The sequence below is a fragment of the Halobacillus sp. AWM4_238 genome (assembly GCF_056158265.1).
Genome location: NZ_JBSWSY010000002.1, coordinates 65172 through 122842, shown reverse-complemented (window position 1 = coordinate 122842; position 57671 = coordinate 65172). Strand labels below are relative to the sequence as shown.

Annotated in this window: 59 protein-coding genes (1 of these 59 only partly in view); 21 read left to right on the top strand and 38 right to left on the bottom strand. The window is 42.8% G+C overall.

Annotated features, from left to right (window positions below; all coding sequences use genetic code 11):
• The first annotated feature begins 497 nt into the window (after positions 1–497).
• Positions 498–1412: a zinc dependent phospholipase C family protein gene (locus ACXACN_RS00665; protein WP_474961496.1), complete on the top strand. Its 915-nt coding sequence runs from the start codon at positions 498–500 to the stop codon at positions 1410–1412.
• A gap of 1 nt (position 1413) precedes the next feature.
• Here ACXACN_RS00665 and ACXACN_RS00660 read toward each other — a convergent pair whose 3' ends face one another.
• Positions 1414–2715 (bottom strand): MFS transporter, encoded by a 1302-nt coding sequence (locus ACXACN_RS00660; RefSeq protein WP_474961495.1) that lies wholly within the window; start codon positions 2713–2715, stop codon positions 1414–1416.
• A 93-nt stretch (positions 2716–2808) separates the two neighbouring features.
• On the opposite strand from ACXACN_RS00660, the gene ACXACN_RS00655 reads away from it, so the two are divergent.
• Positions 2809–3429, top strand: a complete 621-nt coding sequence (locus ACXACN_RS00655) for an NAD(P)-dependent oxidoreductase (protein WP_474961494.1) — start codon at positions 2809–2811, stop codon at positions 3427–3429.
• A 36-nt stretch (positions 3430–3465) separates the two neighbouring features.
• On the opposite strand, the gene ACXACN_RS00650 is transcribed toward ACXACN_RS00655, so the two are convergent.
• The 3 genes from ACXACN_RS00650 to wrbA form a co-directional block, all read right to left on the bottom strand.
• Positions 3466–4293 carry a M15 family metallopeptidase gene (locus tag ACXACN_RS00650; protein ID WP_474961492.1) on the bottom strand — a complete coding sequence of 276 codons (828 nt, stop codon included), beginning with the start codon at positions 4291–4293 and terminating at the stop codon, positions 3466–3468.
• A 185-nt stretch (positions 4294–4478) separates the two neighbouring features.
• A complete protein-coding gene (locus tag ACXACN_RS00645; protein WP_474961491.1) occupies positions 4479–4721 on the bottom strand; it encodes an IDEAL domain-containing protein in 243 nt (80 codons plus the stop codon).
• 431 nt (positions 4722–5152) lie between these two features.
• A complete protein-coding gene (gene wrbA, locus ACXACN_RS00640; RefSeq protein ID WP_474961490.1) occupies positions 5153–5758 on the bottom strand; it encodes an NAD(P)H:quinone oxidoreductase in 606 nt (201 codons plus the stop codon).
• A 296-nt stretch (positions 5759–6054) separates the two neighbouring features.
• Here wrbA and ACXACN_RS00635 point away from each other — a divergent pair, with 296 nt between their 5' ends.
• Positions 6055–6933 carry a cation diffusion facilitator family transporter gene (locus ACXACN_RS00635; protein ID WP_474961488.1) on the top strand — a complete coding sequence of 293 codons (879 nt, stop codon included), beginning with the start codon at positions 6055–6057 and terminating at the stop codon, positions 6931–6933.
• 47 nt (positions 6934–6980) lie between these two features.
• Here ACXACN_RS00635 and ACXACN_RS00630 read toward each other — a convergent pair whose 3' ends face one another.
• The 4 genes from ACXACN_RS00630 to ACXACN_RS00615 all read right to left on the bottom strand — a co-directional run bounded on the left by ACXACN_RS00630 (position 6981) and on the right by ACXACN_RS00615 (position 9156).
• Complete coding sequence (locus tag ACXACN_RS00630; protein ID WP_474961487.1) at positions 6981–7514, bottom strand: N-acetyltransferase family protein; 534 nt, start codon at positions 7512–7514, stop codon at positions 6981–6983.
• An 88-nt stretch (positions 7515–7602) separates the two neighbouring features.
• On the bottom strand, positions 7603–8067 hold the full coding sequence (locus ACXACN_RS00625; RefSeq protein WP_474961486.1) for a hypothetical protein: 465 nt from the start codon (positions 8065–8067) through the stop codon (positions 7603–7605).
• A 61-nt stretch (positions 8068–8128) separates the two neighbouring features.
• The gene (locus ACXACN_RS00620) at positions 8129–8422 is read right to left on the bottom strand and encodes an AzlD domain-containing protein (protein WP_474961484.1); all 294 of its coding nucleotides are present in this window, start codon (positions 8420–8422) and stop codon (positions 8129–8131) included.
• A complete protein-coding gene (locus ACXACN_RS00615; protein WP_474961483.1) occupies positions 8419–9156 on the bottom strand; it encodes an AzlC family ABC transporter permease in 738 nt (245 codons plus the stop codon). Before ACXACN_RS00615 ends, ACXACN_RS00620 begins: the two co-directional genes overlap by 4 nt.
• 421 nt (positions 9157–9577) lie before the next feature.
• On the opposite strand from ACXACN_RS00615, the gene nhaC reads away from it, so the two are divergent.
• Both nhaC and ACXACN_RS00605 read left to right on the top strand, forming a co-directional pair.
• The gene (gene nhaC, locus ACXACN_RS00610; RefSeq protein ID WP_474961482.1) at positions 9578–10984 is read left to right on the top strand and encodes a Na+/H+ antiporter NhaC; all 1407 of its coding nucleotides are present in this window, start codon (positions 9578–9580) and stop codon (positions 10982–10984) included.
• Between the two features lie 186 nt (positions 10985–11170).
• Positions 11171–12004 (top strand): MBL fold metallo-hydrolase, encoded by an 834-nt coding sequence (locus tag ACXACN_RS00605; protein ID WP_474961480.1) that lies wholly within the window; start codon positions 11171–11173, stop codon positions 12002–12004.
• 16 nt (positions 12005–12020) lie between these two features.
• On the opposite strand, the gene ACXACN_RS00600 is transcribed toward ACXACN_RS00605, so the two are convergent.
• Entirely contained in the window at positions 12021–12800 is a 780-nt protein-coding gene (locus tag ACXACN_RS00600; RefSeq protein ID WP_474961479.1) for a cobalamin-binding protein, read from the bottom strand.
• A gap of 101 nt (positions 12801–12901) precedes the next feature.
• Between ACXACN_RS00600 and ACXACN_RS00595 the strand changes: the two genes are divergently transcribed.
• The 3 genes from ACXACN_RS00595 (at position 12902) to ACXACN_RS00585 (ending at position 14997) form a co-directional block, all read left to right on the top strand.
• Positions 12902–13729, top strand: coding sequence for an alpha/beta fold hydrolase (locus ACXACN_RS00595; RefSeq protein WP_474961478.1), 828 nt, complete (start codon positions 12902–12904; stop codon positions 13727–13729).
• A gap of 18 nt (positions 13730–13747) precedes the next feature.
• Entirely contained in the window at positions 13748–14599 is an 852-nt protein-coding gene (locus tag ACXACN_RS00590; protein WP_474961476.1) for a hypothetical protein, read from the top strand.
• 200 nt (positions 14600–14799) lie between these two features.
• Complete coding sequence (locus tag ACXACN_RS00585; RefSeq protein ID WP_035510016.1) at positions 14800–14997, top strand: cold-shock protein; 198 nt, start codon at positions 14800–14802, stop codon at positions 14995–14997.
• 729 nt (positions 14998–15726) lie between these two features.
• On the opposite strand, the gene map is transcribed toward ACXACN_RS00585, so the two are convergent.
• Complete coding sequence (gene map, locus ACXACN_RS00580; RefSeq protein ID WP_474961475.1) at positions 15727–16482, bottom strand: type I methionyl aminopeptidase; 756 nt, start codon at positions 16480–16482, stop codon at positions 15727–15729.
• A gap of 87 nt (positions 16483–16569) precedes the next feature.
• Positions 16570–17124 carry a sugar O-acetyltransferase gene (locus tag ACXACN_RS00575; RefSeq protein WP_474961473.1) on the bottom strand — a complete coding sequence of 185 codons (555 nt, stop codon included), beginning with the start codon at positions 17122–17124 and terminating at the stop codon, positions 16570–16572.
• A gap of 88 nt (positions 17125–17212) precedes the next feature.
• On the opposite strand from ACXACN_RS00575, the gene ACXACN_RS00570 reads away from it, so the two are divergent.
• From ACXACN_RS00570 to ACXACN_RS00560, 3 genes are all read left to right on the top strand, one after another.
• Positions 17213–17713, top strand: coding sequence for an N-acetyltransferase family protein (locus ACXACN_RS00570; protein WP_474961472.1), 501 nt, complete (start codon positions 17213–17215; stop codon positions 17711–17713).
• 676 nt (positions 17714–18389) lie between these two features.
• Complete coding sequence (locus ACXACN_RS00565; protein ID WP_474961470.1) at positions 18390–19112, top strand: ABC transporter ATP-binding protein; 723 nt, start codon at positions 18390–18392, stop codon at positions 19110–19112.
• Positions 19105–20739 carry a putative ABC transporter permease subunit gene (locus ACXACN_RS00560; RefSeq protein WP_474961468.1) on the top strand — a complete coding sequence of 545 codons (1635 nt, stop codon included), beginning with the start codon at positions 19105–19107 and terminating at the stop codon, positions 20737–20739. The genes ACXACN_RS00565 and ACXACN_RS00560 overlap by 8 nt, the downstream gene beginning before the upstream one ends.
• 74 nt (positions 20740–20813) lie before the next feature.
• Here the strand turns inward: ACXACN_RS00560 and ACXACN_RS00555 are convergent, their stop codons facing one another.
• Both ACXACN_RS00555 and ACXACN_RS00550 read right to left on the bottom strand, forming a co-directional pair.
• Entirely contained in the window at positions 20814–21020 is a 207-nt protein-coding gene (locus tag ACXACN_RS00555; RefSeq protein WP_474961467.1) for a zinc ribbon domain-containing protein, read from the bottom strand.
• A gap of 35 nt (positions 21021–21055) precedes the next feature.
• A complete protein-coding gene (locus tag ACXACN_RS00550; RefSeq protein ID WP_474961465.1) occupies positions 21056–21475 on the bottom strand; it encodes a universal stress protein in 420 nt (139 codons plus the stop codon).
• A 280-nt stretch (positions 21476–21755) separates the two neighbouring features.
• On the opposite strand from ACXACN_RS00550, the gene ACXACN_RS00545 reads away from it, so the two are divergent.
• Entirely contained in the window at positions 21756–23216 is a 1461-nt protein-coding gene (locus ACXACN_RS00545; protein ID WP_474961463.1) for a SulP family inorganic anion transporter, read from the top strand.
• Positions 23217–23231: 15 nt separating this feature from the next.
• Here ACXACN_RS00545 and ACXACN_RS00540 read toward each other — a convergent pair whose 3' ends face one another.
• Together ACXACN_RS00540 and ACXACN_RS00535 are read right to left on the bottom strand one after the other, a co-directional pair.
• Positions 23232–23780, bottom strand: a complete 549-nt coding sequence (locus ACXACN_RS00540) for a GNAT family N-acetyltransferase (protein WP_474966775.1) — start codon at positions 23778–23780, stop codon at positions 23232–23234.
• A 36-nt stretch (positions 23781–23816) separates the two neighbouring features.
• Complete coding sequence (locus ACXACN_RS00535; protein ID WP_474961461.1) at positions 23817–24158, bottom strand: hypothetical protein; 342 nt, start codon at positions 24156–24158, stop codon at positions 23817–23819.
• Positions 24159–24972: 814 nt separating this feature from the next.
• Here ACXACN_RS00535 and ACXACN_RS00530 point away from each other — a divergent pair.
• Entirely contained in the window at positions 24973–25845 is an 873-nt protein-coding gene (locus ACXACN_RS00530) for a DMT family transporter (RefSeq protein ID WP_474961460.1), read from the top strand.
• A gap of 73 nt (positions 25846–25918) precedes the next feature.
• Here ACXACN_RS00530 and abc-f read toward each other — a convergent pair whose 3' ends face one another.
• The gene (abc-f, locus tag ACXACN_RS00525; RefSeq protein ID WP_474961459.1) at positions 25919–27499 is read right to left on the bottom strand and encodes a ribosomal protection-like ABC-F family protein; all 1581 of its coding nucleotides are present in this window, start codon (positions 27497–27499) and stop codon (positions 25919–25921) included.
• A 282-nt stretch (positions 27500–27781) separates the two neighbouring features.
• On the opposite strand from abc-f, the gene ACXACN_RS00520 reads away from it, so the two are divergent.
• Together ACXACN_RS00520 and ACXACN_RS00515 are read left to right on the top strand one after the other, a co-directional pair.
• Positions 27782–28315, top strand: a complete 534-nt coding sequence (locus ACXACN_RS00520) for a dihydrofolate reductase family protein (RefSeq protein ID WP_474961457.1) — start codon at positions 27782–27784, stop codon at positions 28313–28315.
• Positions 28312–28935 (top strand): class I SAM-dependent methyltransferase, encoded by a 624-nt coding sequence (locus ACXACN_RS00515; RefSeq protein ID WP_474961456.1) that lies wholly within the window; start codon positions 28312–28314, stop codon positions 28933–28935. The genes ACXACN_RS00520 and ACXACN_RS00515 overlap by 4 nt, the downstream gene beginning before the upstream one ends.
• 8 nt (positions 28936–28943) lie before the next feature.
• Here the strand turns inward: ACXACN_RS00515 and ACXACN_RS00510 are convergent, their stop codons facing one another.
• On the bottom strand, positions 28944–29114 hold the full coding sequence (locus ACXACN_RS00510) for a hypothetical protein (protein ID WP_474961454.1): 171 nt from the start codon (positions 29112–29114) through the stop codon (positions 28944–28946).
• A gap of 131 nt (positions 29115–29245) precedes the next feature.
• Between ACXACN_RS00510 and ACXACN_RS00505 the strand changes: the two genes are divergently transcribed.
• The gene (locus ACXACN_RS00505; protein WP_474961453.1) at positions 29246–30223 is read left to right on the top strand and encodes a S66 family peptidase; all 978 of its coding nucleotides are present in this window, start codon (positions 29246–29248) and stop codon (positions 30221–30223) included.
• 32 nt (positions 30224–30255) lie between these two features.
• On the opposite strand, the gene ACXACN_RS00500 is transcribed toward ACXACN_RS00505, so the two are convergent.
• Positions 30256–31014 carry a (S)-benzoin forming benzil reductase gene (locus ACXACN_RS00500; RefSeq protein ID WP_474961451.1) on the bottom strand — a complete coding sequence of 253 codons (759 nt, stop codon included), beginning with the start codon at positions 31012–31014 and terminating at the stop codon, positions 30256–30258.
• A 139-nt stretch (positions 31015–31153) separates the two neighbouring features.
• Between ACXACN_RS00500 and ACXACN_RS00495 the strand changes: the two genes are divergently transcribed.
• A complete protein-coding gene (locus ACXACN_RS00495; protein ID WP_474961450.1) occupies positions 31154–31789 on the top strand; it encodes a YczE/YyaS/YitT family protein in 636 nt (211 codons plus the stop codon).
• A 20-nt stretch (positions 31790–31809) separates the two neighbouring features.
• On the opposite strand, the gene ACXACN_RS00490 is transcribed toward ACXACN_RS00495, so the two are convergent.
• From ACXACN_RS00490 to ACXACN_RS00455, 8 genes are all read right to left on the bottom strand, one after another.
• Positions 31810–32247 (bottom strand): hypothetical protein, encoded by a 438-nt coding sequence (locus tag ACXACN_RS00490; protein WP_474961448.1) that lies wholly within the window; start codon positions 32245–32247, stop codon positions 31810–31812.
• 290 nt (positions 32248–32537) lie between these two features.
• Positions 32538–33428, bottom strand: coding sequence for a D-amino-acid transaminase (gene dat / locus ACXACN_RS00485; RefSeq protein ID WP_474961447.1), 891 nt, complete (start codon positions 33426–33428; stop codon positions 32538–32540).
• 105 nt (positions 33429–33533) lie between these two features.
• Positions 33534–34277 (bottom strand): UMP kinase, encoded by a 744-nt coding sequence (gene pyrH / locus ACXACN_RS00480; protein ID WP_474961445.1) that lies wholly within the window; start codon positions 34275–34277, stop codon positions 33534–33536.
• 126 nt (positions 34278–34403) lie between these two features.
• A complete protein-coding gene (locus tag ACXACN_RS00475; protein ID WP_474961444.1) occupies positions 34404–34943 on the bottom strand; it encodes a hypothetical protein in 540 nt (179 codons plus the stop codon).
• 172 nt (positions 34944–35115) lie between these two features.
• Positions 35116–36525, bottom strand: a complete 1410-nt coding sequence (locus tag ACXACN_RS00470) for a SpoVR family protein (RefSeq protein ID WP_474961442.1) — start codon at positions 36523–36525, stop codon at positions 35116–35118.
• An 84-nt stretch (positions 36526–36609) separates the two neighbouring features.
• Positions 36610–37107 (bottom strand): N-acetyltransferase family protein, encoded by a 498-nt coding sequence (locus ACXACN_RS00465; RefSeq protein WP_474961441.1) that lies wholly within the window; start codon positions 37105–37107, stop codon positions 36610–36612.
• A gap of 183 nt (positions 37108–37290) precedes the next feature.
• Positions 37291–39498: a YhgE/Pip family protein gene (locus ACXACN_RS00460; protein WP_474961439.1), complete on the bottom strand. Its 2208-nt coding sequence runs from the start codon at positions 39496–39498 to the stop codon at positions 37291–37293.
• Positions 39499–39567: 69 nt separating this feature from the next.
• Positions 39568–40143, bottom strand: a complete 576-nt coding sequence (locus ACXACN_RS00455; protein ID WP_474961438.1) for a TetR/AcrR family transcriptional regulator — start codon at positions 40141–40143, stop codon at positions 39568–39570.
• A gap of 126 nt (positions 40144–40269) precedes the next feature.
• On the opposite strand from ACXACN_RS00455, the gene ACXACN_RS00450 reads away from it, so the two are divergent.
• Complete coding sequence (locus tag ACXACN_RS00450; RefSeq protein WP_474961437.1) at positions 40270–40983, top strand: class I SAM-dependent methyltransferase; 714 nt, start codon at positions 40270–40272, stop codon at positions 40981–40983.
• 23 nt (positions 40984–41006) lie between these two features.
• Here the strand turns inward: ACXACN_RS00450 and ACXACN_RS00445 are convergent, their stop codons facing one another.
• Positions 41007–41549: a YhcN/YlaJ family sporulation lipoprotein gene (locus tag ACXACN_RS00445; protein ID WP_474961435.1), complete on the bottom strand. Its 543-nt coding sequence runs from the start codon at positions 41547–41549 to the stop codon at positions 41007–41009.
• A gap of 123 nt (positions 41550–41672) precedes the next feature.
• Positions 41673–42143: a hypothetical protein gene (locus ACXACN_RS00440; protein WP_474961434.1), complete on the bottom strand. Its 471-nt coding sequence runs from the start codon at positions 42141–42143 to the stop codon at positions 41673–41675.
• Between the two features lie 184 nt (positions 42144–42327).
• Between ACXACN_RS00440 and ACXACN_RS00435 the strand changes: the two genes are divergently transcribed.
• Positions 42328–42564, top strand: coding sequence for a YhdB family protein (locus ACXACN_RS00435; protein WP_146814402.1), 237 nt, complete (start codon positions 42328–42330; stop codon positions 42562–42564).
• A 56-nt stretch (positions 42565–42620) separates the two neighbouring features.
• Here the strand turns inward: ACXACN_RS00435 and ACXACN_RS00430 are convergent, their stop codons facing one another.
• A complete protein-coding gene (locus tag ACXACN_RS00430; protein ID WP_474961432.1) occupies positions 42621–43346 on the bottom strand; it encodes an SDR family oxidoreductase in 726 nt (241 codons plus the stop codon).
• Between the two features lie 13 nt (positions 43347–43359).
• Complete coding sequence (locus ACXACN_RS00425) at positions 43360–44922, bottom strand: GNAT family N-acetyltransferase (protein WP_474961431.1); 1563 nt, start codon at positions 44920–44922, stop codon at positions 43360–43362.
• A gap of 390 nt (positions 44923–45312) precedes the next feature.
• On the opposite strand from ACXACN_RS00425, the gene ACXACN_RS00420 reads away from it, so the two are divergent.
• Positions 45313–45924, top strand: coding sequence for a TetR/AcrR family transcriptional regulator (locus ACXACN_RS00420; protein WP_474961430.1), 612 nt, complete (start codon positions 45313–45315; stop codon positions 45922–45924).
• Positions 45925–45972: 48 nt separating this feature from the next.
• Here the strand turns inward: ACXACN_RS00420 and ACXACN_RS00415 are convergent, their stop codons facing one another.
• The 8 genes from ACXACN_RS00415 to ACXACN_RS00380 all read right to left on the bottom strand — a co-directional run bounded on the left by ACXACN_RS00415 (position 45973) and on the right by ACXACN_RS00380 (position 57002).
• Positions 45973–47394, bottom strand: a complete 1422-nt coding sequence (locus ACXACN_RS00415; RefSeq protein ID WP_474961428.1) for a dihydrolipoyl dehydrogenase family protein — start codon at positions 47392–47394, stop codon at positions 45973–45975.
• Entirely contained in the window at positions 47384–47785 is a 402-nt protein-coding gene (locus tag ACXACN_RS00410; RefSeq protein ID WP_474961427.1) for a DUF1499 domain-containing protein, read from the bottom strand. Before ACXACN_RS00410 ends, ACXACN_RS00415 begins: the two co-directional genes overlap by 11 nt.
• 72 nt (positions 47786–47857) lie before the next feature.
• Entirely contained in the window at positions 47858–49084 is a 1227-nt protein-coding gene (locus tag ACXACN_RS00405) for an anti-sigma-I factor RsgI family protein (RefSeq protein WP_474961425.1), read from the bottom strand.
• Complete coding sequence (sigI, locus tag ACXACN_RS00400; RefSeq protein WP_474961424.1) at positions 49081–49818, bottom strand: RNA polymerase sigma factor SigI; 738 nt, start codon at positions 49816–49818, stop codon at positions 49081–49083. The genes ACXACN_RS00405 and sigI overlap by 4 nt, the downstream gene beginning before the upstream one ends.
• Before the next feature lie 365 nt (positions 49819–50183).
• Positions 50184–51017, bottom strand: coding sequence for a S1C family serine protease (locus tag ACXACN_RS00395; protein WP_474961423.1), 834 nt, complete (start codon positions 51015–51017; stop codon positions 50184–50186).
• 31 nt (positions 51018–51048) lie between these two features.
• On the bottom strand, positions 51049–53076 hold the full coding sequence (locus ACXACN_RS00390; RefSeq protein ID WP_474961421.1) for an ABC transporter ATP-binding protein: 2028 nt from the start codon (positions 53074–53076) through the stop codon (positions 51049–51051).
• The gene (locus ACXACN_RS00385) at positions 53073–54821 is read right to left on the bottom strand and encodes an ABC transporter ATP-binding protein (protein ID WP_474961419.1); all 1749 of its coding nucleotides are present in this window, start codon (positions 54819–54821) and stop codon (positions 53073–53075) included. Before ACXACN_RS00385 ends, ACXACN_RS00390 begins: the two co-directional genes overlap by 4 nt.
• 1161 nt (positions 54822–55982) lie before the next feature.
• The gene (locus tag ACXACN_RS00380; protein WP_474961418.1) at positions 55983–57002 is read right to left on the bottom strand and encodes a TIGR00341 family protein; all 1020 of its coding nucleotides are present in this window, start codon (positions 57000–57002) and stop codon (positions 55983–55985) included.
• A 162-nt stretch (positions 57003–57164) separates the two neighbouring features.
• On the opposite strand from ACXACN_RS00380, the gene ACXACN_RS00375 reads away from it, so the two are divergent.
• Positions 57165–57671 carry the beginning of a spore germination protein gene (locus ACXACN_RS00375; protein ID WP_474961416.1) on the top strand. It continues 975 nt past the right edge of the window, so only the first 507 of its 1482 coding nucleotides appear in the window; its start codon is at positions 57165–57167; its stop codon lies beyond the right edge, outside the window.

Sequence of the window (57671 nt, the reverse complement as noted above, 5' to 3'; positions counted from 1 at the left end):
CATAAAGCGCTCTGTATCAAGCTTATAGATTCTGAATGCCTGATTGTGGAGAGGTTATATGATCCACTTTCCTCAATCTCCTCAGTCATTCAAGCTGATTGTTCAGAAGTGATTTCGAGAATCTTCCATGGCAAAGGGGCGGAGGGGAATGGCGAGACTCCTATTTTAAGTGTGCAGGCGCCTTGGTCAGCGGCGTATGGACTGGACTGAGCTGGCGGAGATAAAGGAAACACGAAGAACGGAGTGATTCGATGTTGACTTATCGTACAGAAGCGAGGGAAGTCTCACTAGCCGCTTGGCGCCGGAACCGGATATCTACGAGGACAAAAGTGCAGGGTGAGACCCCACAGGACGAAGTCCGAGGAGGCTCACCGCGCTCCCGCGGAAAGCGAGCTATTCCCCGCAGCCCCTACCCACTCAACAAAAGTCTCGAAATCAAGTCTTCAAGAAAACTGCTAGTTAGTGGAATAATTTCTTATCATGAATGGAGAATGATGATGCCTAATATATGGACACATATCCTATTTGTCGATCAGTTGTGTGAGGAGCTCGACAGAAAAGACCTTTTAGAAACTTCCTCAGCCTCTTTGCATATGGGAGCTCAGGGACCGGACCCGTTTTTTTATCATAATTTCCTCCCTTTTCAACCAGACAAAGAGGTAGCAGAAATCGGGATGCAGCTGCATACAGAAAAGTGCGGGCCCTTTTTACTGGATATGATTAAACGGGGAAAATCAGAGAAAAACGCACTACAAGCTTTTATCTTGGGCTTTGTGAGCCATCATATTCTTGACCGCCATACTCATCCTTACATTCACTACCACGCGGGCTATGAAGAAAATAAACATCAAGAACTAGAAGTACTCCTAGATACACTCATGCTTGCACGTGAGAAGAATATGGAAACATGGAAAAACCCTGTTCATAAGAAAATAAAAATTGGAAAGCACATCCGTCCGCTTTCTCTCTTTATGCATTCTCTGCTTTCCGCTCATTATCCTGAACCCACGACAAAACACAGGAAGAGAGTGATCCAAGAATCTTTTTTCCACATTCAAGCGGCTCAGAGGGTATTGTATGACCCATGGAAATGGAAGAATCAATGGTTCGGCACGCTCGTATCTTCCTTCTCCCATCAGCCAATCAATGAAGATAGAGATTTTTTGAATGAGGGGCGTGAAGAGTGGTACCATCCAGCAACAAATGAAAAACGAACTGAATCTTTTTTGGATTTATATGCTCAGGCAAGAAACGAAGGTATACATTTGTTTCAGCATATCTTTAATTATTGGAAAACAGGTTCTCCAGAAGTTTTCGCTCACATTCAGGAAATCGTCGGAAACATTTCGTATGATACAGGCGAACCTCTTGAGAAAATGCTAGTGAACCAGTATAGTCAACCAATTGTGTAAACTATGAACGAATGATGGGTTCTTCTTCAGAGCGGGTGTAGGCTTGCGCCTGCTCCACCCCTTTATCTACATCAAGCAAATATAACAGAATGATGCCAACGATGAAAAAGAACACGAGGGACAGAATTCCAAGGCGGCTGGATCCTGTTAACTGCCCAACGAGTGCGAAGGCAAACGGTCCAAAAATGGCAGCAAATTTTGAAGAGATTCCGTAAAAACCGAAAAACTCAGCATGACGATCTCCCGGAACCATCCGTCCAAAAATGGAACGGCTTAAGGCTTGAGCTCCTCCTTGTACGAAACCTACACATACGGCTAAGATATAGAAATGAAGCGCCGTTGTCATGAAATACCCGAGAGCTACGATGACCAGATAGATACATAATGATATCAGGAGCGCACGTTTGGGAGTTATTTTACTTGCCAGCCAACCAAAGAAGAAAGTACACGGAATTCCAACGAATTGAGTGATGAGCAATGCTGTAATCAGTGAAGTGCTATCAATACCAATATCCCGCCCATAAATTGTGGCCATTTTTATTATTGTAGAGATCCCATCATTATAGAGCCAAAATGCCAATAAGAAGATGAGGAGCTGCTTGAACTGTCTCAATTCTTTCCATGTGCGACCAAGGCGTTGAAAGCCGATGACTACATAAGAGTGATTTCTTTTTTGTTGAATCTTCTTTTCTTCGATGACGTTTTTGAAAAGAGGAATGGAAAAAACGAACCACCAAACACCAACAGATACAAAAGCAAGCTTCGTACCCATTAAGGCACTAGACAGGCCAAACCATTCATACTTCATGATCATTAGCAAGTTGATCGCCAGCAGGACCCCACCACCGACATACCCTAAGGTAAATCCAGCTGCAGAAACCCTGTCGATATCATCCTCTTTGGCTACTTCAGGTAAAAAGGCATCATAAAATACATTCGCACCTGAGAAGCCAATCGTACCGACAATCAACAATAGGGAGGCAAAGATGTAATCCCCTTCTCCCACAAAGGCGAGCAGGACGCTTGCGATCATCCCCATAAATGCAAAGAACATCAAAAACTTTTTCTTGGCTGCCGAATAATCACTGATCGCACCCAGTATAGGAGCAAGGATCGCCACGATTAGGACAGCAATGGATTGGGAATATCCCCAATAGCTTGCAGCTAAAGATTCTTGAACACCTTTGGCTGCTACATCATAATAGAATACAGGTAAAACAGCAGCCATGATGGTTGTAGCAAAAGCTGAATTAGCAAAGTCATAAAGCATCCAGCTCCTAACGGGTTTCTTTTTCACGGTCATATCCCCCATCTACTTTTTTTAGACAAGCATAGCAAAGGATTTTCACAGATTTACGCAGTGAGATCAAATTTTACAAATCTTTGAGGTGATTTAATGAAACTAGCAGTATTTGGTGGAACAGGAAGAGTAGGATCAGAAATTGTACGATTAGCTCTAGAAGATGAGGTAGATGTCAAAGTACTCGTTCGTGACGAACAACGAGCGATGGACGTCATTCCAGGCGCTGAGTTTGTTGTTGGCGATGTGAAAAATGAAGAGGATGTCAGAGAGACAATCGCCAATTGTGATGCGGTCATCAGTGCCTTGAATACAGATAAAACGGATACTCTCTCTAAGAGTGTTCCTATGATCATCAAGGCGATGAGGGATGAAGGAATTCTGCGTATCATTACGATCGGGACGGCAGGCATTTTAAACAGCAGGTATGAAGAAGGTAAGTATCGCTTTCAGACCAATGAATCCAAACGTAAAAAGACGTTTGCCGCTGAAGAACATGTTAAAGTATATGAGACGTTACGGGGAAGTCAACTGGATTGGACCATCATCTGTCCGACTTATTTGCCTGACGGAGAAAGATACGGCAATATCCGATCAGAGCGTGATCTGCTCCCGGAAGACGGAAAAAAGATTACCGTGAAAGACACGGCATTTTTTGCTTATCAGGAATTCCACGAGAACGCATACCTCTACCACCGGGTAGGAATCTGTTATTAAAAAAGCCATTTCTCTTGAATGAGAAATGGCTTTCTTTTATTCACTCGACGGATAGAGGCCAAAAAACTCCTCTAATGTTACGGCCTGTTCATGAACATCTGTAGAAATGTCTTTTCCTACATATCTTAAATGCCAAGGTTCGTACATATAACCGGTGATATCTTGGGCACCTTCTCTGTAACGGATGATAAACCCATATTCATGCGCATGGTCAGAAAGCCACTCGCCTTCTGTCGTTTCACCAAACGACTGTTCCAACTTGAAAGCCACCTGAGCAGACGTCACATCCATAGCAAGTCCCGTCTGGTGCTCACTCGTACCAGGCTGTGCTGAGAATGTATCTGTTTCTTCCTTCCCATAAACTTCTACATTTCTTTCATAAATCCTCTTTTGACGATCATAGGAACGATAGCCGGAAGCAGCTACCAAATCAATTCCATTCTGCTCAGCACCCTCAAAAAGCTCTTCTAAGGCACGTGCAGCTTCTTCTCTCATCTGTTTCTTCGGGTGATCTTCTGTAAAATAGAACGGTACATCCGGGACAGTTAAATCCTCGGGCACATAATCATCCGGCAGTTTCCTGTCTTTGTTGACGATCACCTGCAAACTCTCAGGTTCTCCTACTTCGACTGTTCCGTCATCCAAAACTTTATCATTTTCTGTTCTCTCAGACGCCGTGTCCTTTGGTTTGTCAGCATCTTCTTCAGAGGAAGAGGATGGATCCTTATTGTCATCAACCGCTTGTTCTTCTTGGTTTGAAGAGGCTGGAACGTCTTTATTTGACTCTTGTTCATTCCCAGATGAGGCGAGAGAACAAGCCGTCAACCCGATAGTCAATAGTGTGATAACCCATATTTTTTTCAATTGTATTCCCTTCCTAGTCCATGATGTTACCCTTACTATAACATTCACAGGAAGATGTTGTATATCTGATCGATGATCAACCAAATATTAAAATCGACAACTTAACCTTAAATTTCTTTTTGTTTATCAAGTGGAGTAAGAAATTCTTTCACAAAAAAAACCGCTGCATCAGCAACGGTTTTATCTTATTCCCATGTAAAGGGTTGATATTGTATGCTTAGTCGTTGAAATTCATCTCGATCATCGTTATCAATGGCCTGGTTGATTTCTTTGTCCAGACGTTCTTTATTAAACTGATAACTTAGTTGATCTAAAAGCAGACGTGAGGCTAACTGTATTCCAAAGGACAACTCTCTCTTTGCCGTAATCTCTTTCCCTTTGTACTCGGGGTCGCGACGAATAACATAATCAATCTTTTGCTTTCTCATGAGACTACCCCCTTCATGCTTTTTTTCATTATGCAGGATTTAATAGGATAACGCAACAAGTTTTCTGAATATTTAGTATTATGATTCCCATTTTCAAAAGATTTAAACCTCTCAACCCTATTGCTAGAGGGATTCTCCATGGTTTACTGTTTCAAAATAGTTACTAAATCCCTAATAGACCTTTGTAAATATCTCGAACATCTCGAAAAAAATAGGATTGGGTCACCTCTCCCTGTCACATTTAGAAGAAAGAAAAGCAATGGTAAAACCGAACTCGATCAATCTCTCAAAAGGGTGCTCATTCCCCATACTTTTTACTAGAAAGTACTTTGTATCCCCTCACCGAAAGAATACATAAACATTCGTTTTCCACAGAATAAAAAAAGAGCATGAAACCCATAGGGGTCCATGCTCTTTTTTTATTCTGTGGTTTAGTTGATAAATCTGCTTGCCACATCAATTGTACGTTTCACCTGATGGCGTACACCGCTTTCAACATCTTCTTTCATGTTTCCTTCTCCATCTACACTCACACTCGTACCGTAAGGGTTTCCTCCAGAAGCAAATACGGCATCATCTGTGTAACCTGGTGCTGCGATGATCGCTCCCCAGTGGAACATAGTGGTATACATGTTCAACAACGTTGCTTCTTGTCCACCATGCGTGTTTTGAGCAGATGTCATCGCACTGACAACCTTGTTCACAAGTTTTCCTTGGAACCATAGTCCGCCCGCCTGATCCATAAATTGCTTCACTTGTCCTGGAACGTTACCGAAACGGGTAGGCACACTGAAAATAACCGCATCAGCCCAATCAAGGTCGTTGATATCTGCTTCTGGAACAACGTCTTTGGTAGCTAAGTAATGCTCTTTCCATGCTGGATTCTGTTCAATGGCCTCCATAGGAGCTAACTCCGGTACACGTACAAGCTTCACGTCTGCCCCTTCTTGTTTAGCTGCATCTTCCGCCCATTGCGCCATTTTGTAGTTCGTACCTGTAGAACTGTAATAAATGACCGCTAATTTTACGTTTGCCACTACGATCTCTCCTTTAGAATACTATTGGAATCCAAGAATACCTGTTTATTGTTTCCTTTGTTTCGATCAGGATTCACAAATACTATATACCCACTTAAAATTAAACTCAAACTCAAGAATCTTAATTTCGAGATATTTTATATAATCTTTACAATTTAACTAAACCTGCTCAATCCAAGCTGTTTTGCGCGAAGGCAATTAACATGAACATGGAAAGCTTTTTTTCTCTAGACCCACAGAACTTCAATTTGGTAAGCTATATCAAGCTCTTATTGATCGATCTGGAGGAAAAGTTTATGAACGAATATGCACAATTAAAAAAAGGGGAACGTGGAGCCTGGGTAAGTATTGTTGCCTATCTTGTCCTTGCTACTACAAAATTGATCATAGCCTCCATAGGAAACTCTGAAGCACTACGTGCAGATGGATTAAACAATACAACGGATGTCATTGCGTCTGTGGCTGTCTTAGTCGGGCTTAAAATATCAAGGAAACCCCCGGACGAAGATCACCATTATGGACATTTCCGCGCGGAAACAATCGCTTCTCTCATCGCAGCTTTCATCATGATGACCGTGGGCATAGAGGTGATCATTGGTACGGTTCAGGATATTATTCAGCAAAAAGCAAGTGAACCTTCCATGATTACGGCTTGGACCGCTTTAGTAGCTGCCTTTGTTATGTATGGGGTTTATCGTTACAACTTGAACTTATCGAAAAAAGTGGAAAGCAATGCCTTGTATGCGGCCGCCCAAGATAATCGATCAGATGCTTTGGTGAGTGTCGGAGCAAGCATCGGTATCTTCGGTTCTCAGTTCGGCATTTTCTGGCTGGATCCTCTTGCTGGTCTGGTTGTTGGCCTCATCATTTGCAAAACCGCCTGGGACATTTTTGTCGATGCTACACATAGTCTTACAGATGGATATGATGAAGATGGAATTGAACACATTCGTGCGAGCATATCCGACCATCCCGACGTTTGGGCCGTGAAAGATGTAAAAGCACGGATGCAGGGAAATAAAACGCTTGTCGAAGCTACCATTCATGTTAACCCTGATATTACCGTGCAAGAAGGTCACGACATTACGGATGAAGTGGAGGAGCGTTTAGAAAAAGAGAAAAACATCGGATATGCCCACATTCATATCGAACCTTATGAGGAAGAAGAAACATAAAAAGCCTGCCGATGATGGCAGGCTTTTTTTAGCAATTATGAGTCTGTTTATGCAAGACGATTGGTTAATTTCTTTAATTCACTCCACCCATAAGCTGTCTCTTCGTAGGTTCCTTGGCCAATCGTTACTCTTTCAGCCTCTACTGGGTCTGCTCCATATTTTATGTAAAATTGGCTGGAAGGGTTATTGGTCAGTACCCATACAAGAAGGGATCGGTATCCCGCTTCAAGCATCCCATTTGAAAATACACGGAGCATTTCTTTCCCATACCCTTTACCCTGATACTCATCCAGTAAGTATATGGCATAGATTTCTCCATCATATCCATAGTTCTTCGTCCGTTCTTTCCCACCAGAAACAAAACCGACAACTACACCCTCTTCATTTTCAATCACATAGGCAATCTGACCATTCACAGGAGTTCTGAGAACCGTTTCCCAAAGGGCAATCCGGTGCTCAACTGTCGTATTGCTTAAATCCCTTTCATCGATCAAATCCTTATAAGTTGATTTCCAACTCTTCACATGAATTTCTGCAATCGTTTCAGCATCCTCAAAGCGGGCAGCTCTTACTTCAGGCATATGGAGATCGTCCCTTCTTCCTCTAATTAACTCTTATTGTAACAAAAAGATGATGCCAAGAGTGACATCACCTTTGATTTGCTGTTGATCAACATTGGAAACTAGAAATTTGTCGAGTATCAAAACCTGTGTAAACCCACTGACGACGCCGGCGCTGCCAACGGTATCCAGCCACAGAGGTCCGTCCGATGTATGTCGGGTAGAACCAGAAAGATCGGCCATTTACAAGACGGATCCATGTGTATCGATAGAGACAGCCATAAAGTGATCCCGGATCGACAGCATACAGAGAAGCTCCTTGCGAACTAGGTGGCTGATCTGGTGGTGGAGGGAGCTGGATACCAGGTCCGCCGGGTCCACCTGGCCCCCCAGGTCCTCCAGGTCCACCGGGTCCACCGGGTCCACCGGGCCCCACTGGACCACCCGGCCCTCCCCCGAATGGTGGTCCACCTGGAGGAGGTCCAGGAGGTTGGCCCGGGCCAAATTGTCCACCCTGATTGGGCGTAGGAAAACCAAAAATCTGCCCGAAAGGAAATCCAAATTGTCGGTGCATAACGATCAATTCCTTTCTCGGAAGTATCCCTATACGATATGCACCTTCTAGGCAGGTGTGATTATAATGTCATCAAGAACACAGATGCAATCACCCCAAGTACGACGAATATGATGTGGATATTCAACCATGCAAGAAACACCCCAACCAAGCCTGCGATGATCCCGATTTGGGGTGCGTCAGGTTTTACTGACATGATCCCTGGAAAAATCAATGCACCTAGAGCAGCATAGGGAATGGCATTGAGCCACCGATCCACCCATTTAGGGAATGTGATAAAGCCTACAATCAGTGCCGGTAAAAATCTTGGAACAGCTGTAACGACCGCCATTCCGATAATCATCCAAACAATCATTCCATCCCCTCCTCATCCTCAAGGATCCATATCCCACTAAAACCTGCGAGTACTGTACCCACAACGATCGCCCAGCCTTGACTCAACCCCCAAGACTGACCAATAAAATTGATCAACATCGCGAGTACAGCGATGGCAGCAATTTTGACATCCTTTTTCACGGATGGAATCAAGAGCCCTATGAACATGGCATAAAGGGCAACTCCCATGCTGTCACTTAACCTCGTCGGCATGATATCCCCTAAAACACCACCTAAATAGGATCCTCCCACCCACGATAAATAAGCGGTCAAGATCAACGAAGCATAAAACAAGCTTCCATGTTTCTCTTTAGCTTCTTCCTTATATAGAGCGGACATCGTAAATGTTTCGTCCGTCAACCCTAAGGAAAGTGGAAGTTTCGCTCGTAAAGCCACCCCTTTTAAACGGTTGACGAAAGATAAACTCATGACAAAATGCCTAAAGTTAAGTACAAAGGTAGCAATAATGATTTCAATCATTCCTGTGCCTGTTGCGACCATCCCCACGGCTAAAAATTGAGCAGCGCCTGCAAACACAAGCACACTCATCAATGTAAGTTCAAGATTCGTCATGCCTGTGCGGCTGGCTAAGACACCGTATGTCAAAGCGACAGGCAAATACCCAAGCATGATCGGAAAACCCGCAATCATCCCTCTTCTTATCATATGTAAGCGTGTAGAAGAAGCCGTTGTACAAATGGCTTGTGATTCCATCCTTCCTCCCCCTGTCCATCCAAATTTCCACTATTATACACAACGAGCGAATAGATTTGAAGCACCGCCTTTCGAAAAAATCCGTTGACATCCTCTAAAAAATGTTCTATCATAAACTCACATTACTTCACTGCTTAAAAGCGTTTAAGTAAAGAAGAATAGATCGTATCATGAATTCCGAAGTAGATGGTTCGAGAGCAGACGAACAGAGACCAAGTGGGTGGTGTGAACTTGGGCATCCTTCCATCGAATTACAGAATTCCAAGGCAAATGATACACCAACAGAGTGGGTGAATAATGTTCACCAACAAGGGTGGTACCGCGGAGTGAAAGCTTCGTCCCTGTTTGTTCAGGGACGGAGCTTTTCTTTTGTTTTAAACAGCATAAGAAGTAAAAAAGAAAAATTTGAGGGGGAATTCATATGCTTCACCTGCAGCCAAAAAAACTACCAAGCGTCATTGAATCCATATTACTATTACTTGTAACCATCGGAATCATCAGTTATTTCATTATTGATGTTCAAACCGTTCCACATATTCCGATCCTGATTGGAATCCTCATTATGATTGCCTATGGATCCTTGAAAAAAATGAGTTTTAAAGACCTGCAATATGGCATGACTCAAGGAGCACAGACAGGAATGGGAGCCGTCCTTTTATTCTTTGTCATTGGTGTTCTAATTGCAAGCTGGATGGCGAGCGGGACAATTCCTGCTTTAATGAATGCAGGCTTTCTCCTAGCAGGAGGCCCTTGGTTCTTAGCTATTGTTTTCGCAGTAACAGCCATTGTCGGTATTGCTTTAGGCAGTTCATTCACCACAGCAGCGACGGTCGGGGTAGCGCTGATCGGGGTTGCACAATCGATGGATATCTCCTTAGCCATGACGGCTGGGGCGATTGTATCCGGGGCCTTCTTCGGTGACAAAATGTCTCCTTTATCTGATACAACCAACCTGGCATCGACGGTTGTTAAAGTCGATTTGTTCGACCACATCAAAAACATGGCATGGACAACCATCCCTGCTTTTATCATCACATTTATTTTGTTCGTAATTCTATCTCCGAACGGGAGCCCGAATGTTGAACAGTTGAACACGTTCCAAAACGGTTTAAATGAAACAGGTTTAATGCACTGGACGTCCTGGATCCCATTAGCTATCCTTGTAGCTATGACCGTGACCAAACGCCCGGCTTTCCTATCACTCGCAATCAGTAGTATTGCAGCCACACTTATCGCTGGGTTCCGCGGTGTCATGGAATGGGGCGCTCTTTTCGGAACATGGTTTGATGGTTTCCAAGGAGATTCCGGAAATGATATTGTCAACGATTTACTGACCCGTGGGGGGATGAACGGCATGCTCTTCACCGTATCCCTAGTCATTCTCGCCCTTGCATTAGGAGGACTATTCTTCGTTACCGGGATCATTCCTTCTATCTTGACACGTGTTCAGGACTCGCTAAAATCGGCCAGATCCGCTACGCTATCTACTGCATTCACAGCGATTGGAATCAACATTGCCATCGGGGAGCAGTATCTATCCATCTTGCTGACAGGAGAAGCGTACCAGGACATTTATGAAAAAGCTGGACTTGCCAGGAAAAACTTATCCCGAACTTTAGAAGATGCGGGGACCGTCATTAATCCACTTGTCCCTTGGAGTGTGTGCGGTGTCTTCTTATCAGGAGTTCTTGGAGTCCCTGTTCTTGATTACTTGCCATTTGCTTTCTTTTGTTTATTAAGTCCGTTGCTTACTATTCTGTTTGGAATATCAGGAAAGACCCTGACCCCAAAGCAAGCAAAGGTGCAACCACTTGAAAAAGCAAATTAATAAAAAGACCGCCTCTTTACAGAAAAGAGGCGGTCTTTTGTGTTTCCCTCTTCACGTGAAGTCCGCCACCAGTTCAACATCTTTTGGTGCCTGGGACAGTCGAAACCTCCATCATAAAAAGGGCTGTGAATAATTCCCTTCCTCTGACTTACACTAAATAAAAACAGGGAAGATCGAGGTGATGGCATGGACCAAAGGGAACACGAGGATCAGTCGAACCAAGAATATCATATGGATCATGCAGAAGCTGAACAAGTTTTGGATGATGTCGCCTTTTACCGGACGTTAATTGTCAATGTTATCTTTATTGGTAAAGAGGGGGCTGAAGATTGGGTCCTTGTTGATTGTGGAATCGGACATTATCGTAAAAGGATTATGGAAGCTGCCGAAAAAAGATATGGACGAACAAAACCAAAAGCAATCATTTTGACACATGGTCATTTCGATCATGTCGGCTCAGCGAAACAACTGGCAGAAGAATGGAAGGTCCCTATATACATTCATCCAATGGAGATGGATTATGTAACAGGGAAAAGAGATTATCCGGTCGGTGATGCAACTGTTGGAGGTGGGTTATTTTCAATACTATCGCCCTTCTTTCCGACGCACCAGGCTGATTTGAGTAAATACATCCATCCGCTCCCGAACGATGGGACCATCCCTTTTCTTGAAGATTGGCGCAGCATCCACACGCCTGGACATACACCGGGGCATATCGCTCTGTTCCGGGATAAGGACAAAACCCTTATTGCTGGAGATGCATTTATAACTGTCAAGCAGGAATCAAGTATGGCTGTGTTTACTCAACACCAGCACGTCCACGGTCCACCAGCATACTTCACTCATAACTGGGAGGAAGCGGAAAGTTCAGTACAAGAACTCGCATCTCTAAAGCCAGCCATTGCTATTACAGGACACGGTCTACCCATGCAAGGAGAACTTCTTTCCAAACAACTGAATGACCTCGCTGCAAATTTTAAAGAATTGGCTGTTCCTAAACATAAAGGGAAGCTTCACTAAACAGCAAGTGAGTCCATCACTTGCTGTTTTCATGTTTAACTATGGAAGCGATTTTTCTAAGCCCTTCCAATAAACGAGGACTTGGGCGGCAAAAAAGGGACTCTTCGAGGACATGGATTTGATCGTGTTTCACAGCTTTAAGCTCGGACCATCCCGGTCGCTTTCTAATCAGAGCAGGATTCATTTTTTCTTCCTTTACCCCTACCCACACCATACATATATGATCAGGATCACGCTTTTTCACTTCTTCCCAATTCGTTTGGAAACTAGCTACCTCCTGATCACGGAAGACGTTGACCCCACCAGAAAGTTCACTGATCTCATTCAGCCAGTTCAACTTTCCTGGTGTGAATACCGGCTTCGGCCACCATTCCCAATACAAAGAAGGCTCTTCTTCCATCTGTTTGGCCTTTTCCTTGTATTCATCGATTTCCCTCAAAAAAGCATCCGCATGCTCGTGACCTTTTTCTTCTACTCCAATCGCCTTTCCTACACGACGAATATCTTCAGAAATCTCATATAACGTGTTCGGGTTCAATATGATATAGGGCAAGTCGTATTCGTCCAACCCTTCAATGTTTTTTTCCATCCCAGGAACCGACAAAGATGCTAAAACTAGGTCCGGCTTCAAGGAAGCGACCTTTTCAATATCAATAGATAAATCCGGCCCAAGCTTCGGAAGGTTCTCCACTTCTTCGGGAAAATCAGAATAATTATCGACACCAACCAACAGATGGGTTTGCCCAAGATTAGCGACAATTTCAGTATTGCTAGGACAAATCGACACAATTCTCATTTTTCAACCCCCTTTTTCAGAATCGTCTGATGTTTCATTTTCTTTCATTATAGCTTATATTGAATGTATGGAAAAATGAAAGAACGAAAGGGATGAACCCATTGACGACCACACTCCTCGATACATCCAAAGGAATAGTAGAGTTTACATATAAAGGGTCCGGCCCTCCTGTTTTGTTATTGAAAGGTGGACACTCCACAAGAAATACAGATTTATCTCACAGCAGTCTCATTTATGAAGGGTTTTCGTTACTCACGATTTCTCGCCCGGGCTATGATTATACAGAACTCTCCACAGGTCGCACTCCTGAGGATTTTGCCGATACCATTGTCGAAGTACTTGACCACCTCCAATTAGAAAAGGTACAGGTCATTTCTATATCAGCAGCTGGTCCGACAGGGATCGCTTTAGCCATTCATCATCCAGATAGAGTAGACCGACTGCTACTTGAAGCTGCTCTTCTCACATCATGGGAAGCTGAAGTTAAAAAACGAGCTGCGCTCCTCTTCGGACCAGCAGAAAAACTGGTTTGGAGCAGTCTACGAACTATGCTTAAATTTTTTCCTGATCTAGTTATGAAGCAACTACTTGCTGATTTAACAACAGATAATGTGGAAGATTACCTGGACAATCTTACTCCTAACGACCGTCGCTTCATTGTTGATATGCTGGCAACTTCCCAGTCTGGAAAAGGCTTCATCACAGATCTTGACCACGAGACCCCGGATATAAGCGGAATTCAAGTGCCTGTTCTCGGTATGTATTCACAAAAAGATCGCAGTGTGCCGTATACGAATGCTCTTTTGTTGAAATCTTCCGTACCTGATTGTGAAATTTTCGAAGTCGACTCCGATAGTCATTTGATCTGGATAGGTAAAGACGCTCACACCGTTTGGAAGAAACGCCTGGAATTTTTGACTAATACTTAAACATTCGGAGGGATCATCATGGATGATGTCAAATGCAAACAAATGTTGGATCGTTTCCTTACGTTTTATGACCAAGCCTCCCAAACACCGTTGCACAAACGTTATGAATTATGGGCCGATCAATACGCATTCCCTTACACCCCACCCGGCTATCAACAAGGACAGTTAGCCAAAGAAATGATTGATTACGCATGGAATAGATACGAGCAAGTCTATGACAAAATTCAGTATTTTGATATTGGACCCTTAGAAGTTAATGGGTATGTAGAATCCATTAAACAAATTCTTCACTGTACAACACCAGTAAGGATGACCGTCATGTTTTTTGTCGGAACATTTGAAACCGATCCATTCATTATGGAAAAGGACCAGCATTATACCCTCTGCTTTCCTGTAGAACTAACATCCAGCCGAACCCGCTTGATACAAGAATTGACACGTGTCGTCCACTGCAGCCAGTCCGGCCTCGCACCAAGCCACACACGAACTTTAGGGCAATTGATTTTCCAAGAAGGGATGGCGGCCCACACAACCGAAGAAGTTCTTGAAGAGAGCGGCATGATCGACTTCCCACTATGCTGGGAACAAGAAAAGTGCAGCCGGGAACCCAATCGAGTCATGATGAACATCCAACCGCACCTCCACCGGACCGATTATGAAGCTCTTTATTCGTTTACCAAAGGGACAGGCGCCTCTGGTTTTGAGAAAGAAGCCAATTACACCGGCTACCTCATTGTTGAGCATTTATTAGAACAAGGCCGCCCTCTCTATGACCTTGCTGGTATTCAAAAAACTGAGGTGGATGCCATTGTAGAGAAGTCTCTATTCTCATTAATGAATCAAGCCTACCTCACTCAGCCGCAAGACTGAATATTCCCAGTAGTTGGGAAAACTTTTTCTTCAAAGGGCTTTCATTCCTTTTGGCCATCTGTTATACTATGGTTAATTATTCGTTGTTCGATCAGATTCATGCAAGAGAAGATGTTTCGAAAGATGTCGTCTTGATGGAACTTGAAAAGAGCAAGAATAGTAATACAATGTGGAATTTTTCCACGCAGGAGGTAACGTACATGGTTGAAGGTACAGTAAAATGGTTTAACGCAGAAAAAGGTTTTGGATTTATCGAAGTAGAAGGTCAAGACGACGTCTTCGTACACTTCTCTGCTATTCAAGAAGAAGGTTTCAAGTCTCTTGAAGAAGGACAAGTTGTAACTTTCGAAATTGAAGAAGGTCAGCGTGGACCACAAGCAGCTAACGTTCAAAAATAAGAACGTATAAAAAACTCCCCTTTTAAAGGGGAGTTTTTTTTATTACCCAAATCCCCCTCTTCCACTAACGCTCCCTAAAGTGGAAGACTCAGCTTCGAGATGTTTGTGTGAGTTTAGGGGCTCCGGGAAACCGTTCGCTTTCCATGGGGCGGGCGGTGAGCCTCCTCAGGCTACGCCTTCCGGGGTCTCACCTGTCCCACACGTCCCATAGGAGTCTCACCGTTTCCCTACGCCCCTTGACCATAAGAGGATCTCGAAACTACTTCCCGGTAAGCTGCTTTTCCCACAAGGAGTAGAGGATGTTAACTTCCATATACGAAGTATGTATAGAGCTCATTATGCCTGCAACACCAATATAGGAGAGAACACTCATCCCTCCTACGCAGGCATGAAGCGCTATGGATCGAGCTTTTCCGTCCTGAATACCCAGCGTGGAGATGTTAATATTCTCCTCTTATTCAATCATACAAGTTGATTATTGCAGAAGTGATTTCGAGAGTCTCCCATAGCAAAGGGGCGGAGGGGAATGGGGAGACTCCTGCGGGAAGAGAGTGCTTGGGGAGACCCCACAGGACGCAGTCCGAGGAGGCTCAACGCGATCCAGCGGAAAGCGAGCTATTCCCCGCAGCCCCCTTCCACTCACACAAACATCTCGAAATCAAGTCTTCAACAATCCCGCCCTATTATTCAATAAAAAAAGAAGGCTCTATGAAGAGCCTTCTTTTTTGCTTATTCTTCGTCCTGTTCAGTTAGAATGACCGGACCTTCATTTGTGATCGCAACGGTGTGCTCGTATTGAGCGGAAAGCGAACCGTCAACAGTGCGTGCAGTCCAATTGTTTTCATCCATTTGGCTGCCCCATGCACCAATGTTGATCATCGGTTCAATCGTTATGACCATTCCCTCTTTCAAACGGGCACCTTTTCCAGCTGCACCAAAGTGGGGAATATAAGGATCTTCATGAATCGAATCACCAATTCCGTGTCCTGTGAAATCACGGACGACGGAGTACCCTTCCCCTTCTGCATAGGCCTGGATAGCATGGCCGATATCTCCAATACGATTACCAGGAACCGCTTGCTCAATCCCTTTATAAAGAGAAGTTTTCGTAACATCCATTAATTTTTGAGCTTCTTCGCTTATTTCTCCTACGGCATGTGTCCAAGCTGAATCAGCCAGGAAACCATTCAAATTGACCACCATATCAATAGTCACGATATCGCCTTCTTCCAGTTTTTCAGCACGTGGAAAGCCGTGACAAATTTCATCATTGATGGAAGCACATGTCGTGAACTCATACCCCTGGTAACCTTTTTGCTCCCCAGTAGCCCCTCGTTCAGCTAAGTATTTTTCAACGAAGTTTTCAATTTCCATTGTTGTTACACCTGGTTTAATAAACGTGCGCAATTGTTTATGAACACTCGCAAGAAGCTTTCCCGCTTCATGCATTTTTTCAATTTCTCTTTGACTCTTACGTTTGATCATATGCTCAATCCTCTCTTTTTCTATTACGTATGCATGTATCCTCTAGTATGATAACGAAAATTTGGAGGAACGACTACCCTTACGAATTCAGTCTACTCTTCGAATTTCCTTCGCAGGGTTTCCAGCAACAAACACATTTGATGGAACATCCTTCGTCACCACTGCTCCTGAGCCAACTACGACATTATCTCCAATGGTTACTCCTGGATTGATGACAGCACTTCCTCCGATCCAAACATCATCACCAATAGTTATCGGTCTTCCTGATTCTAACCCACTTGCTCTTGTCTCACGATCCATTGGATGCGTGGCGGTGTACAATTGGACATTCGGACCAATCAGAACTCTTTTTCCGATACGAATTTCACAGACATCCAGAAACACGCAGTTATAATTAGCAAAAAATCCGTCACCTACATGAATATTGTAACCATAATCACAATAAAATGGAGGCTCCAGTCCCATCTCCCCTTCGATCGTACCAAAGAGGTCATGAATCAACTGTTTACGATAATGGTCTTCTGTATCTTTCGTCTGGTTGAGTTGATTCATCAGTTGTTTAGCGCGAGATCGTTCCACCATCAACTCTTCGTCCCACGATTTATACAATTCCCCCGCCAACATTTTTTCCTTTTCACTCATGAGATCACCTCAGTTTTTAAATACGTTCTCTCTTTACTTTACCATAGTTTTTCGCTAGTCTAGGAACAACCGAAGGAGGTCATTGATAATGCAAGTACGCGAATTGAAGCAAACCGATGCTGAAGAATATTACAATTTAAGACTTGAAGCGCTACTCTCCAATCCAGATGCGTTTATCACTACATATGAACAAGAAAAACAGCGACCAAACCCGATCGATACGACAGCAGAGAGGCTTGAGAGAGAAACTTCCCGCACATTCGGGCTTTTTGTTGAAGAAAAACTCGCCGGTGTCGTCACTTTAGTTAGAGAAACTCACCCAAAGTTTTCCCATAAAGCTTCTATTGTAGCCATGTACATAACGAAAGAACATAGACGCCAAGGCGGTGCGGAGCTTTTAGTTGAGCAGCTGATTCAATTTGCACGTGCCATCGAGCTGGAAGTGCTTCACTTGAGCGTCGTTACTGATAATCATCCAGCGAAAGGGTTTTATAAGAAGCTTGGCTTCCACACATACGGTACAGAGGAAAAAGCCATTAAATTACCCAACCGCTATTTAGACGAAGATCATATGGTGCTCTTCTTATAAATTCCACTAAAGCTCCCTTTAGCGGAATACTCAGTTTCGAGATGTTCCCGGGTTTCGTTTGCCGTGTTGGGCGCCAGGGGTGGTTGGGAAGCAACTCGCTTTCCTGCGGGGATGACGGCAAGCCTCCTCGGACTTCGTCCTGTGGGGTCTCGCCAGCCAATCCATTCCCGCGGGAGTCTCGCAGCTTCCCAACCACCCCTTTCATAGTAAGGAGAAACGAACCCCTATACCTAGAGGAAGTGTCTCCCATTTCCCCTCCTATGGCAAGCATAAAGCGCTCTGTATCAAGCTTATAGATTCTGAATGCCTGCTTGAGGAGAAGTTATATGATCCACATCCCTCAGTCATTCAAGTTGATTGTTCAGAAGTGATTTCGAGAATCTTCCATGGCAAAGGGGCGGAGGGGAATGGCAAGACTCCTGCGGGACAAAAGTGCAGGGTGAGACCCCACAGGACGCAGTCCGAGGAGGCTCACCGCGCTCCCGCGGAAAGCGAGTCATTCCCCGCAGCCCCATCCACTCAACAAAAGTCTCGAAATCGAGTCTTCCAGAATCCTGCCATATACTTCAATAACCAGAGGGAATGAATATACGAATGAGAGTTGGAAATTTGAAACATTCCTCCCTTGTCTTTCGTAAAGGAAAGAAGAACGCAACATAATTAAAAGGGTGAAAATATGATAGAAATCAATAGCATCTCCAAGAGTTTCGCAGGAAAGCAAGCAGTGAAAGATCTTGACCTCTCTGTTCCAGGTGGGAAAATCTTCGGCTTTCTCGGTCCAAACGGAGCTGGAAAATCAACCACAATTAAAATGATGACAGGGATTCTGCCCATTGATAAAGGGTCTATAACGTTGAATGGCATTGATGTAGCGAAAGAACCGATGAAGGCAAAGCATCAATTCGGGTATGTGCCTGACCGTTCAGACATTTTTCTAAGGTTAAAAGGAATCGAATATTTAAATTTCATTGCTGATGTTTTTGAAGTCCCAAAAGATATAAGAAAAGAAAAAATCGAACATTTGACGAAGAGCTTCGGCATTTATGAAGCCTTGAATGATCATATACAGACCTACTCCCATGGGATGAGACAAAAAATTGTAGTCAGTGGTGTACTGCTTCATGACCCAGACGTGTGGATTTTAGATGAGCCGCTAACAGGTCTGGATCCAAAGTCCTCCTACACGTTAAAAGAAATGATGCGCGATCATGCACGAAGAGGGAAAACTGTCTTTTTTTCCACCCATGTCCTGGAAGTAGTGGAACAATTGTGTGATGAAGTCGCCATTATTAACAATGGGCATGTGCAATTCAAAGGAAATATGGCTGAGATGAGGCAACAGTTCAAAGATGATGATAACCTGGAGCAATTGTTCCTGGAGCTGACGCAAAATGAGTAAAGCATGGAAATTGATGCGAATCATGGTGAAAATGCAGCTGTCCATGGCTAATAAAAGCAGCACGGAAAAATTCGGGTACATTATCATTGGTCTCATGATGGTCCCGTTCGGTCTGCTCATCCTGTTTTTCATTCAAGGGCTAATAGGAAACATGTATGCCGCACTTGAACCATTAGGGAATGAAGGAGTCATTCTCGGATTATTGTTCGTAATGATGACTTTTATTTTCTGTATCACAAGTATAGGGACCGTACTCAGTTCTTTTTACTTTGCAGAAGATGTGGAGTCTTTTATATCTTTACCTTTTCAACCTTATCAAATCTTATTCGGTAAGTCTGCGGTTCCATTTCTATCGTTGTACGGCTTGAATACGATTTTGCTGCTTCCCTCCCTCGTATTTTATGGCATACATAGCGGAGCCGGAGCGCTCTATTACCTTTTAGCAATGATTGTTTGGGCCTTGACGCCAATTATCCCTTTCGTTTTGACTGCGATCGTCCTTATGTTCATTATGCGATTTGCTAATATATCCAAAAATAAAGACCGTACGAAAGTTCTTGTCGGTCTCCTCGGATTTGCTTTCGCCATCGGAATCAATATCCTGCTTCGCTTGGATTCTGGAACAGGTAATGTCGCGGAGATGTTAACACAGCAAAACGCTCTACTTGAACTCGTAACGAGATTTTTCCCAACCGCTTACATCAGTAGTCTTGCACTGACTGAAATAGGGTCTTGGACAGGAGCCTTTTACTTCCTGTTGTTGATCGCTTTATCCGTTGGAGCAATACTATTATTCCTTTCAATCGGACAAAGGTTCTACTTTAAAGGTGTGTTAGGGTTATCTGGAGGAAAGCGGAGCGAATTTGACGAAGAGAAAGTTCAAAAACATGTGAAACAGCAGTCTATACTTATGAGCTTATGGAAAAAGGAAATGCGCATCATTCTTCGGACACCGACGTTCTTCACACAAATTGTCGTGCAGAGTCTTTTCTTTCCTGTATTTTTAATAATCATCCTTTTGCTTGACCCCAATGGACCTCTTACAGGATGGGGCACACAACTCCACTTGATCGAAGGAAAGAAAGTCATTCTGGGAATGTTCGGTCTCACTGTAGTCGCTTTAGGAATCAACCCAGCCTCTTTCTCTTCTGTTTCAAGAGATGGAAAAAGCTGGTTCAACCATTTGTACTTGCCTATTCCGGCTTCAACGGTGATTCTAAGTAAGCTGCTCGTTTCTTTCTTCATGAATTTCCTATCTATACTGCTTTTAAGCTTAGCCGCATTATTTGTTCTTAAAGTACCTCCAATCATTTGGATACTCTGGTTTGTAGTTTCTCTTTTGACAGGCTGGATCGCTAGTATTGCAGGGCTAATGATTGACTTGTACAGTCCTAAGCTAAATTGGACGGATGAGAGAGAAGTGTTTAAAGGAAGGTTCATAGGAATTGTCCCCCTAGCACTGGAAGCAGCAGTTTTCGGGGTTATCATTCTTATTTTGTGGCATAGTGGCTTGCAAGGCATTTGGATGGTGAGCAGTGTATTGCTTCTCATCTTGATCATGATCACAGCTGTTACACAATATTTCTTGAATCGGTTGGTCCAACGAAAATTCTATAAGATCTTTTAAATATAAAAAAGCTCTGAGTAAAAGCTCAGAGCTTTTTTATATTCTATTCTTGGCCGGAGAAGTCATGGAGTGATTTATCCCCCAAAGAAAAAGTCGAAAATGTTCCCAGCTTTGGAAGCATTCTGATTATAAAACTCCGAGTATCCACAGTTTTCACAATAAACGACGGTGAATTTATTGTTTTGTACATCCATCATTTTCGAAAGACCTGTCCCAGTCATAGATACATCCTTTTTTCCAGCATCTGTACTTCCACATTTGATACATCCTTGATCGCTCATCTATTAAACATCCTCCTTCATGATAGTAATGAAGATCATTTCACAATCATGACTGGACATTTCGCTCTTTTCGCCACTTTATGACTTACACTGCCCAGTACCATCTCTTGCAGAGTATTCAAACCTCTACTTCCAATCACTACAAGATCGAAGTTATTCTCATTCGCAAATTTAACAATTGTCGGACCTGGTTCCCCGTGTTGAATGCTAATTTGATAAGAGGCATTCTTATCTTGGAGAATTTCCTCAATCGGTTTCAATCTCTGTTGACGACGGCGTTCAACCATGCCTTGATCACCCTCAGATAGGACATCTGACTTGGACTGCTCCCCGTCAACAACGTAAACGATTGTAATCTCCCCGTCTTTTTGTAAGTTCGCAAGCTCTGCCGCACGTTCAGCTGTCCGAATGGAGTGTTCAGATCCGTCCGCTGCTACTAGTATTTTTTTATACATAAGAATTCCCCCATCGATACTCTTCTATTTTCTCTATTTTACCATGTTCCTTAATAGAAGCGATAAAAAACATCCATGAAATGACAAGGAAGAAATATAAATTTGTGAAGTTAGGGTCTATTTACCCGAATAATAGAGTAAAAAAGAGAAAAATATTTATTTATGCGCTTACATGGGGTTATGTATTATCCCCTATAGGTGATATAATCTGATCGTTCTTGCCGGATTTCTGTATTGTCACGGACAATACAAAACAATACAAATAGAAAGAGGTGCGCAATTGAACACAGAAACAATTAAACAACAATGGTTTGGAAACGTAAAAAACGATGCGCTCTCAGGCATGGTTGTCGCAATGGCGCTCATCCCTGAAGCGATCGCTTTCTCTATCATCGCTGGAGTCGACCCCATGGTAGGTTTGTACGCTTCCTTCTGTATCGCTGTCGTTATTGCATTTATGGGTGGTCGTCCAGGTATGATTTCTGCTGCGACCGGAGCTATGGCTGTCCTCATGGTTACGTTAGTCAAGGACCATGGTTTGGAATATTTATTAGCTGCTACAATTTTAACGGGTATCTTACAATTTACTCTAGGTGCATTGAAAATTGGTCAGCTTATGAAATTTATTCCTAGGTCCGTCATGATTGGATTTGTGAATGCCTTAGCCATTCTTATTTTTTCCTCACAACTTGTCCATTTTGAAGGGGCAGGGTTAGCTATGTATGCTATGGTAGTAGGTTCTTTAGCCATTATTTACATTTTGCCTAGGTTTACGAAATCCGTTCCATCCCCACTAGTGGCTATTGTCGTAATGACAATCATCGCTATCACGACAGGAGCTGGATTGAAAACGGTTGGGGATATGGGTGAATTATCAAGTACATTACCTATTTTCCTACTCCCAGATATCCCATTGACATTTGAAACACTACAGATCATTTTCCCTATCTCACTAGCTCTTGCTTTTGTAGGGTTACTTGAATCATTATTAACCGCACAAATCGTAGACGATATGACGGATACAGTGAGTGACAAAAACAAAGAAGCTAGAGGACAGGGAATGGCCAATGTGGTATCCGGGTTCTTTGGTGGTATGGCTGGTTGTGCTATGATCGGTCAGTCGGTCATTAACGTATCATCTGGTGGACGTGGACGATTATCGACACTCGTAGCAGGATTATTTATGATGTTGCTAATTATTGCATTTAACGATCTACTCGTACAAATTCCTATGGCAGTGCTTGTTGGAGTTATGATTATGGTATCTATTGGAACATTCGATTGGAGCTCCTTGACACGCTTTAAGAAGACCCCGATTACAGACAGTATTGTCATGCTAGTAACCGTTGGTACAGTAGTACAAACGCATGACCTTTCTAAAGGTGTCATTGCAGGTGTAATCTTAAGTGCGATCTTCTTTGTTGCTAAGATTTCTAAAGTGAAAGTTGAGGAAGAATTCCATCAGAGTGCAGAAAAAATGGTGTACCATGTTAGTGGTCAAGTTTTCTTCGCTTCCACAGACAGCTTGATTAAGCATTTCGACTATGATGTACAAGCCTCTCATGTAGTCATTAATTTCACCCATGCTCACGTTTGGGATGATTCAGCTGTTGCTGCGATTGATAAACTTGTAACGAAGTATGAAGCGCGTGATGTAGAGGTCGAGATTGTTGGATTGAATAAAGACAGTTCACAACTTGTACGACGTCTTACCGTCAATGATAAAATAAATGCTTCATAAGAAAAGCGCAAAGCCTTAAGGCTTTGCGCTTTTTTCTATCCATTCTTCTCTTAACATACTATACACACAAGAATCGTGCCACTTTCCTTTGACATACAAGTCCTTTCGAAGTGTTCCTTCTTTGATCATCCCGACCTTTTCTAGTACCTTGATCGATCCAATATTCTCCGGGTTTGATGTAGCCACCACTCGCTGAAGTTCACAATGCTCAAAACAGAAGCGGACCATCAATTGGACCGCTTCTGTCGCCAGACCTCTTCCCCAATAATCCTGATGAATGATAAAACCGATTTCACCGACGCCATCCCAGTCCCTAATATTCATCTCAATGTTACCTACCACTTGATCCATTTCTTTTTCTACAATGGTAAAAACATAGCGACATCTATGCCTTTGTTTCCTGTCAATAATAACTTGACGGACGAAAAAGAGACTGTCTTCCTCTGTGTTCGGCCCCCAAGGCTGGTGTTTTACCGTCTCTTCGTTCGATGAATAAGGGTGAAAAGCTGACCAGTCTTCAAGTAAAACTTCCCGAAGATAAATACGGTCATTCTCTTCAATCACTTCCAAATCATCACGTCCTATATCCTTTAATATAGATCAGTCTTTTGCAAGACACGCTTTTAACTTTTTCATCCAAGGACTAGGGTCTTCTTTCACCATGTAAGCACGTACCCCTTTGTGTGTATGCAAATACAGCATTCCGTACAAGGGGGAAGATTTTCTATAAGAAACATCATGGATTGAATGAAGAGGAAATGTTTCCTTAGGTGAGACTACGCTCGATTCAAACAGCTTCAACTTGTGTTCCTGCTCTAGATAAAACTGCTGATTATTTTCGATGACACGGTTTCTCTCAAATATTGGTTGAGAACTAATCAACATCGATCGCCCTTTCCTTCTTTTTAACTCTTCTAAGTATAGCGCATTTTTCAAGAACATGTATAGAACGTCTCTTTCCAACTAACTGGCAGGATTGTGGAAGACTCAGTTTCGAGATGTTTCGGGGTTCGTTGCTGAGTTGAGCGTCAGGGGTGGTTGGGAAGCTACTCGCTTTCCTGCGGGATGACGGCAAGCCTCCTCGTGCGGGGTCTCGCCAGTCAATCCATTCCCGCGGGAGTCTCGCAGCTTCCCAACCACCCCATTCAATAATGTGAGAAACGAACCCCTGTACCAAGAAGGAACAACTTCCACCAACACTACCTATTCTAAGAAAGCACTCTATAACAAGTGGTTATGAGCTCTATCCATACGATGGAGGTTTTGTGTTATTGCTCCTAATACATATAAAGCTTCTAATTCTGGAAGTAGTTTCGAAATACTTATATGGCAAAGGGGCGAAGGGAAATGGCGAGACTCCTATTTTAAGTGTGCAGGCGCCTTGGTCAGCGGCGTATGGACTGGACTGAGCTGGCGGAGATAAAGGAAACACGAAGAACGGAGTGATTCGATGTTGACTTATCGTACAGAAGCGAGGGAAGTCTCACTAGCCGCTAGGCGCCGGAACCGGATAACTAAGAGGACAAAAGTGCAGGGTGAGACCACGCAGGACGAAGTCCGAGGAGGCTCACCGCGCTCCCGCGGAAAGCGAGTCATTCCCCGCAGCCCCCCACTCAACAAAAGTCTCGAAACTGAGTCTTCAAGAAAAGGGAGCTTATTTGGAGGAAGGTCTTCTGGCTTTCTTTCCATGATTTTTTGTATTAGGATGGTAAAGGTGTTTTTTTTGCACAACCTATGAACAACTGGAGGAACCATCATGAGTAATCGTAACAAAGGAATCATACTTCTACTTATATCCGCCTTCGGATTCTCTATGATGGCAGCGTTAGTCAAGCTGTCTGGAGACGTTCCGACTGTACAAAAGACTTTATTCCGTAACCTTGTTTCAGCCATTATCGCCTTTGGTTTTGTCATGTATAACAAAGAACGGTTATTTGGTAAAAAAGAGAACCAGAAGCTGCTACTCTCACGTTCTGCTCTTGGTACGATCGGGATGGTGTTGTTTTTCTATGCCATTGATAACCTTGTGCTTTCCGACGCTGATATGCTCAACAAACTCAGTCCCTTTTTATTAATCATCTTTTCAGCCATCTTCTTAAAGGAGAAAGCACGATTCTATCAAATCATTGCTATTATCATTGCTTTTATCGGTACACTGTTCATCATTAAACCGGCGTTTTCAGTGGAGTTCATTCCTTACCTCGCCGGTATATTCTCCGCTGTTTTTGCAGCGGGTGCTTATACTTTGCTTCGAGTTTTGGGAGATAAAGAAAAGTTTTACACCATTGTGTTCTATTTCTCATTTTTCACAACGGTCACCCTGCTCCCTTTCACCATTGCTTTTTATGAACCGATGAGCCTGAAACAATGGGTCTACCTACTATCCGCTGGTGGATTCGCAACGTTAGGACAATTCGGCTTGACGATTGCTTATAAATTTGCGCCGGCCCGGGAGATTTCAATCTTTTTCTATTCCACCGTCGTTTACTCAGCTCTCATCAGTATTCTTTTATTTGGTCAAGTCCCTGATGTCTTAAGCATTCTCGGTTACTTCACAATTTTTGGGGCATCCCTGTACATGTTCCTGAAGAATAACAAAGAGGCAAAAAAAGCGGATACGGACTCGTAGTCTTGAAAAGCTATACATGAGGTACAAGTACGCAAAAAGATAAAAAAAAGCGACCACAACCGGTCGCTTTTTTTTAATCTTTTTTCAATTTCTTTAACTGAGCTAACGTTTGATGATACTCAGACTCCAATTCTTGGACATCATCATTCGGACCAGGCATACTCAAGCGGCTGACAAGTTCGGTCAACCTTGTTTCTAATGCCATCTGATCGTAAACTTCCTCATCTGCGACAGGTGGATTCTCCACATACTCTTTCCATTGTTTCCATGTGCCATCAAAAGTCTTCAACCTTGAGTCTTCAATTAACCATAATTGATCCGCTGTCCTCTCGATGAAAGTGCGATCGTGGGTAACAAAAAGAATCGTACCAGGAAAATCACAAATCAATCGTTCTAAAGCTTGAATAGCTTCAAGGTCCAAATGGTTCGTGGGTTCATCCAGAAGGAGGAAAGTAGATCCGCTAGCCATCAGCTTAGCTAACGACAGTTTCACTCGTTCTCCTCCACTCAAGTGTCCGATGTTTTTGTTCATGTCATCGGCAAAGAACCTTAGGCGTGCAAGGATGATACGGATCGTGGTTTCAGATAATGAACTCCCTTCACTTGCATAGTCGTACACTCTCTTGTCTAAAGGCAGGTCTTCCAAAGTCTGATGAAAATACCCGACTTTCACTCCATGAGAAAGCCACTCGGTTGACTCTAATAAGTGGTGGATAAAGGTGGATTTCCCTGTTCCATTACCTCCTATGAAAGCTGTCTTCGATCCATTTTTTATTGATAACTTAGGAGTGGAAAAAAGATACCTCGAGCCTGCGTTGACCTTGGTCTCTCCTACTCTTCCCACTACCTTTTTACTTGAAGGATTTAATTGGTTGAACTCCATTTTTACCCGGTCCCATTCCATCGGTTTTTCTGCCTTCTCCAGACGGTCCAGTCTTCTTTCCAATGTCTTACTCACGCGCTCCACCTTCTTTTGGTGGGCAGCCGCTTTGTTTTTTCCCAGTTGCCACTCGGAATTCCCCATTCTCTTTGGAGGTTTTCTCATTCCTTTGGATTGCGACTGCTTTTGGCGGATTCGGTCTTGGATTCTGTTCTTTTCTTTCACATATTGTTCATGCTTTTCGTATTTTTGTTTTCGCTCCAATTCCTTTTGTGATTCGTAAAAATCATAGTCTCCATGGTATTCCGTAATCTCCCCTTGCTCAAGTTCCCAAATTTTATCACAGCAGCGATTGAGCAGCTTTCGATCATGGGAAACAATGACATAAGCCCCTTCATGCTTGAACAAGTTTTCTTCTAAGGCTTCGATGTGCTCCCAATCCAAGTTGTTGGTTGGTTCATCAAGAAAGAGCAGGGAATGACCCTGTTCAAACACCCGCTCCAATCGGGCAAGTGTTTTTTCCCCGCCACTCAAAGTTGATGTCTTCCATGCTTTCTCATTCATCTGTTCCAACCAACCATAAGAGGTGTACCATTCCACTTTGGGATCCACATCAAGCTTCCCTAACAAGTATTGCAGTAAGAGACTTTTCCCTTCGCCGTTTCTTCCTACTAAACCAATCCGCTCCCCTTTATGAATCCTAAGCTCCTTCATATTCAAAAGATCCCGGTTTCCGATCTGGTACTGTATATTGATTGCGCGCATTTTTAACATAAATAAACCTCCCTGAAACGTTCCAGAGAGGTTAAAGTCTACCACTGCTTTTGGGTACACCACGACATATGTGAAGGGTGATTATAAAGCAATAGAATCCTTTTCTAAAAAAGGACAGACCAATCCTGTATCTGGAACGAGTGTTGTTTCTTATTCTCATACTCGTTTAGCAACAGGATTAGTACTTCATTGCTTTATACGTCAGTCCCTTCTTTTTTTGTTATGTTTATTATATGATGAAGTGGTTTAGAAATACAAGACTAAAAGAACGGAGGAATTCTTATGGGTAAAGTCATTTTATTCATTGCTCAAAGTGCCGATGGCTATATCGCAAGAGAGGATGGCAGCATCGACTGGCTCCGGGATGATGTTGAAGAAGACTATGGGTTTGAAGAATTTTTTCATACGGTCGATACCGTCTTTTTAGGAAGAAAGACATATGATCACATCTTTGAATTAGCTGAAGAGTTCCCGTACAAGATGAAAGACGTCTATGTGGTGAGTAACACGCGCGAAGGCCATGATCATTATGCGACGTACCTTCAACCAGAACAAGTCCTGCCTCTCGTGAACATGCTGAAGAATGAACAAAATAAAACCATTTGGGTTGTCGGGGGAGCAAATTTAATTCACTATTTCATTTCTGCTGGCTTAATTGACGAATACCAAATCTTCATTCAACCCACATTGATTGGGAGGGGCATTCCACTATTTCAAAGACATGACCATGAAGAAGAACTTCATCTAAAAGAGTCAAAAGCTTACCAAGACGGTATGCTGGCGGTTACTTACGAAAGAAAGGAGGAAAAGAAATGATCCCCCGTGATTTAAAGGAGAATCTCTCTGAAGCGTATGACCGGCAATCAGAGCAACGCAACCAAACTCGTATCCAAGATTGGAAGATTCATGAGCGGATGGATTTTCTACAAAGGATAAGATATGAGAAGAAACATTCCATGCTCGAAATTGGATCCGGGCCAGGCAAGGACAGTCTTTTCTTCTCACAGAAAGGATTGGACGTCCATGCGACAGATCTGTCTGAAGAAATGGTCCTGCGCTGTCGTGAAAAAGGATTGAAAGCAGACGTCACAAGTTTTGATGACTTACCTTTTCCAAGAGAATATTTTGATTCCGTCTGGGCGTTGAATTGTCTTCTACATGTACCTAAAAAGAATTTGCCTGAAGTTCTAAGAGGGATTCGTAGAGTTCTAACCAAAGACGGGCTTTTTTATTTTGGTGTGTATGGTGGAATAAACCACGAAGGCATTTGGCCAGGTGATTTTCATGAGCCTAAGCGCTTTTTCTCCTTTTATGAAGACGACCTTCTTGAATCTATTCTAACCAAAGAGTTCAAGCTGGAAGCCTTTCATAAAATTCCGCTGGATGTAAGTGAAGGTGGTCCCACACATTTTCAAGGGTTCATTCTAAGAAAGTGAGTCAGAATTTACTCCCCTCCCCCATCATCTGAGTGATCGAACTGATGAGATCCAGGCTGCCATGATGTGTCATCATTCTTAGAGGAGAGGCTGCGACTACTCGTTGATTGTCCTATAAACCTGAAGATAAGAGCTAAAAGCACAACGACAAGGATCAGTCCAAAAATGGTTGCGAACATATCATTCCTCCTTTTTTAATACATACGAGGGAACGTGGGAATTGTTTCGGAAATTTCTTAAAGTTGATAGACGATCCCGCACGTATTTGGTATAGTCATATCATTTACCAATGGATGAAGGAGGAAAGTCAATGATCCCTGAGAAATTAAAAAAGGGAGATGAAATTCGAGTCATCTCTCCAGCTAAAAGTTTAGCAATTGTAGCCCCCGAACAACAGGACCTTTCTATAAAACGATTAAATGATGCAGGATTCCATGTTACCTTCAGTACATACGCCAAAGAAAGCGGCCCTTGCATCTCGAATCCTGTCCATCATAGAGTGGATGATATCCACGACGCTTTTTCTGACCCAAACGTCAAAGCTATCCTGACAACTCTTGGCGGGTACGACAGCAATCAACTGTTGAGCCATCTAGATTTTGACCTCATCCAAGAGAATCCGAAGATTTTTTGTGGCTACTCTGACATAACAGTTCTGTCTAACTCCATTTATAAAAAAAACGGACTTGTCACCTACAGCGGCCCGCACTTCTCCTCTTTTGGTATGGAAAAAGGAATACACTATACGTTTGATCATTTCATAAAAACATTCACGGAAACAGGACCACAGACCATACACCCAGCTGTTGACTGGAGTGACGATCGCTGGTACTTGAATCAACAGGAACGACATTTTCATCCCAATCCCGGCTATGAAGTCCTGCATGAAGGAGTGGCGGAAGGGATTTCTATAGGTGGGAATCTTTGTACGCTGAACTTGCTTCAGGGAACGTCTTTTATGCCATCGCTTGAGGGTACCGTTTTGTTCCTTGAAGATGATTTAATGTCAGATCCCCCTACCTTCGACCGTGACTTGCAATCATTGATTCATCAGCCTGGATTCTGTGACGTTCGTGGGATCGTTATTGGCCGCTTCCAAAAAGAGTCAAACATGAATGACGAAACACTTAGACAAATTCTCAAATCCAAAAAAGAGCTCGAACGAATACCGATCATCTATCATGCCAGCTTTGGCCACACCACCCCGATCTTTACATTTCCGATCGGAGGCCGTGTGAAGATTGAAGCATCTAAGCAATCCTCAACCATTGAACTTCTGGAATATTAAAAGGAGTCCGGTTCATCACCGGGCTCCTTCAATTATTTCCCTACTAAGTCATAAAGCTTATAGACTTGACCATTTTCAATTTTATCCGGTTTTTCTAAAAGACTCATCAACACACTGGCCACTTCATCAGGAGAGCGCAATTCCCCTTCTTCTTTCAATTTCCGAAATTTCTCCACATCGGCAAAAGCATCTTCGGAAGAGGCACGGATTTCTCCTTGCATGTCTGTGTCGATGACTCCAGGACTGTAGGCAAGAATGGTGTGTCCCTTTCCTTCCTGCTCAAGAGCAAGTGTCTGTGTAAAACGGTTGATGGCTGCTTTGGAGCTGCTGTATGTACTCCAGCCATGGATTGTCTTCTCTGCAGCACCAGAAGTAATGTTGATAATTCCAAGAGAAAGATCTCTTTCGTTCGCTTCTTTTACGAAGCGGTTCACGGTAAGAATGGGTGCCGTAACATTGACTTGCATATGTTTTTGCACGGCATCAGCTTCCAATTGCCCAACCGTTTCAATGGGTTCGATCACCCCTGCATTATTGACGAGATACACATAATGCGTGTCCTTGTGGAAAACCAGCTCTGTCATCTGATTAAGACCTCGATTTAAATCATCCATGTCACTCAGGTCACAGCTAATATGATGAAAGTCCACTCCTTTTTCATCTGCCAAGGCTTTCAGCTCTTCATTTCCTGAGCGGGATACGGCCACCACATTCACATTCTTTAAAATGTATTGACGGGCAATGGCCTCACCCAATCCACGGGAGGCACCTGTAACAACAGCATATTGCATACGTATCATCCTTTCTTCCATTCTCTTTTTTCCTTTCCCTTCTGAACAATCGGCAAACGCTCTGTTCAGAAACTTTACATCCCAGAATCCAAACGATATGATAAACGGAGCACAAGTGGACACATAAAGGAGTCTACCTATGAAGTATTTATTTCTGTTTATCATCTACGTTGCAGGACTTGTCGTTTCAAGTCTCGGCCTTGCGCTAATCATAAAATCAGGTTTGGGAGTCGGTCCGGGAGACAGCATCGCTGTCGGTCTCTCTATGCATTTCCCTGTTACTGTCGGAAGCGTCATGATCGTCGCTTTTGTCATTCTATTACTAGTCAATGCTAAGTTGGAGCATAAGCGTCCCCAATTCGAATCATTGATTCCCATTATCATCCGCGGAAGAACGTTGGATATCTTCCTTTACGGAATGCTTGAAAATATGGAGTATGAAGCCTGGTGGGCCCAATGGGGCATTTTCTCACTTGGTCTTTTAGCTACTGCGGTTGGAATTTCAGTATATTTACGGACTCCATTCCCCCGCATTCCTCTGGATCATTTTATGATGATCATGAATGAAAAAACGAACCAATCGAAGAGTACCGTACGCATTTTCTCTGAATCCGGCATGGCTCTCATTGGCTTTTTATTAGGAGCTCCCGTCGGTTTTGGAACATTGATTGTTGCCTTGCTGTTAGGTCCGCTCATTCAGTGGTCGTTCCGTTGGGCTCGGCCGATTGCTACCTTATGGACAGAACCAAAGAGAAAAATGACTCAAAAAGCGTGATGCTGACATCACGCTTTTCTTCATTCCTCAAAGGAGAGCTTCGTCACGCCTGTTTCTTCAAGCTTTCGACCGATTTCTTCCTCAATGGCTAAACGCTTCTCCATTTGTTCTTCTGTCAGCTTCCCTTCCATGGGACCATAAATTTCTGTCATCTCTTTTTCTGAGAGTTTCTCAACCAGCTTATCCCAGAAGCTGAACTCATCGTATTCTTCCACGTGCGTATCTAAAAGTTTCGATTCATAATCCACGTCAAGATCATGGACGCCAATTTGTTCCTGATAGGACACCTTGTCCTCAAGATTCGCTTCTTTATATTTTGACAACACAAGCTCCCGGACATCTTCAAACTGTTCATCCAGCTCCAACTTCGTTGAATTCACCATCCACGTTCCAAGGAAGACCATCTCCACCAGGGTTTCATATTGTTCTTTCGTCATTTCAAGTTTTACATGACTCATAATATACCGCTCCTTTCCTCTTTTCCTTAGCATTATAGCATATCCGCAAGGTCTCAAATTATTATCACGCTTACTCCTTTTCCACATGGGTTCCACCGTGGAGGACCCCCCCTATAGCGTACCAGGTACAACCTTCGTCCTAATTGGTTCCAGGTACGGCATGGGGAGAGGAGCAATGACTTTGGTACCGGGTACGGCCAGCAGGTTTACGGGTGCCAGATCTAGTGTTCATTCCTTCACAAAAAGAAGGAGCGAAAAAAACCGGTAGCTGTAAGCTACCGGTCTTCCTATTATTCCACTGCCGTCTGGCTTGTGAATATGGAATCTTCTTCATTGATATGCGCATCTGCCTCATAACATTTTTGCAATTTCCGGGTGACTGGGCCGGGACGACCTTCACCAATCGTTTGTCCGTCAACTTTTAAAATCGGCATGATTTCAGAGGTGCTGCTGGATAGAAACAACTCATCTGCATAAGCAAGGTCCTCCAATTGGAAGGCTTCCTCTATAAAATCAATATTTTCTTTATCACAGAATGCTTCCACTCTCATCCTTACACAACCATGCAGAATATTCTTTTTTGCAGGGTGGGTGTAAACTTTTCCCTGACGCACAAAATAAACGTTGGAAGAACTGCATTCAGTCACTTCTCCATTTTTATGGAGGATTGCTTCATAACAGCCTTTTTCTTTGGCTGTCTGTTTGGCAAGGACATTCGGAAGCAAATTTAAACTCTTAATATAACACCAGTCCCAACGGACATCGTCTGTAGTAATGACACTTACCCCGTCACGTAAGAAGGAGTTTGGACGAGGAAGATCTTTTACGTACGCATATAAGTTGGCTTGTGTGTGATCAGGGAAAGCGTGGTCTCTCGGTGCGGAGCCTCTCGTAATTTGCAAGTAAACTTTAGCATCTCCATTGACACCATTTTTCTTAAGTAGTTCATCCAGCTTTTCATACATTTCTTCTTTTTGATAAGGAACTTCGATTTTAACAGCCGCCGCTGAGCGGTACAGTCGATCTATATGTTCATCCATTAAGTAATAGTTTCCGCTATAGACACGGATCACTTCGTAAATTCCGTCACCGAATTGAAGTCCTCGTTCCTCAAACGGGTACTTCAAAGTGTCCTGGTTTACAAAATCATTTTCTGTCAAAATGTGGTCATGAATCGTCATCTCATTGCCTCCTCAAGTCATCTCTAGGTTTAACGAATAGTTTATCAGAAAAAAGGGCAGGGATGGACCCTTAGTTGAAAAACTTTTTAAATGTCACGTTTGGACCTATTCCAACGTATGAAGCTTGGAAGGTCGATGTGAAATGAGAGTACCCTCATCTGTCCCCATACAAACCCTTTTCATAAGCCCTGGATGATCAAAATTGAAGATGTGAACAGGCAGCTTGAAATCTCTTGCAAGAATAAGAGCAGACTGATCCATGACCTGGATGTTTTGAAGAAGAATATCATCATAATGCAGCCTTCCATACATTTTGGCACCTTTATGTTTGACAGGATCCGATGTGTACACACCATCCACGCCTTGCTTCGCAACAAGTATGGCATCACATTCCAACTCAATCGCTCTTTGTACAGCAGGATAATCAGTCGTCACAAACGGCTGACCATTCCCTCCTGCCAAAATGACAACCATCCCTTTCGTTAGGTGATGCATTGCTTTCAGACGTATATATGGCTCGGCTACACTTGTAATCGGAATAGACGTCAGGACCCGGATTTCTTTTTTCGATTTATTCTTCAACACGCCTCTTAACATCAGACTGTTAATAATTGTCCCTATTGTTCCTATATTATCGGCCTCTACCCTCTCGATTCCCCACTTCTCAGCCGTTCTCCCCCTGAAAATGTTTCCTCCCCCAACAACCACTGCCACCTCCAGCCCACTCTCAAGCAGCGAGAGGATTTCTTTCGCTATGTGTTCCAAACGTTGATTGTCGAAACTATCCGTACTGTCCCCTTTCAAGGCACCCCCACTGATCTTAAGTAAAACACGTGAATATCTCATCATAAGTCCCCTTTTCATGACCGTGGTAGATTAGAAAAAAAGAGCTTAGACCTGTGTCTAAGCTCCATGCAAAGCGAATCTTATCTCTCCCCATTCTTCTATGCTATCTTATGCTATGGGAAGCTTCATTCATTCCACTTCCACTGTGGTTTCCAACCAAGGGTGCTCGTATGGGACACCTTCATTGCCATCATCCATCATAGGATAAAAAGCCAAATCAAGCTCCTCCAGCTCCTTATCGTACCGGAAGTCATCGAATTGAATATAGCGAAAAGTCGTGAACGTCCCTTCCTTGGTGCCGATCGTATGTCCATTGTGTGTGGTGCCGTTGGAGTCTACAGCTTTAACTAAAAACTCAATATGTCCTCCTTCATCTTTCATCCAAGTCTCTTCCTTGTTTTTCATTACAGCATTTCCGTCTCTGTACCACATTCCAAGATACAATCCTTTGGCATCGTTCCGACTGTAAAGTTTGGTCAAAAAGACTTTCGTATCACCAATTTCCTGAGAAGAAACTGTCATCGGTTCCGGGTGTTGCCTGGGATCTTCCACCATTGGATACGCCTGGTTGTTTTTCAGTGCATTGACTTCTTTATTGTCTACATAAAAAAAGACAGCAGCAATCAATACAGCAATCAAACTGAAGATCGCCATGCGCACCTTTTTCATCCATCTCACCTCTTTTGTCATTAGAAGGTAAATCTTACCGTCATTATAACAAATTCCTTTTCACCAGGGTGTCAAATGAAGGGAGAGGTTTTGTCGATTTCTTACTTATTCAGTATCTGACATTCTAAAAATACAAAAAAACTGCCCTTTTATTAAAAGAGCAGTTTCCCTTCTATAAATATTTCTTCTGTACTTTTTTACCGCCATAACTGAAAACTACATCACGTCCCTCGACTTTCGTTTCTATGTGGACATTCCGCCCCCACAGCTGATAGACATAAGGCAGTGTTTTTTCCAAATACCCGACATCGAGTTCAACGTCTTCGAAATGATGTTTCAGATATAGCTCCCCACCCTTCACATAATCACCGTCCTGGACAGTGATATAAGGGAAGCCTCCATTTACCCTCATGGTGACAAGCTGATCGCGGACAGCTTCATGATCTTTATCCGTAATTTTATACTTCTGCCCTTGTTTTTGGAAAAGGTATAAATCCTCTCTGCGAGCCAGCTCTTTCGTTAAATAATTGCGGATAAAACTTTGATCTGATTCGATCTCCCGAACCTCGAACATTTTTTCTCTTCCTGAACCGGGTTCGACCCCATGTTTGATCATTTCATCGGTCGGATTGTCATACCGGTCCTCAATATCCTCAAAAATCTTCAAACCTAGATAATACGGGTTCAGCTGGGTCTTACTTGGCTGCACAACGCTCGCATTAAGTTTAGCGAATTCAATGGACTCATCACTCGTCAAATCCATCTCCCTTAAGATTCGCGCGTGCCAGTAGGAAGCCCACCCTTCATTCATGATTTTCGTTTCCAACTGCGGCCAGAAATACAACATCTCTTCCCGCATCATCGTTAAGATATCCCGCTGCCAGTCCTCTAGTTCACGGCTGTACTGTTCAATAAAAAGCAGCAAATCTTTCTCAGGCTTTGGTGGGAATTTCTTTTTCTTTCTAAACCTTGGTTGCTCTTCGGAAGATGATTCATCAATCTTCCAGATATCATCATACTCTGTTTGAAGCGGTTTTTCTTCACTTTCTTCTTCATCCAAGGACCAGGCAAGTTTTGGTCGGACCAGAGATGGATCGATATGTTCCTGAATAGCAAGGACAGCATCGAGGAAGGATTCAACCTCATGTTTCCCATAAACTTTATCGTACGTAGCGATACGTTCCGCCGTCGCCGCCATGCTTTCCACCATGTCCCTTTTCGTATTCTGAAACCGGGCATTATTTTTAAAGAAATCACAGTGAGCCAGGACGTGTGCTACGATCAGCTTATTTTGGATCAGGCTGTTAGAATTCAGCAGAAAAGCATAACAAGGGTTCGAGTTGATAACGAGTTCATAAATCTTGCTTAATCCGAGATCATATTGCAGCTTCATCTTGTAGTATTGTTTTCCAAAGCTCCAGTGGGAAAAGCGTGTAGGCATTCCGTACGCTCCGAATGTATAAATAATATCATCAGGACAGACTTCGTAACGCATTGGGTAGAAATCAAGCCCGAAACCTTTAGCGATTTCCGTTATTTCTCTAATCGCATATTCGAGCTTCTTTTGGTCATCTGGTCTCAAAGATGCCCCCTCCTTCGATTTTGCTTATTTTACTATATGAGGGTAAAGCAGCGAACATGAAGGTTCGGGCCATCTTCTTGTCCTCTATACTAGAATTTTAGCCATAAGATACTCATCAACCGGCCTCTCATTGATGATGAGGGATTGTTTCTTCACTCCTTCTCTTTGGAAACCCATCCGTTCATAAAACTGGACAGCTCTTTCATTATGGACCATAACCGTAAGTTCAAGCCTCGTCACACCATTTTCTCTTGCCCAAACGAATAGATGAAGGAATAGCTCCTTAGCGACCCCTTTACCGTGAAATTCTTTCAAAACTCCCGTAATCACACTTGCTGTATGTAAATTCCTTGGCGCACCGCCACCAAAAACGGTCACATGCCCTCTGGCCTCTCCGTTTATTACGGAGAGTAAGATCATAGAGTTTTCTTCCTTTTCCACCTTTTGTATCAACCTTTCCACTTGTTCTATCGTGGATTTTCTTTCGCCTTTCCCATATAGTAAAAATTCAGATTCTCCCTCCAGCTGCTCGATAAGATTTCGATAGGATGCTGCATCAAAGACCTCTGCCATTCTAATCATTGTTCAATCCCCCCTCTTTTCATATTTTATCAAAATAAAGGCTGACAAACGTCACCCTCTTCCATACCTTCCGTTGATATAAAATAGTTTATTTAGCTCTGCTTTCAAACAAGGAAGCAGAAGGATTTCAGAAACTGCAAGATCCCAGTAACCATAAAAAAAAGAGAGCAAATGGCTCTCTTCTTATGCTGCCTCCTCCTGAAGGGAAGCGTTTAGTTTTCGATTTTTTAATATAAAATAGATCATCGTTAATACAGAAGCTCCTAGAATGAAACTCGCCAAGATAGAAGCATTTTCCCACATGAAGGAAAAGTTGCCATCAGATATGATTGATTTGAATCCTGCTACGGAGTAGGTCATGGGTAAGAGTGGGTTAAACCACTGTAACGGTTCAGGGATCAATTCTAGAGGGAACGTCCCTGCACTCGTCGTCAATTGAAGAATTAATATCAAGATAGCCATGAATCTTCCAGGGTCCCCAAGCCAGGTCACAAGCATTTGTACAAGCGTCATAAAAGTAAGACTTGTGATGATACTGAACAGGTAAAAATACTCTACATGAGTAACTTCCAGGTTCAACCCATACAATATGACACTTGCTGCAATGACAGCTTGAATCGTGCCAGCCACAAACAATACTCCAAACTTTGCCGAAAACCATCCGAATCCGGTTTTTGGACTTTCGAAAGGATCACGGACTGGGTAAACAATGGTAATTAACAATGCACCTACGAACAAACCTAAGGACAAGAAATAAGGGGTGAATCCTGTCCCGTAATTCGGCACATGATGAAGGGATTCTTTTTCTACACCTACAGGAGATCCCATCATCTTCCCTGTCTGATCATCCGCTTTCACCTCATTCGCTTCTGATGAAGCGGTAGTTAGGTTTGATTCGAACTCTTTCGTTCCGGATGTTAATGCAGCTGTTCCCTCTGATAATTCCCCTGCTCCTGCTTGAAGCTGCCTTGAACCGTCTGCCAGCTGATTAGATCCATCAAAGACCTGACTCGCTCCTTGATTGAGTTCAGACGCACCGGACGCTACTTTCACAGCACCCTTCTGGACTGAATCCAGTTTTTGGGAAAAGTTCACCATAGAGTTGCTCAGCTTCTCTTGTCCTTCGGAAAGCTTGACGGCTCCCTCATACAGATTCGCCTGCCCTACGGCTAGTGTATCGGCACCTTTTTGCAGTTGAGTTTGAGCCTTAAGAAGTTCTTCAACCTTTCCATTCAACGGACCAATAGCCTCGCTAACACTTGCTGTTGCTGAGTCGAGAGAGCTTGCTCCGTTTGCGAGTTTGTCAGCTCCAGCCTCCAGTCCCTCAATCTTCTGGAGAAACTCTTTCTGCTGTTCTTCAGGCATGTTTTCAACTAGAGGCACCAATTCTTTTTTCAGGCTAGTGATTCCTTCAACTACCTGTTGTGCAGAAGTAGACACCTGATCTGAGCCTTGATTCAGCCCGGTCATACTTTCATTGAGCTTTTCTGAACCACTTTTTAACGGAGAAGTTTGCTTAATCATTAAAGACATTCCCTCACTTAATGATTCAGCCCCTTCTCTCGATTGAGCTATGCCCTCTTGCAAGCTTTCGGCTCCACCTTTGGACTCAACTGTCCCTCTTTCAAGCTGTGAAAACCCTTCTTGCAATTTCTTTAGTCCATTCCTCAAGCCAGAGGACCCGGCAGCCAACTCAGAGGCCCCGTTCCTTAGCGTTTGTGTCCCACTTGCGAGCTCCAGTTGTTTTTCTGTGAAGGTTTTTAGTCGATCTTCCAATTTCCTTGCTCCCTGGTCCAAGTCAGCAGCACCTTGATCCAGACTTCCAGCTTTTTCACTTGCTTCTGCTAAACCTTGTTGAAGTTCATTGAACTGCTCAAACATGGCAGTCGCATAGGTTTCTGTCATTTCTGCAGATAACCTTGCTTTCATCTTTTCTGTTGCCGATTCACCGATTTGGGCAGATAGGAAGTTGAATCCTTCATTCGGCACGTATTTTAATTGTAAAGCCTTTGGTGCATCATCCATCACTGTTGTAGCATCCCTTGAAAAATTTGTTGGGATTTCCACAAGCATATAGTACTCCTGCTTCTCGAGGCCTTCATAACCTTCTTCTCTTGAAACAAGGTGGTATTCGAAATCTCCACTATCTTTCAACTGGCTCACAAACTCTTCCCCTACGCGAAGAGGCTCTCCACTGAACTCAGCCCCTTCATCAAGGTTAACAATGGCTACAGGCAGATGATCCATACTGCCATAAGGATTCCAAAATGCCCACAAAAACATCGCACTATAAATCAGTGGTATAAGAAGCACTGCTAAAAACGGTACAAGTACTTTCTTGTTCTTTCCGATATGTTTCAACTCTGAGACCCAAAGCTTCCAACCATTCATTTTCCATCCTCCTAATAACATATGACTAAATTGTTCATTTGGTCAACAAGACTCAAAAAAAGAGGACCATCATTGAGGTGATAATCCTTTAAACACATAATCGTCAAATAAATGCAGGATTTTTTCCTTTGACAAAGGTGCATGTCCTTCCTCCCAATCAATAATCAGTGCCATGTATAATTTTAACATCATAAATGACGTGATTTCAGGATCACATTCTCGAATATCTCCCTCAGCCACCGCGGCTATCACTTTTTCCTTAAGGTAATCCAAAATTAAAGCCTCTATATTTTGAAGGGCTTCCTTCACAGCTGCCGTTCCTATTTCACGGGCTTCGTACACGAGTTTCACTGTCAATTGGTGGCTTTTACGATATTGAAGCAACTCAATTAGTGCTACGTGTACATTTTCTTTAAGAGACCGTTCGTCATCCATAACGGATTCCGCTTTTCCCTTCATTTCCAATAACAGCTCTGAGATAATGTCCTGAAACAGTTCTTCTTTGTTTTGGAAGAAGTTATAAATGGTCCCTTTTCCTACGTTAGCGGCTTTGGCAACATGATCCATCGTAGTAGCTTTATAGCCAAAAATGGAAAAAGATTGACGGGCGGCTTCACGGATTACTTCTTTTCTATCCAAACTCATTCTTATCACCTGACCATCTGAACAATTTAGTCATTTATAATACAGGATAGATTATACGCTTTTTGATTAGAGTTTCAACCTTTTTCTAAGATATACTGGAATACAAGCACCGAAAGGAGTTCGCAAATGAACAAGAATGTCCTTCACTCGTATGAGCAATTAGCTTCGCACTATGAATTCGAAGTTGATCGAAAGCCTTACAATGCCTACCTTGAACGTCCCGCCATGGTGGACCTACTTCCTCATGACCTTCAAGGAAAAAAGGTTTTGGATGCTGGCTGTGCAGCAGGATGGTATGCGCGCTACATGGCTGATCGAGGGTCAGATGTCACAGCGATCGATCTCAGTCCTTCAATGATTGCCGCAACTAAGCGGAGAGCAGGAAATGCCAAGGTTCATGCTTTCGTTCACGACTTGATGGATCCCTTACCAATGAAGGACGAATCGTTTGATTTCATTATCAGTTCACTCACCCTGCATTACATAAAAGATTGGGCTCCCATTTTTAAGGAGTTCCATCGTATATTAGAACCAGGAGGCACTCTTCTTTTCTCTACCCATCATCCGTTTATGGACTATATGAACCATGAGGTGGATTCTTACTATGCCTGCCAGCAAATCCAGGACGCTTGGACCGTAGGTGGAGAAAAAATTGCCATGACCTTTTACAGACGTCCTCTTGAGGAGGTTATTTCGGCTGTGACGGATCATTTCCACCTGATCAAACTCTCCGAGCCAAAGCCGACTTTAGACTTTAAGAAAGTACACCCCGAAGGATTTGAAAAAGTTTCAACAAAACCAAATTTCATCATCCTAAAAGCTGAAAAGCCAAGAACCTAAAATAAAGGTCTTGGCTCTTCGTTTTATGAGCGTTGGTCAGGGAAAATCCGGTCCACCATTTCTCCGAATTCACGGAAAAATCCTGTAACAGGTTCACCATTTCGAGCATCGTCAACATAATTGTTCGTCAAGTCTACAAAATCGGGGTTTGTAGAAATGTAGACATTATTGATATCCTGATCCGATGCTTTCACTGCTTTTTTGATTTGCTCTTCCATTTCATCAGAGACTTCGTTCTTGTCTCCTTGTGGATTATCAAGTTCTGCCGCGACATAAGCATTATCGCGTGTTTTTAATACGTAAACACGATCTACCCCATCAACATTCTTCTCAATACGGTTCGCTGCATCTTTCGCCACGTGATAGTTCGTGTTATGCACCATACCGCGATCATTGTCATACTGGTTAGCTTTTTGACCATTTTCTTCCATGTCATCAGCTGTACGCTCGAAGCTTGTATTTTCGACTCCATTATAGTTGCCATTGTCCCCAGCTTCTTGTTCTGCCTGACAGGCCACAAGAGATCCAGCTGCTAATAGACCGATGGCTAATACTTTAATCTTCATGATGTTCACCCTCCTTCCATCCATATTTACGGTTAGTATGTGTGGTTGAAAGGCAAATATGCGATTGCTAAAAACAGGAAGAAGGCTTGAACATAAAGAAAATCCTCAGTAAAAAACTGAGGATTAACGATTCAGAAACGGGATGCTCCACCATATTTGAATGAAAATTAAATAAACGAAAAAAATAGCATTAATAAATAAAAGGAAAGCAGTAACGAGTTTATAATGACCTTCCACTTTTTTATACCCGATCCGAATAAAAATAAAGCCAGCAATCAGAAGAATGTACAAACCGATAAACCATATCCACGTGTAAGGGGTGGAGGCGTCAAATCCTACTTCGTAACCAATCCCATACAGCAACCAGGGAACTAAAAAACAGAGAGTGGATAAAGGTAAATACCGTTGATCACTTTTTATGTAAAAAAGAGAAAGAATGGAAACAACAAGAGTTATTCCTCCGATGACTTCCGAAAAGACAATCATCACCTGTTGGGTTGAGTCAGCTTCAGCTGTGACTAAGCTCAAAAATAAAAACAACACCAATAAGATGACACTTCCCACATTTGCATAAAGAAGATTTTTTTCTGACATCACGAAGACTCCTTCCGCCAAAAGCAAAACTTTACCATACTATCATAACAAAATTTCCATTCATCTGCGGAAGAAAAAAACAAAAATGTGTCGGGATTCCCAGAACTGTGACGAACTCTCTGATTGAGCAACAACGCTCACGGGGATAATAAGACCACTCCTTTCATAAAGGAAGTGTCATACAATGAGTCACTATGATTACGATAAAGCTCTGCACTTCATGATCTGGGGTCAATGGGACGACTTGCTCGTTCTTATGGTACGCACAAGGGATGAGTTTCTCTCTAAAAAGATTGAAACGTTCCTTCACTCGGCTTACTACCCGAGCAAACAAAGCGAAATGCTGGAATCTCACGAAGCCTTGTTAAGCTATATCGATCATGCCCAGGCGACAACACTACAACCAAGCTTTTTCACATAAATAGAAAGACCAGGTCATCCAAATTTTGGATGACCTGGTCTTTATTTATTTTCCATTTATACACGCGGGTAATCTTGTATGAGCGGGTGAAGATGCATTTCATCAATGACCATATGTTTGGGAGCAAGAGCCATATAGACAACTGCTTCCGCAATATCATGGACCTTGAGCCATTCAGATTTTTCAGGATCTCCTTGAGTCCCATTCGCAAAATAAGTATCCACCATTCCAGGATTGATGGTTCCTGCTCGGATGCCATCTTTTCTCACTTCCTGAGCGAGTGATCCCATAAATCCTTGAACAGCGTATTTGGTGGATGTATACAGAGCCCCTCCTTCTGGAATCGTATAACGGGAGACGTCGGATGCGACCGTGATTATCGTACCAAACTTCTGCGACTTCATGATCGGAAGAACGGCTTTGGTGGCGAGAAATACGCCCTGTACGTTGATATCATAGGTACGTCGCCATTCTTCTACCGTCACTTCTTCAATGGGTTTGAAATCTCCAATTCCGGCATTGTTAACAAGAATGTCTACTTTGCCGTACGCCTTCTTCGTCCCTTCCACAACCTGGTCAATTTCGTTTTCCTCACTCACATCGGCCATATAAGCCAAGACATTTCCATACCCTTGGTTCTCTAGCTCTTCTTTTGTATGATGAATCTCTTCAGAGCTGCCGATGATGGTTAAATAGGCCCCTTTTTCAGCGAGTTGAAACGCAATCTCTTTTCCAATTCCTCTTGAAGCTCCTGTAACAATCGCTACTTGTTTGTCCAACACAAGAATTCCTCCCTTATGTTCGTTCTGGCTTTTCTTCTGTGTCTATTTTAAATCGGAAATCAAATAAATCACGTCTTCTGTCCCGAAGCTGTCGGACGGTTCCTGACTTCCGCTGCCTTCTCAGTATTTCCAAGTCAACATCTCCGACAACAACCGTTTCCACATTCGGGTTGCATTCTCCAATAATTCCGTCCCGGGCAAATTCGAAGTCAGATGGTGTAAAGATGCCTGATTGTGCATACTGAATATCCATATTCTCCACTTGTGTCAAATTTCCTACCGTCCCTGCGATGACCGTGTACACTTGATTTTCCACGGCACGAGCTTGTGCACAATAACGTACCCGTAAGTACCCTTGCCTGTCATCTGTACAAAATGGCACAAAAATGATGTTCGCTCCTTGATCAACCGCATAGCGAGCCAATTCAGGGAATTGAATGTCATAACAAATCTGTATGGCAATTTTCCCACAATCTGTGTCAAAAACTTTTACTGCATCTCCAGGCTGTATCCCCCACCAAGTGCGTTCATTCGGTGTGACATGGATTTTGTATTGCTTTTCAATCGTACCATCGCGCCTGAATAAATAAGATATGTTATAGATTTGCTCCTCTTCCTCCACGAAGTGAGACCCACCAATGATGTTCACATTGTACTTCACTGCAAGGTGCGTGAACATTTCAATATATTCTTCGGTATAAGAACTCAATTTCCGAACGGCTTGGGACGGAACTTTTTCTTCTAAGAAAGACATGAGCTGCGTAGTGAAAATCTCGGGAAAGACTGCAAAATCAGAGCCATAATCAGCAGCGACATCCACGTAATATTCACATTGCTTCGCAAATTCTTCAAAGGAGTCGATGTTCTTCATCATGTATTGTATCACCATAATTCTCACTGGATGGCTTGTTTTAAAGTAACGCTTGGTACGGGCACGATAATCAATATTATTCCATTCCATCAGCGTTGCATACTTCAAAGACAGCTCATCATCCGGCAGATAATCCGGGTTGATCCGCATAACAGAAAAGCCATTCATGATTTGGAAAGTGAGGACGGGGTCATATATGTTTTGGTTTCGAACTTCTTCCACATACTCACGCGGGGACATCTCATCTTCATACTTGTGATAATTTGGAATACGTCCCCCGATAATGATGCTTTTCAAATTCAACTCCCGGGCTAATTCTTTCCTTGCTTCATACAAGCGCCGCCCAATTTTCATGCCTCTGTATTCAGGGTGAACCATTACTTCTATGCCATACAAGTTATACCCGTCTGGATCATGATTCGTTATATAGCCTTCATCCGTAATATCATCCCACGTATGTTTATCATCATATTCATCAAAGTTAACAACCAAACTTGAACAGCTGCCGATGATTTGCCCATCAAACTCAACGACAAATTGTCCTTCTGGAAAGTGTTTCAAATGACTCTCGAGGTGTTCCCTCTTCCATGGATCCATGTCAGGGAAACACGCTTGTTGTAACTTAAAAATCTGTTCGATATCTTTATCCTGCATGTTTCTAACAATCATTTTCTTCTCATACTGAGTCAGATCAAGCTTCGACATCTTATCTTCCTCTCCTCATAATGATCATCAATCATTCTCATCGTACTCAACCTCAAACCGTCTTGTCTAGTTTAAAAGGAAGTTACTCCACTTTATGGCAGAATTGTTGAAGACTTGATTTCGAGACATTTGTGTTGTGGGTAGGGGCTGCGGGGAATGACTCGCTTTCCGCGGGATCGCCACTCCCCCACACGAAAGCGAGTTGCTTCCCAACCACCCCTGGCGCCCAACACGGCAAACGAAACCCAGGAACATCTTAAAACTGAGTCTTCCACAATCGGGAGCTATTGTGAAGTTCTGCTTATGAAGATGAAGGTGTTCAGAAATGAAATGTATGAATTGAATCGGTTCATAACTTCGTGTATGATGGTCTAAGAAGAGGTGTAGACAATGAACGGATTTGAAAGACGGAAAGAACGTAAAAAACAAAATATCTTGAACGCCTCCCTACAGTTGTTCTCAGAATACGGGGTACAAAAAGTCAGCATCCAGGAAATTGCTAAAAAAGCACAAGTTTCCCAAGTCACCATTTATAATTATTTTGGCGGCAAAGATGAACTCCTATTCGAGACGGTAAAAAAATTCATATACGAACGATTGGAACGCTTCCGTGACGTGGTCCGCGATGACGATATGGATTTCAAAAAGAAGATTAGATTTGTGATTCAAGACAAAAAAGAAAACATTCTTCATATGGATCCAGGATTTCTTCAAGCAGTGATGAGGGATCAGCCTGAATTACAGGAACTCATCCAAACCTTTACAGAAAAAGATGCCGTTCCTTTACTAATGGAACTCGTAGATCAGGGAAAAGCGCAAGGGTACGTCCATCCTGATATTTCTTTCCGTTCCATCATGTTTTATATCGAAATGTACAACCAAGCGATGCGCTCGAAAGAAGACTTGTTTGATCACTCATTACCCGAATTAACTGAAGAGATCACCCATATGTTTTTTTATGGATTGATGGGGAACCAGGACGAGCACTTGCATGAAAATTGAAAAGAAAATGCGTAAAGATTATCTCTTTACGCATTTTTCATGCTTTACTTACCTCCATTTTTTCACGTACCAACGAATAAGGTCATTCCATTTACTTCCAAACAGTTTCTCTCTCCAATAAAGATCTGCGGTTTGAGAGACAACATTGTTTTTAGCCGGATAAGGGTGTACAACATTCGAGATGCTCTGAAACTTCTTATTTAGTGCCTGCACAGTTCCTATTTCCTGCATCCATTCTCCAGCTCCTTCACCTACAGCATGAGCTCCGACGATTTTCCCTCGGTTTGTGGTCAGGACTTTTACAAGCCCTTCCTTTTTCCGTTCCGCCATAAACCGGTCGTTGTCCGCTAATTTTGTTTTGAAGGTTAACAAGTCCTCTCCATATTGATCTCTGGCTTCTTCTTCGGTCAATCCGAGATGATAGATCTCGGGATTTGTGTAGACCACCCATGGTATTTTTTCATAAGTAGCTTTTCTGGAAAGGCCCAGAACAGCATTAGATACGACGATTTTCCCTTCCATACCTGCAACATGCGTGAAAGGCATCGATCCATTACAGTCCCCCACAGCATAAATATGTTTCTTATTGGTTCTTAAAGTCGCATCCACTTGGATGGAACCTTTTGCAGTCGCAATGCCGGCCTTTTTCAACCCAAGATTATCGATGTTGGCTTTTCTTCCAGCAGCCACAAGAATCGTATCTGCAGTGATCCTGTTTTGAACACCATCTTTCGTATAATGGACACGAACACGGTCTCCAACCTTCTCCACATGTTCAGCTTTTGTATTCGTTAAAATAGTTAGCTCTTCAGATAACAGACGTTGGGACAAGTTCGCAATTTCCTTATCCTCTTTAGATAGAATCTGTTCACTTCCCTCCACTACTGTCACATCTACACCTAAACGACTCATCGCCTGAGACAGTTCGACTCCAATGACTCCTCCACCAATGACTACCATAGAAGAAGGTTTCTTTTTGAGAGAGAAAATGGTTTCATTCGTTAAGTAATCCACTTCGTCCAAACCATCGATCGGAGGGGTTGAGGGGGAAGATCCAGTGGCAATGACAAAACGTTTGGCTGTAATCGTCTTATCCCCTACTTGTAATGTATGTTCATCCAAAAATGTTCCTTCTGCTTCATAAATCTCAATTCCAAGTTTGGTAAACCGGTCCTTTGAGTCGTGTTCCTGGACATCTTGTAAAGCATCACGCACCCGTTCCATCGCTGATTTGAAAAACCCTTCATAATCACCTTGGGTAAATGGTGTGTACTTGCTGGCCTCTTTCACCTCTTTAGCTGCCTGAATCAAAGCTTTCGAAGGCATGCACCCATAGTGAAGACAGTCCCCACCAAGTTCGTTCTTTCGTTCAATAAGAGCTACTTTCGCTCCGAAACTTGCTGCTCCTGCTGCTACTGTTAAACCACCTGAACCTCCACCGATGACAGCGATTTGATAATCAAACGTCATGGGATTTCCTCCTCATCGACTCATATTGTTCGGAGAAGGCTTCCATTCGTTTTCGATTGACTCCAAAGTCCGAATGCCCCACTCTTGAGGCGGACCTAAAGTGTACGACTTCTTCCTCCCGGTCAAGGTAAAACTCGACATCGTCTTTAAATTTCATCCACTTCGATTCCACCACGGCATGGATGTAATTTTCATTCTCTGTTTCAACGGTTGTTCGTGGTCTCTCACTTAATATCTCTTTAATCAAGGACTTCGTAGTCTCTAAATCCTTGGAAAAAACAAGGGCATCCATTTTCTTATCTTTCTGCTCTGCTTGAGTACTGACACAGTTTGGAGACTTCGGGCACTCAGAGAGTCTCCCGTTCTTAACGCCTCTATACACTTTGCTCATCATTACTCCTCCTTTTTCTACACGATACCCTTATCCTCACCACTTGTTCAACAAAAAAGCACTCCTAACTGTCTAGGAGTGCTTTCCATTATTAGAATGACCATTAGATTGAGGAGATTTCTCTTTTTTGTTGGTGCTTTTCCCCCTGCTTTGGTCATCCTGCTCATGATTATGTTTCGAACCTAAATTTTTCCCCTTTTGCATACTCTTCTCTATCTCTTTTGATTGAGGGGGAAGTGGTTTAGTTTTTTCTCGAGGATCAGTTTTTCCCTTTTCTTGTTCTTTTCGATCGTTTTTATTTTCTATGTGTTTTTTCTTGCTGTTCTTTTTTTCTATGTGCTTTTTCTTTTTGTCTTTCTTATCGATATAACTTTTCCCTTGATCAGGCTGTACTTTGTCTTTTTTCTGCTGACCAGGAGCTTGCTTTCTTCCTTTTTGGTCTGCTTGTTCGACTCCTTGACCTTTAGCCGCCTGTTTTTCAGGATTCACCTCAACGGGAGGAACCACTGATTTCGCACCAGATTCAATCTTGTCCTGTTGTTCTTCTTCAGATGTTTCGTCTTTATAAAAGGATTGAATAATTTCTCGGTCATCATCTTCAACATGAACAGGGATGTCTGATTCTCCTGTTTGGTTTCTTTCTTCTTTCTTTATCTTGTCTGCAATCATTTCATTGACCGATGCCTTTTGATCAATGGCTTCTTTTCGTAGATCTTTTGGAACCAAGAAGGTAGCAATACTTATACTTGTAGCTTTTTCCATAAGAAACGTTTCAATTTCTTCGGTATAATTTCGATCCACTTCTTCTTTTAAATAGCTGATACCAATTAAGACTTGGTTCGCATCATTGACGTACCCTTTCTCTTGACTCCATTCGATCAACTCAAAGGTAACTTCCGAGGCATCTTTCTTTTTCCAATTCTTCATAGAGGAAACGATTGCTTCAGCTTCCTCATTCTGTGGTGTCATATCTATGACTTGCATTTTTTCATTCAATTCAAGTTCAACACTGGGATTAATATCAATGTTCATATAAGCAAACGCCTGGTTGCTCCCATACCATAAAAAAACTGGAAAGACCATCAATAGAAAAATAATGGCTATGACAGCTGCTCGCGTATGATGATTTCTTATTACCTGGGTCCATCGATACAGGACTTTACGCTCATTTGCCGTTTTAAATTGAACTTCCATCCCAATATCTGCATGGTCAATCTTCTCAGCTTTATGAAACTTGCCATCTCTGGTCATGACAATCATATATTCATTTTGCTGTTCCATGACAATACCTTTTTTCACATACCCACCCCTTTCAGATAATCCTTAAGATATACGTAATTCCCGTTCAGGATGAGAACTAATGCGATAATGAATTTACGGTTTCGCTCTAAGGTTTTCTTACTAACATCAACACGATCGACCAAGTCTTTGATCGGTAACCGTCCTTTGTCGATGACTTGTGTACGTAAAAATTCATCTTCATAAACAAGCCTTGCCACCTGAACAGCAGATTCCCTAGCATCTCTATGTTTCGGAGATGCGTCAATCAGCTCTTCAAATGACAGCTTATACTTTTGCAACTGGGCCTGAAATTCCATAATTTCCTCTTTACGATGCCAAGCTTCTGTTTCTAATTGAAACTTCTCCTTGGCAGCCGTAATTTCTATAGGATTTTCCATTTGCTCTTCGTCATGGAAATCTTCATCAAGCGATGTGACTTGCACACGTTTTTTCTCATTACGGATGTAATCAATCACTTTACGCTTAATCACAAGCCTTGCAAAAGAAAGAAATGAACTTCCCTTATCACAAGAATAAGATTGGATGGCTTCATTGAATGCAAGCAAACCGATACTGAACTCATCATCTTTTTTAGGGTCAATATATCTTTTACAAACTTCAGAAACACTTTTGGCGATGAAAGGTTGATACTGTTTAAGCATTTCATTACGTGCATCATCATCTCCCTGTTTGGCTGAAGCTACTTGTTCATCCAGGGAGGGATTTGCTTTTTGAAAAAGACGTTTGATCAACCTTTATCACCTCCAGCCTATTAATGTTTTCGATTATGGCTCTTATTTTTTGGGCGTCTTTTTTAAAGATTATTTCAATTGTATTACAAAATCGTATCAACCAATATCTCTGAAGTTTGTTCTAATTGGGTCAGGTAAAAAGGTATTGTCCTTGACCATGACCATTTTACTGAACTACGCCAGAACGGTCTACTTCATAGGGGTTACATTTTATTAAATAACCATTTCAAAAAATAAGGCTTAAGACTCTTCCTTTCAATGCATGAAAAGATGATATATTTCAATGAGTGTTTTATAGGTAAATATACTCACGATGCAAAAAAGGAAGAATGCTTATCTAAACTCGTGAATAACAAAAAGGAAACCTAAGGTAGGTTTCCTTTTTCTGTCTGTTCATAATAATATTCAATTGGAACCGCAAGGCCTACAGGTCCCTCTTCGTCATCATGGAGAGTAGCGAAAACCACACCAATCACTTCTCCTTGATCGTTGATGACTGGGCTTCCTGAATTTCCTCGATAAATCGGCGCATCAAGCATAAGAACTTGTTGATTCCAATCCGACAACTGCTTATAACCGATGACACTTCCCTCGTTGGCAATCCCCGTAAATTTAAGAGGATTCCCGATGAAGTACACATGTTCATGCCTATCAAAAACCGCTTCATCAGCAAGCTCTAAATGAGGTAGATTTTCTCCTTCTACATCAAGGACTGCGAGGTCAATTTCAGGATAGGAGGCTACCATTTCTGCATCGAAGAGGCCATCCTCTGGAAAGCCAACTGAAATTCTCTTTTCATCTTCTATGACGTGATGATTGGTAAGGATATATCCATCTTCAGTGAATGCAAATCCCGTTCCTTTGCTTTGTCCCGCCTCAACAACGACGACGGATTCCTTATAGGTTTGCACTTCTTGGTCTGTTGAAAGCTTTGCAGACGTCATAAGGAAGTCAATCGCTGGAATCGAAAAAGTATTTGGAAGGACAGCGACGATATTCAGCACCATCATGAAAGCAATCAACCAGAAAATCCATTTAGGGAAAGGGCGCTTTTCTTTTTGATCTTCTTTAGCGATTCTCTCCCTTTCGTATGCTTTTTTCTTTTCCTCCTGAACGAGTTCATATAATTCTTCATCGTCTATTTCTTCATATAAATCTTCATCAATGATGTCTTTTTTATCGTATTCTTGTTCATGCATAGAACCTGCCTCCATGTCAGCAGTTTTGGACCTAGACCGCTTCGATCCCGACAGTACCTTGCTGCATCTGGTACATTCGATAGTACTCTCCCTGGCTGTGGATCAATTGGTGATGGGTCCCTTGTTCCATTATTGTACCATGATTGAGGACAAAAATTTGATCCGCTTGCTGTATGGTAGACAACCGATGAGCAATAACTAGAGTGGTTCTCCCTTCCTTCAATACCTCTAAAGCCTCTTGAATCAGCTGCTCTGTTTCTGTATCAATATTCGCCGTCGCTTCATCCAAAATCAATATGGAAGGATCATAAGCTAAAGCTCGAGCAAAAGAAATCAACTGCCTTTCTCCCATAGACAAGGTATCTCCTTTTTCATTGACAGGTTCATCATATTTTCCGGGTAATTTTTCCACAAAGTGATCAGCGCCGACAGCTTTCAATGCTTGTATTGCCATTTCCCGGGAAATACGCTCATCATTCATCGTTACATTCGACAAGATCGTACCACTAAAGATAAATGGATCCTGAAGGACAATCCCCATGTGACTCCGAACTTGCTGCCTCGACCACTCCTTCGTCGATTTTCCATTGATTTGTATAGTTCCCTGCTGTGGATCGTAGAAACGGAATAACAGATTCATTATGGAACTCTTACCAGAACCCGTATGCCCAACGAAGGCCGCGGTCTCTCCAGGATTCACTTTGAATGAGAGATCCTTAAGCACATTATTTCCTTTTTCGTATGCAAACGTCACTTGATCGAAGTGAATCTCTCCTTTATACCGTTCAATCGGTGTGTCTTCGACCAGTTCTCCATGTTCATTTAGGATTTCAAAGACACGACCTGCAGCTACACGGGCTTCTTCCAGCTGTGGCAATTGATTGACGAGGTCTGTAACCGGCTGGAAGAGTCGATTAAGATAATCAACAAATGCATAGAGAACACCAGCCGTAACAATCCCCTCAGGACCAATAGAACCTGCCCCGAAGTACCAGATAAACGCTACAAAAGCGAGATTCCTCAATACATTCACCAGGTTAAAGGATGTCAAAGCATTTAGTCTGATCAATTTCCTCTGGTAGGTGAAATGACGCTCATTTAAGTTTTCAAAATCGACAGATGTCTGTTTTTCCTGGCGAAAGGATTGAATGATTGACATTCCCTGGATCGCTTCATTTATATTGCCGTTCATATCACTGACCGTGGTACGCACCACTTGGTTATATCTTCCGGCATACCCTTTGAACAATTTCATCCATATCAGCAAAATAGGAATTAATAATAAACTCAACAAAGCTAACTTCCAATCCAACAGCAGCAGGGCAATGTATATTCCACCCATATAAAAGAAACTCGTCACGAAAGTTGCTAATACTTTTACATAGAGCTCACGGATCGACTCAGTATCATTCGTAACCCTTGCGACCACTTTTCCTGCGGGCTGATTAACAAAGAATTGAACCGGAAGCGTCTGTATGTGGGAAAACAGATCATCTCTCATTTTTTTAATAATCCTATTTGAGGACTTTTGCAACAAAAACGTATGTGAAAACTGAAACACAGATGCAATGAGCAGTAACAATACATAGATTCCTAGCAACCAATAGATGGACTTCATTTCAGGAAGAAAAAAGCGATACAATTCCTGAAGCTCCAATTTCTCAGCATCTACTGTGTAGGTACGGGTAGACGTTTCAATCGTCAAAACCCCGTCCTCCCATTGGCGGTTTCCCGTGACAGGTACTTGTTCTTCCGTGAAATAATAATCACGACCAACTTGTAAAATGGTGCGAATTTGGAGTGGGTCCTCTGAGGCATCACTCCGATCCGAACGTTTATACAGGTCACCTCTGTACGTTACCGAATGCTCATCCTTTTCTTCTACCTGGTGCCATTGATTTTCAATGCCCATGATATGTTGATCGATCAGTCTTTTGGCAATGAATGGCCCTGTAAGTTCCAAAGCGACGGCGATGATCAAACATACAAGACCGATGAAAATGCGTTTACGAAACAACCACGCATACTGGAAGAGTTGTCTCTCGGTAGATTTCTTCATGAGCCCACCTCCCCGTTCTCCAACTGTTGATGTTCATATTGTTGTTGATACCACCCGCCATTTTGAACCAATTCATCGTGGGTTCCCTGTTCAATGACAGCTCCATCATCGAGCACTAGGATTTGATCCGCATGGGTTACAGCTGATAGTCGATGAGCAGCGATAAACGTTGTCTTTCCTTGTCGCTCCCGTCTCAAGTGGTGAAGAATTTCAGCTTCGGTTTTCCCGTCCACGGCTGACATGGCATCATCCAGCAAAAGAATTTCAGGATCCATGATAAATGCTCTAGCGATCGAAACCCTTTGTTTTTGTCCTCCTGAAAGCGTCACTCCACTTTCGCCGACTTTTGTGTCCAGCCCCTTAGGAAGATGCTGAATATCATTCAAAAAATGAGCGAGTTCCAGTACCCTGTTGATCTCATGGTCAGATGCATGAGGTTTACCGAATTGAATATTCTCTCTTATTGTTTTAGAGAACAACACCTGATCTTGGGGAACGTAACCAATCCAGGCTCTTGTCTGATCTAAACTAAGATCATCAAAAGAAACACCATTCACCTCAAGGCTTCCAGAAACACCTGGATATTCACGGAGGAGCTGTCGAAACAACGTTGTCTTCCCTGCTCCCGTTTTCCCTACAATTCCAATGGTCTCTCCTTGATTGATAGTTAAATGAACGTCTCTAAGACTCTCTTTGTCTGCTCCTGGATAACGGAAGGAAACACCCTTGAACGCAATTTCCTCCGGTTTTTCTACAAAAACGGGTGATAAAGGATCCTTTACATCCGATTCATAATCCAGCGTCGTCTGCACACGATCTAAGGAGGCATTGCCCCGCTGTAAAACATTGATTAATTCTCCCACGGCGAACATCGGCCAAATCAACATCCCTAAATAAACATTAAATGAAACCATTTCTCCTAAAGTGATTTGATTTTGAAACACAAGATTCGCTCCATACCCTAGTCCAATCGTATAAGAAAGACCAACTAAGATTTTTATTGTGGGTTCAAATAATGCATCGATCTTCGCTACTTCTATGTTTTTGTCATAAACCTCGGTCGTCATTTTATTAAATGACAGTTCATCATTCTTTTCTTGTACAAAAGCTCGAATAACTCGAACTCCCCGAATGGACTCAAGAACCTGGTTGTTCATTTCTCCAAAAGATTCCTGTGCTTCTGTAAATCGTTGATGAATGACCTTTCCATACCGATTCATGACAAGGGCCATAATCGGCAGAGGAATCAACGCCGCAAACGTCAACGGCCAGCTGATCGTAAAACCCATGACAGCAATGATCATCATCATAAACAACGTCGAATCAACCAGGGTCAGAATACCGAAGCCCGCCGTCATCGTCAGAGCTTTAAGGTCATTTGTCGCTCTAGCCATAAGATCCCCGGTGCGGTTCTTTCCAAAAAAAGTAGGAGTCATCCGCAGGAAATGATTCATCAAGCGGGACCTCATCGTTTTCTCCATCATCATCGCACCACTGAAAAGCGTATAATCCCATAAATAGGAGATCGTATAACTCGCGATGATAATCCCACCGTAAATAAGTAACAATTCTAATAAACGTTCACGGGTTAAGGAGTTGAACTGAATTTCATCAATGGCCATTCCTACAAGTTTCGGAGGGATCAAATCAATCATACTTACAACGATTAATGCTATGATCGCCAATGTGTAACGCTTCCAATAAAGCTTAAAAAACCATCGCAGCTTGAATAATACACTAAACATTACTTACCACCCTCTCTAAAAAAAAGCCGCTAACCACTCTCTTTCCAATCTTCGTTCCATTCTTTCTTTTCCATGTAGTGAACCATTTTCATTCCTCCTCTAAAAATTTTTATTGAATTATATAAAATCGGTTTTGTAACCGATTTATAACCAGACACAAAAAAGCATACGTCCTTTGACGTATGCTTTCACATAAAAAAGGCACGCACCAACGTGACCTTGTTCCTTTTATAACGGTAGTCAACAAAGTTAGATAAGCAAACGGCTCTCAGTCACGATCGATATGAAGTTGTCTTTATATAGAAGACGTTGCTTTTTCATCATCGTGACCTCCCTTTGTATCAATGATTATATATTATATATTTTTCTGAATTTTAAATCAACCATTTTTTTCAAACCGTCGTTATTTAACCATATGGCAGGATTGTTGGAGACTCGATTTCGAGACTTTTGTTGAGTGGATAGGGGCTGCGGGGAATGACTCGCTTTCCGCGGGAGCGCGGTGAGCCTCCTCGGACTGCGTCCTGTGGGGTCTCACCCTGCACTTTTTTCCTCGTAGATATCCGGTTCCGGCGCCAAGCGGCTAGTGAGACTTCCCTCGCTTCTGTACGATAAGTCAACATCGAATCACTTCGTTCTTCGTGTTTCCTTTATCTCCGCCAGCTCAGTCCAGTCCATACGCCGCTGATCGAGGCGCCTGCACACTTAAGATAGGAGTCTCGCCATTCCCCTCCGCCCCTTTACCATGGGAGACTCTCGAAATCACTCCTGGAAGAATCAGCTTGTATGATTGAATAAAGACGAGAATATTAACCTCCCGACGTCGGATATTCAGGACCTAAAAGCTCGATACATAGCGCGTCATGCCTGCGTAGGAGGGAAGAGTGTCCTCTACTACATTGGTGTTAGGTATAATGATTAACCCCCTCCTCTCCTTGTAGGTAAAGCAGCTTATCCTGGAAGGAGTTTCGAGATCCTCTTATGGTCAAGGGGCGGAGGGAAACGGTGAGACTCCTATGGGACGTGTGGGACAGGTGAGACCCCGGAAGGCGTAGCCTGAGGAGGCTCACCGCCCGCCCCATGGAAAGCGAACCTTTTCCCGGAGCCCCTAGAATCACACAAACGTCTCGAAACTGAGTCTTCAAGAAAAGGGAGCTATAGTTAAATAAGGTTCTGGCCTTCTAGGATGACGAGGGCTAGGATGAGGACGATGATGATGACGAAAACGATAGAGAGTGGTCGGGAAACGTTCGCTCTTTGGACTTCCTCCCATCGGACCGGACGAATTCCGCTGATGGAAAAGATCGATACGGCAGCTAAAAGGATGGACATGATGTTTACCGTCACTAATAAAAACGCTCCATAAGCTTCTGACATTGATCCATCTCCGATTGACATCCCCATAGCGACAGATGGCGGGAGCAAGGCTACAGCCACCATGACCCCCACCAAGTTGCCGGATAACCGGTTTAGAAAAGCAAGGGCACCAGCTGCTCCGGAAGCTACTCCCAGTGGAATATCAATCAATGTAACTTTCGTTCGATCCAAATATTGAGCGTTTTCCATGCCGACATCAGTAAAAAAACCGAAAGCTATGGAAATGAACAAAACAATCGCTATCCCATATAACGAACTTACAGCTGATTGCCCAAGTCCTTTATAATCCCCAAGAATTGCAAAAAAAGCAACAGAGATAACCGGACCAATCATAGGCGCTATAACCATAGCTCCAATGACAACCGCTTCACTATCTTTAATGATCCCGACAGTAGCTACAATAGCTGATAATAGAATAAGTAACGAATAATTCATAGTAATATGACCGTTTTTTTCAGCGGCATTCATCAACTCATGCCGACTCGCTCGAAGTAGACGTGACTTCTCCTCTTCGTTCTCTTTCTCGGCCTCTTTTTCTTTGGATTCTTCATGAATGGTGTCTTTAGAGAGATAGGTTTGCACCGGAATCAACAAGGTCTCAAAGCCTTCAACCACATTGGAAACTTCCTCTAAATAGTTCAAAATCTCTTCTACTTCATTTTTTTGGACGAGGATTCGGACAAGCATTCGTTCCTCTGATTCACTGGACACCCAATACGAACGATGATCATACTTTTTTAATTTCTCATCAATGGAATCGAAGTGTTGGTCTGGAATGTACACTTCAATCAGTTGTAAGTTCATGGGATTCACCTCTTTTCGGCCAACCATACACTTGATGTGACAATGGTTCAATGATCTTTTGCTGTTCCTTCCAAATGCGGAAGAATGGAACACTCCTTCATAATGTCTCCTATTTTCCACATACTAATTCTACCTAGATAAGAGAAGAAAGGGGGTTCCGTTATGTCTCTCCTACTGCCAATGAAAAAAGAAGAATACATGTCTTCAACCAAAGAATTGCTCAACCAAAGTCCGGACCTTGTCCAAAAAGTGTTTAATCATGAAGGGCAATTGATTATTGTCCAATTCATTCATTATCAAGTAAACAGGGACCAACTAGAAGATGAAATACTAGAAGCGATCACTAAATCCACTCGTCCCTGGTCCAATGAAGACTTGCTGAATAAGATCCCCATCGCTTCCACGAAACAAGAAAGCAAAATGGATGCGATCATCGAGCAGATGATCCATGGAAGTGTATGCATTTATATTGAAGGTGAAAAGGAAGCAGCCCTTTTTGCTCTACCTAATCAGGAACACCGTTCATTAAATCAAGCAGAAACTGAATCACTTGTATTCGGACCTCAGGTTTCGTTCACTGAATCTCTTGTTACGAACCTAAATGTCATCCGCTGGCGTTTGAATACCCCGGATCTCGTGATGGAAAAATTAATTGTCGGCGAGCGGATC

Coding starts and splice junctions, on each gene's coding strand:
- ACXACN_RS00665 (WP_474961496.1), top strand. CDS start 498: ATGCCTAATATATGGACACATATCCTATTTGTCGATCAGTTGTGTGAG.
- ACXACN_RS00660 (WP_474961495.1), bottom strand. CDS start 2,715: ATGACCGTGAAAAAGAAACCCGTTAGGAGCTGGATGCTTTATGACTTT.
- ACXACN_RS00655 (WP_474961494.1), top strand. CDS start 2,809: ATGAAACTAGCAGTATTTGGTGGAACAGGAAGAGTAGGATCAGAAATT.
- ACXACN_RS00645 (WP_474961491.1), bottom strand. CDS start 4,721: ATGAGAAAGCAAAAGATTGATTATGTTATTCGTCGCGACCCCGAGTAC.
- ACXACN_RS00635 (WP_474961488.1), top strand. CDS start 6,055: ATGAACGAATATGCACAATTAAAAAAAGGGGAACGTGGAGCCTGGGTA.
- ACXACN_RS00630 (WP_474961487.1), bottom strand. CDS start 7,514: ATGCCTGAAGTAAGAGCTGCCCGCTTTGAGGATGCTGAAACGATTGCA.
- ACXACN_RS00625 (WP_474961486.1), bottom strand. CDS start 8,067: ATGCACCGACAATTTGGATTTCCTTTCGGGCAGATTTTTGGTTTTCCT.
- ACXACN_RS00620 (WP_474961484.1), bottom strand. CDS start 8,422: ATGATTGTTTGGATGATTATCGGAATGGCGGTCGTTACAGCTGTTCCA.
- ACXACN_RS00615 (WP_474961483.1), bottom strand. CDS start 9,156: ATGGAATCACAAGCCATTTGTACAACGGCTTCTTCTACACGCTTACAT.
- nhaC (WP_474961482.1), top strand. CDS start 9,578: ATGCTTCACCTGCAGCCAAAAAAACTACCAAGCGTCATTGAATCCATA.
- ACXACN_RS00605 (WP_474961480.1), top strand. CDS start 11,171: ATGGACCAAAGGGAACACGAGGATCAGTCGAACCAAGAATATCATATG.
- ACXACN_RS00600 (WP_474961479.1), bottom strand. CDS start 12,800: ATGAGAATTGTGTCGATTTGTCCTAGCAATACTGAAATTGTCGCTAAT.
- ACXACN_RS00590 (WP_474961476.1), top strand. CDS start 13,748: ATGGATGATGTCAAATGCAAACAAATGTTGGATCGTTTCCTTACGTTT.
- ACXACN_RS00585 (WP_035510016.1), top strand. CDS start 14,800: ATGGTTGAAGGTACAGTAAAATGGTTTAACGCAGAAAAAGGTTTTGGA.
- map (WP_474961475.1), bottom strand. CDS start 16,482: ATGATCAAACGTAAGAGTCAAAGAGAAATTGAAAAAATGCATGAAGCG.
- ACXACN_RS00575 (WP_474961473.1), bottom strand. CDS start 17,124: ATGAGTGAAAAGGAAAAAATGTTGGCGGGGGAATTGTATAAATCGTGG.
- ACXACN_RS00570 (WP_474961472.1), top strand. CDS start 17,213: ATGCAAGTACGCGAATTGAAGCAAACCGATGCTGAAGAATATTACAAT.
- ACXACN_RS00565 (WP_474961470.1), top strand. CDS start 18,390: ATGATAGAAATCAATAGCATCTCCAAGAGTTTCGCAGGAAAGCAAGCA.
- ACXACN_RS00560 (WP_474961468.1), top strand. CDS start 19,105: ATGAGTAAAGCATGGAAATTGATGCGAATCATGGTGAAAATGCAGCTG.
- ACXACN_RS00555 (WP_474961467.1), bottom strand. CDS start 21,020: ATGAGCGATCAAGGATGTATCAAATGTGGAAGTACAGATGCTGGAAAA.
- ACXACN_RS00550 (WP_474961465.1), bottom strand. CDS start 21,475: ATGTATAAAAAAATACTAGTAGCAGCGGACGGATCTGAACACTCCATT.
- ACXACN_RS00535 (WP_474961461.1), bottom strand. CDS start 24,158: ATGTTCTTGAAAAATGCGCTATACTTAGAAGAGTTAAAAAGAAGGAAA.
- ACXACN_RS00530 (WP_474961460.1), top strand. CDS start 24,973: ATGAGTAATCGTAACAAAGGAATCATACTTCTACTTATATCCGCCTTC.
- abc-f (WP_474961459.1), bottom strand. CDS start 27,499: ATGTTAAAAATGCGCGCAATCAATATACAGTACCAGATCGGAAACCGG.
- ACXACN_RS00520 (WP_474961457.1), top strand. CDS start 27,782: ATGGGTAAAGTCATTTTATTCATTGCTCAAAGTGCCGATGGCTATATC.
- ACXACN_RS00515 (WP_474961456.1), top strand. CDS start 28,312: ATGATCCCCCGTGATTTAAAGGAGAATCTCTCTGAAGCGTATGACCGG.
- ACXACN_RS00510 (WP_474961454.1), bottom strand. CDS start 29,114: ATGTTCGCAACCATTTTTGGACTGATCCTTGTCGTTGTGCTTTTAGCT.
- ACXACN_RS00505 (WP_474961453.1), top strand. CDS start 29,246: ATGATCCCTGAGAAATTAAAAAAGGGAGATGAAATTCGAGTCATCTCT.
- ACXACN_RS00500 (WP_474961451.1), bottom strand. CDS start 31,014: ATGCAATATGCTGTTGTTACAGGTGCCTCCCGTGGATTGGGTGAGGCC.
- ACXACN_RS00495 (WP_474961450.1), top strand. CDS start 31,154: ATGAAGTATTTATTTCTGTTTATCATCTACGTTGCAGGACTTGTCGTT.
- ACXACN_RS00490 (WP_474961448.1), bottom strand. CDS start 32,247: ATGAGTCATGTAAAACTTGAAATGACGAAAGAACAATATGAAACCCTG.
- dat (WP_474961447.1), bottom strand. CDS start 33,428: ATGACGATTCATGACCACATTTTGACAGAAAATGATTTTGTAAACCAG.
- pyrH (WP_474961445.1), bottom strand. CDS start 34,277: ATGATGAGATATTCACGTGTTTTACTTAAGATCAGTGGGGGTGCCTTG.
- ACXACN_RS00475 (WP_474961444.1), bottom strand. CDS start 34,943: ATGAAAAAGGTGCGCATGGCGATCTTCAGTTTGATTGCTGTATTGATT.
- ACXACN_RS00465 (WP_474961441.1), bottom strand. CDS start 37,107: ATGATTAGAATGGCAGAGGTCTTTGATGCAGCATCCTATCGAAATCTT.
- ACXACN_RS00460 (WP_474961439.1), bottom strand. CDS start 39,498: ATGAATGGTTGGAAGCTTTGGGTCTCAGAGTTGAAACATATCGGAAAG.
- ACXACN_RS00455 (WP_474961438.1), bottom strand. CDS start 40,143: ATGAGTTTGGATAGAAAAGAAGTAATCCGTGAAGCCGCCCGTCAATCT.
- ACXACN_RS00450 (WP_474961437.1), top strand. CDS start 40,270: ATGAACAAGAATGTCCTTCACTCGTATGAGCAATTAGCTTCGCACTAT.
- ACXACN_RS00445 (WP_474961435.1), bottom strand. CDS start 41,549: ATGAAGATTAAAGTATTAGCCATCGGTCTATTAGCAGCTGGATCTCTT.
- ACXACN_RS00440 (WP_474961434.1), bottom strand. CDS start 42,143: ATGTCAGAAAAAAATCTTCTTTATGCAAATGTGGGAAGTGTCATCTTA.
- ACXACN_RS00435 (WP_146814402.1), top strand. CDS start 42,328: ATGAGTCACTATGATTACGATAAAGCTCTGCACTTCATGATCTGGGGT.
- ACXACN_RS00425 (WP_474961431.1), bottom strand. CDS start 44,922: ATGTCGAAGCTTGATCTGACTCAGTATGAGAAGAAAATGATTGTTAGA.
- ACXACN_RS00420 (WP_474961430.1), top strand. CDS start 45,313: ATGAACGGATTTGAAAGACGGAAAGAACGTAAAAAACAAAATATCTTG.
- ACXACN_RS00415 (WP_474961428.1), bottom strand. CDS start 47,394: ATGACGTTTGATTATCAAATCGCTGTCATCGGTGGAGGTTCAGGTGGT.
- ACXACN_RS00410 (WP_474961427.1), bottom strand. CDS start 47,785: ATGAGCAAAGTGTATAGAGGCGTTAAGAACGGGAGACTCTCTGAGTGC.
- ACXACN_RS00395 (WP_474961423.1), bottom strand. CDS start 51,017: ATGCATGAACAAGAATACGATAAAAAAGACATCATTGATGAAGATTTA.
- ACXACN_RS00390 (WP_474961421.1), bottom strand. CDS start 53,076: ATGAAGAAATCTACCGAGAGACAACTCTTCCAGTATGCGTGGTTGTTT.
- ACXACN_RS00385 (WP_474961419.1), bottom strand. CDS start 54,821: ATGTTTAGTGTATTATTCAAGCTGCGATGGTTTTTTAAGCTTTATTGG.
- ACXACN_RS00380 (WP_474961418.1), bottom strand. CDS start 57,002: ATGAACTTACAACTGATTGAAGTGTACATTCCAGACCAACACTTCGAT.